The organism is Halorubrum sp. GN12_10-3_MGM, from assembly GCF_005435235.1.
Taxonomy (GTDB): Archaea; Halobacteriota; Halobacteria; order Halobacteriales; family Haloferacaceae; genus Halorubrum; species Halorubrum ezzemoulense.
Window position 1 is genome coordinate 1 of sequence record NZ_SGUB01000027.1, and the last position, 42,627, is coordinate 42,627.

A 42,627-nucleotide genomic window follows, 5' to 3' on the forward strand; every position below is an offset into this window, starting at 1 on the left:
TGCTGGCGACGTGGCGCCAGCAGGGACGCAATCCATACGAAGAGCTTCGTCGAGCCGTCAGTAACAATGAACTGATCTCACGGGCTCACGCTGTGCCGGCTGTCGAGACTCCGGGGTAAACACGTACCATTGCTGTAAGGCAGAAGGATGTACTGTGTGAAGAGGTGTCTTATTATATATAACACAATCAGCGCGATTTCGCGAAACACGCGGAACCACAAGCGCGCTCACACAGGGAAGCTGAACAAGCGCTTCACAGCTGAGTTCACGGTTTCGGTCATTGAGTGCTGGTTGTAGCGATCATCGTCGATTCTGGCGTTGAATGGGTACAACACAAAGAGCCGATGCTTGATCAGCCGTCTGTTCCCAAGCACATACACCGTTTGCGGAGATCGCCCGCGTTCCGACGTGAAGTACCTCGGGATCAAGCCCCGAGGCTTCCCGTTTCCACGACGTGCTTTACAGATTCCGCGAGGGAATCCACAGGGAGCGCAGTCTCCACGGGCGTGGATTCGGAGTTCCCCACTCCTACTTGATGGTCACGGCAGAGCGTCTCGCGGTGTTAAGTTAAGGATGAGGCGGGACGAGGATTCAGTGCTCTATGCCGAAAACCGCCCGCCTCACCGAGTGTACCGAGTGGATCGACTTGGAGTTTGTGGAGTGAGAGCGGACACCCCGCGAGATCATTGAAAAGGGTATTCGTCACCATCTCGCTGGATTATCACTTTCGAATACAGTTATTCTTCTTGAGGAATTGGGTGTCCAACGAAGTCGTGTCGCTGTTCACAATTGGGTACAGAAAGCCGATCTACAGCCAGCTGACGGTGAGAGCCCGGATCGCGTTGCCGTCGATCAGAAAGCGATCCGGATCAACGACGAGCAGTGCTGGCTGTACGCTGCTGTCGATCCTGAAACGAACAAAATCCTTCATTCACGGCTGTTTCCGACGTATACGATCCCGATCGCACGAGAATTTCTCACTCAGCTTTGAACGTTGTCGTGTTGACACTATTGGACCCGAAATCGGAGGAAAAGACGTTCTACGAGGAGTTTACGGTATCGGCCGAACTGGAGAGTGATTCACAGAGGATAATGAAGGCAGCGTTCACGGCGTTTGAACCTCTAGTGGAAAGTGGAGCGTCTGCGGCTGAACCCCCTTTTCCGTGTTCACACCGTCTCAGCCGCCATTTTCGGTCGATTAAGTGTTGGATACTCAACGTTCAAAGCTGAGTTTCTCACTGAATTAGCTGAGAAACACGACGTCGAAGACGCGCTGTTTCTCGTCGATGACGCAGACGATCTGATCGGTGGTCTCCGCCGCAAAAACTACAGCTACCGCGTCGAACAACACGGCTTCAGAAATTCTATCGAACGTGTCTTTAGAGAAGTAGAACGACGGACCTCTTCGTTTTCAAACTGTTTTAGTCACGTTGATCCGCCGACCGCGGAAACGTGGTTACAAGCCCACGCTGTCTGGTGGAATCATGCTTAAGTTAACACGACGGAGCGTCTGACCCGGCTTATTTTCGCCGACTAAGCCAGACGCGAAGTGTGCCGTCACACCACTCTATTTGAGATGTTTCGAGTTAATGGCTTGGTTCACGAGTTGTCGGCTTCATCCACGGGGTCAAGCCTCGTGGCATTCGCCTCGACAGCCTGTAAAATCTGCTTAGTGAGGTCTGTGTCACTTTCTTCCCAGTTCGTTGAGAGAACGCGTATCAAAGATTTAATTTAAGTCGATATCGAGTTCTGCTCGTGGCTACCACAAGTTACGGCTTGTTGGCGTTGGCACCGCCGCTTCTGGCAATCGTGTTGGCGATGACGACACGGCAGGTGCTTGTGTCCCTATTCGCCGGCGTCTGGATCGGCGCGATGATCGTGGCGAACTGGAATCCAATCGCGGCGACAGGACTCACGATGGACTGGCTCGTCGAAGTATTTCGGTCGCCATTCAATACGAAATTCATTATTCTCATAATGTTCATGGGCGCGGGTGCGGCGTTCATTCACCGCTCCGGTGGCATCCTGGCACTGGAGCGGTGGATCGGCGATCGTGTTGACAGCGCCCGCGAGTCTCAGATCCTCACGTGGCTCATCGGAGTCTTCATTTTCTTCAGTTCTTATACCAGCACCATCGTCACAGGCAACGCGACACGGGATCTCGCGCAGGAAAACCACTCCTCCCGGGAAATGCACGCCTACACGCTTGATTCAACGACATCGCCCGTGGCGACCTTCGGGCCTGTGTCATCTTGGATCGGCTACCAAGTCTCAATGATTATCGTCGGGTTCGAGGCGGCTACGGTTACCGCCGCGGAACTCGGGATGACCCCCTTCGGATTGTTCCTCCAGAGTATTCCTTGGAACATTTACTGTTTCATGGCGTTCTTCATGGTCGGGTTCATCGCGATTACTCAGCGATTCTTTGGTCCGATGCTTGACGCCGAGTGGCGGGCGCGTTCCACCGGTCGGACTATTCGGGAAGACGCGACGCCATTGTCCGACGTCTCCCAGGACGTCGGCGAGCCGAGCGACAGGAACCCGACCCTCGTGAATTTCTTCGGCCCCATTTTTGTGTTGCTCGTCGTGAGTTTGGTCTCGATGTGGTGGCTGGGTGGTGGACAAAATCCCGGCGTTAGTATCTCGAAGGCATTCCAAGAGACTGACGTGGCGCTCGGTCTTCTGTATGGGTCTTTCGCGTTCATGCTGTCCGGGTTTGTCGGATCACTCGGCTACCGGACAATGGACCTCGAAACGGCCAGCGATACCATCATCCAGGGATTCAAAACGATGAACATCGCCATCGCGATCATCGTGTTAGCGTGGTCGATCGGTTTAGCTGCCGAGAAGGTCGGCACCGCCCAAGCGATTGTGGATATAATGGTCGGCAGCGGTGTTCCTGGGAGCTTCCTCCCCGTCATAATCTTCCTCGCAGCAATGTTTGTCGCGTTCACGACCGGTACCTCTTGGGGCACCATGGCTATTCTCACCCCACTCGCAATCCCGCTTGGGTATGAACTGGTCGGTCCTTCTATCCTCCCCGTGCTTATCGGGGTGCTGTTCGGCGGCGCTATCTATGGCGACCACAGTTCACCAATCAGCGACACGACAGTTATGTCGTCTATCTTCTCAGGCTCCGATCATATTGATCACGTTAACACCCAAGTCCCATTCGCAGGAACTGCGGCGGGGGTCACGGTGCTCGTCCTCGTGTTGTACGGGCTGGGTCTTCAGACGGCATACTTCGCACTGCCACTGGCGCTCGTTCTGACGGCAATCGCAGTGCTCGTTCTCAACAAGTTCGACGCTAGACGTAAGGGGCTCCCCGAGGTGATGCCTTCCGCTGACGCAATCGAATCCGGCGATGTTGATGTTGACGCCGTTGAACGCGGTGAGGTTGATGGCAACAACGGGAGTCACGACCATCTCACGCTGATCCCGGTACTGGCGGTCATCATCGTCGCTGCGTACCTCGCGCTCGTGGTCGCATTCGCGGCGGTAGGTACCTAAATCGACATGGTGTTCTGATCGTTATCGGTTGCTGATCAAGGACTATATTGGATCGCCATACGGCAGCGAGGTAGGCCGCTAAATCAAATGAGTTGAAGCGGGAGACTTCAGTTGCCTATGACCCAAATCTCCTGCTTCATCGGGGGTACGTGTTTAGCCCCGTCTGATTTCGTCACTATCTCGTAGGTGGTGGCCTATGATAGACACATGGTCTGCCAGCAGGGAGTCAGTCTACATCCTCAGGGATGGTCTCCGAGCAGCGGAGACCATCCCGTCAGCCCTGCTGTCTTCGTTTCGAGGTGGAATCGATGAGCTGGGACGATCTCTCCAAGGACGAACTCCTCTCGCGATTTCTCCAGATGGAGGAGCGAATCGACGAGCTGGAAGAGACGATCGCCCAGAAGGACGAGCGGATCGAGGAACAGAACGAACTGATCGAAGAGCAGCAAGAGCGGATCGAAGAACTCGAAACACGCCTCCGGAAGTACGAGAATCCACACACTCCACCCAGTAAGCGACGGTCGGGGACCGACGGGTCCCCGACCTCGCAGGACGACGAAGACGACGATGTCCGAACTGATGGCGGCACTCCTGGCCGAAAGGATGGTCACGACCCGGAGTGGCGCTCTCCGCCTGATCCCGACGAAGAAGTCGATGTCACCTGTGACTGTTGTCCTGAGTGTGGCGACCACTTCGACGAGTCGGTGGGCGTCACCCCCCGACTCGTCGAGGAAATCCCTGACCCCCAAACCCCAGAAATAACCCGGTACAACCGCCACTACTACCAGTGCGATTCCTGTGGAACAGAGACAGTTGCGGCCCACCCCGACTGCCCCGATGAGGGGCAGTTCGGGGTGAACGTCATCGCTCAATCAGCTCTGTCACGGTACGATCACCGCCTTCCCTACCGGAAGATTGCTGATCGCTTCGAGCAACTACACGGACTCGAACTCTCGGGTGCATCCGCGTGGCACGCGACCGAGCGCGCTGCGCGCGCCGGTCGCTGTGAGTACGAGCAGATCCGTCAAGAGATTCAGGATGCTGACGTGGTTCACATCGACGAGACAGGCATCAAGCGCGACGGTGAACAAGCGTGGATTTGGACGTTTCGGACCATTCAACACACGTTGTACGCGGTCAGGGAGAGTCGCGGAAGTGATGTTCCCGCAGAAGTCCTCGGCGAGGACTTCGCGGGAACAGTCGTCTGTGACGGGTGGACGGCGTACCCAGCTTTCAGCAGCAACCTCCAGCGGTGGTGGGCGCACATTCTTCGAGAGGCTGAGGACGCCGCCGAAAAGCAGCCAGAAGGTGAACCGATCTACCAAGCTCTCAGACAGCTATTCGTCGCTCTCCAGGCTCGGCTGGAGAGCGACCCAAGTTCTCGTGAGAGAGCAGACCTCCAGCGTGTGGCGCGAAGAGAGCTTGAATCGCTGATTGAGCGGTCAGTACCCGACGGACCAGTAGCAACACTGCTGGGGAAGATCGAAGGAGGTCTCGACCACTGGCTCACCTTCGTCGGTGAGCCAGCGGTCTCTCCGACAAACAATGCCGCAGAGAACGCACTTCGTGAGCCAGTGGTTCTCCGGAAAATCATCGGAACGCTCCGTAATGACCGAGGAATGTTCGTTCACGAGACGGTCTTGTCCCTGCTGGCGACGTGGCGCCAGCAGGGACGCAATCCATACGAAGAACTTCGTCGAGTCGTCAGCAATAATGAGGTTATGTCACGGGCTCACGCTGTGCCGGCTGTCGAGACCTCGGGGTAAACACGTACTAGAGATTCAAGGAGAATACCTGACCCTTCAGGGTCAGGATGAATCCGACACTACTCTCCACGAACCACGTTCGGTAGCGTTCCTGAGTTTCTAATCCGTAGTTTCAATTATTGTCACTTCATAGCAACGAGAAGGGTCTGGTCGGAACGGAGCGATTCCGAACGGCCTCCGGAGGCGGTCTATCCGCCACTAACGAGACAGTGTCCGAAACACCAACACGGTGAACACGAACGCAGACACGTTCGCCTCGTGCCTGTTGGTCGAGCAAGCCCAAAGGTAACTCCAAGTCCGTCGAAGCGACGTTGACTCCCTGCTGGCAAAAACAACAGATGAGAGTCAAACGACGCCGAGGATAGGAGTAACGGCGGGTTGGCACCGCCAGTCAGCCGCTGACCACGATGGCTGGGTTAAACGGGTTCCCGAAAAGTGGCAGAGTCATGGTTGCGAACCTGAAACTCCCAACGCTCGGGATTCCTCCGCCTTTAGTGCCTAGTGAAAGTTATGAAGGTAGAGTCTGATGAGGAGGTATGTCTGGGGATCGCCGCAAAGAGATCGTCCGTCACCTCAGTGAGGACGATCTCGATCGACTCCTCGCGGAGTCTACGGATGAAAAACTCACTGAGCGGTTGATCTTCGTTAAACGGCTCTACAAGGGGGCAACCTTGGAGGACGCTGCCGACGATGTCGGCAGGTCCTCCGCGACAGGAACACGCTGGGCTCGCCGATGGAACAGGGGCGGTCTTGGACTTCTAATGCCGAACTTCGGGGGCGGCAGGCCCCCGAAGCTCGGCGAAGAACAACAGCAACGCCTCTTGGAACTGCTCCGGGAGGGCCAACCGTGGAAGAAACAAGAGATACAACACCTCATCAACGAGGAGTTCGACGTTGAATTTCATCCAGCCCATCTCACTACGTTCCTCGAAAAGCTCGGCCTCTCCTACGCAATTCCGCGGACTAAGCGCCCATCACGGCCAGAAAATGCCGAAGAAATCCTCGACGAACGCGTCGGCGACGCGTTCGACGAGGGAACTGATGAGCCGCACAACAAACGCGATGGAGACGATGAGGAAGGCTGGGTCGTCGACGAAGAGATCCGTACGGACGGTGGAACTGTGCTTGGATTTCTCGACACATCGCATCCACAACCGTGGGACAACTCACAGCGACTCTACACCGTCGACGACCCTCACATCACCCGACCGCTGGTGAAGTTAGACGAACCAGCGGTCGGGTTCTATGCACTCTCCGGTGAGAGCGTGGTCCAGTTTCCAAGTAATCAGGAGAAAGAACGAATCTGTGAGTGTCTCGAAGGAATCCGCGAGCAGAATCCGAGTCGACGGATTCTGCTCGTCTTGGATAACTTCTCTTCTCACGTGTGCGAGTACACGCGTAAGCGAGCCCATCAACTCGGAATTGACCTCGTGTTTTTGCCCGTTGGTTCACCGGATCTCAATCCAATCGAGCAGGTCTGGAAGAGTTTGAAATGGGAAGCGTCACCGTTGATTGTGGAGAGCGCGGCAGAATACCGCGCTCTCCTTACCGAACTCTTTGAGAAGCTCACAGCTCAGCTTAGTTTCGCGGCCTCTTGGATCGACAATCATCTCGACGACTATCTTCAAAAGTTATGCTAGGTACTACAGGCGGAGGAGGATGTCAAGGGAGGCCGATCACTCGACAGGGTCCGGGAGAAACGGCGTCGGATCGTCATGGACGAACCGGACTGCGTCGTCGTTCAATCGACGGCAGAATAGGCGCACGGCCCCCGCCTCTCTGATCGATTCGAGTTTCTCCGCCGCCTGACTCGGATCGTAGTACGCGGGGACGAAGACAGCCGTTTCGCTCTCGGGCGCGATTTCGACGACCAGCACGTAGACCAGTTCGTTTCCCTCTGCCCGGAACACCTCGACGTCTCGAAATTGTCGGTCGTCGACAAGCGACTCTAGCTCCTCGAACTCCGAGCCGGGGAGGACGACGTCAAGGCCGGTCCGACGGTCCGAGTCGACCAAGACTGAATCGCCGGGATGGAGTTCGAGCGCTGTCCACCCGCGCTCTCGGTACTTCGTCGCAGTCGCTTCCATGTCCTCGATGACGGCGGACCATCCATTTTCCGCCTGTACGTTCGTGGGCACGTCGCCGCCTGCGGGTTCGTTCATACCAGCAGACGCTGGGGTAGCCGTATAAATGATTTCACTGTCCCCAAGATATATCTCCGTGAGGCTCACTACCGCCGGTAGTGACCGATCTGCTCTCGCTTTCCGCGCTCCAAACTGAGTTCAGAACCGAACGAGGCGCGGTCAAGGCCGTTGACGGTATTGACCTCTCGATTGAGCACGGAGAGACCGTCGGCCTCGTGGGTGAGTCGGGTTCCGGAAAGAGTGTCACCGCTCTCTCTGCGATGGACCTCGTCGACGACCCCGGCGACATCGTCGGTGGCCGGATCACCCTTGAGGATCCGGCGCTCGCAGCCTCCCTCCTCGACGAGTTCGACGATGCGTACGTTCCGTACCCGTCCGGGCTGATCGATGCGATCGCGGCTGTGAGCAGCGGGCTTCGCGCCGGACGGCGCGTTCCCGACACCCCTGCTGAGCTTCGCGGAATGGTCGATGACATCGTCGCCGAAGAGGACCCAAACGACCTTACGAGCCACCTCAGAACTGCCGCAGAGCGTCTCAAAACCGACGCCGACCCGAAGACCGTCGGTGACGACCTTGAGGCCGCACTCGCTGACGCCGTCGACGGCTTCGTGTTCCTCGATGCCGACGCCCGAGAGCGGATCCGCGCCGGCGCGAAGCCGACCGACGTTGATATCGACGAAGGAATCATCGACGTGACGGCAGCCCCCGAGGCGGCCGTCCGCCGGATCCGCGGCGGCGAGATGGGGATGATCTTCCAAGACCCGATGACCTCTCTCAACCCGGCGGTCACCGTCGGCGAGCAGATCGCCGAGTCCCTGCGGCTCCACCGGTACGGCGGTCAAAAACACGACTCGTGGCTCAATGGGGTCCGCGAAATTCTCCCGAAACTCGGAGGTCGAGAGGGTGAAGAAGAGGTGATGGACGAAGTTGTCAGGATGCTTCAGGCGGTCGGCATTCCGGAAGCGAAACAGCGCTTGGAAGACTATCCACACGAGTTCTCCGGAGGGATGCGCCAGCGCGTGCTCGTCGCTATCGCCCTAGCCTGCCGGCCGAACCTCCTCATCGCCGACGAACCGACGACCGCACTCGACGTGACGATTCAGGCGCAGATCCTCGATCTGATCGACGACCTACAGGAAGAGTTCGGGATGTCAGTCTTGATGATCACCCACGACCTCGGCGTCGTGGCCGAAACCTGTGACCGCGTGGCCGTAATGTACGCCGGCGAGATTGTCGAGGAAGGCCCCGTAGAAGAGATCTTCTCCAGTCCCAGCCATCCCTACACCTACACGCTGCTCGAATCGATCCCCACCGAAGAAAAAGAGCGACTGACACCGATTGAGGGAAACGTCCCTGACCTGATCAGCATGCCCGACGGGTGCCATTTCGCGCCGCGCTGTCCCTGGGCCGAGCCCCAGTGCCGCGAGGGGGAGATTCCATATCTCCAGCACGGCCCGGACGATGTCGACCACCGGTCGAAATGCGTCCACGACGAGTTTGATAAAGATATGTACGGGACCGACGAACCCGCCGCTGGTTCCAGATCTGCCATCGGCGACCCGCTTGTCGAGGTCCGCGAGATGCGGAAGTACTACCAACAGGAGGATGGCGCGCTCGACCGGATGTTCGGCGGGGGTGACTCGAGCGTCAGGGCCGTCGACGGGATCGATCTCGACGTCCACGAGCGGGAGACGCTGGGACTCGTCGGCGAGTCCGGTTGCGGGAAGTCCACAGCGGGACAAGCGATCCTCCACCTGGACCCGCCAACCGACGGGAGGGTCGTGTTCGCTGGTGAGGACCTCGGATCGCTCTCGAAATCGGATCTCCGTAAGCGCCGGAAAGACATGCAGATGGTGTTCCAAGATCCGATGTCGAGCCTCGACCCGCGGATGACAGCCGGCCAGACGATCATGGAACCGCTGAAGATTCACGGCCTCGCCGAGGGACGCCACCGCGAGCGCGTCTTCGAGCTGATGGACGCGGTCGGGTTAGAGCGCGGCCAGTTCGGCCGATACCCACACGAGCTTTCCGGCGGTCAGCGTCAGCGGGTCGGCATCGCGCGATCCCTAGCGGTGGATCCCGACTTCATCGTCGCCGACGAGCCGGTGTCGGCACTCGATGTGTCCGTTCAGGCGCAGATCATTAACCTGCTGGAGGACCTCCAAGAGGAGTTCGGGCTCACCTTCCTGTTCATCGCCCACGACCTGAGCGTCGTCCGCCACATCTCCGACCGGGTGGCGGTGATGTACCTTGGTGAGATAGTTGAGGTCGCCGAGACGGACGAACTGTTCGAGACGCCGAAACACCCATACACCAGAGCGCTCCTGTCCGCGATCCCGGAGCCCGACCCCCTCGCCGACACAGACGATCGAACGATCCTCAAAGGGGATGTTCCGTCACCGATCAACCCACCCTCCGGCTGTCGGTTCCGCACCCGCTGTCCATCGGTCATCCCGCCGGAAAACCTAGACATCAACCAGGAGCGCTATCGCGAGGTAATGTTCTACCGACAGCGATTAGAAGCGAGAGACATCGACCTCGATGCCATCGAGTCGGAGGTCCGAATCGAAGACGAGCCGGCGCGGACCGCCGTCGCCGACGGCGGCGAACATCCGACGCTTTTCAAGTACTTCTTCGACGGTCCGCTCTCGGGGGAGGCGCGAGCGGTCGTGGCCGAGTCCTTCGAACAGATCAAACACGACCGGTGGGACCAGGCAGAGGCCACACTCCGCGGGACGTTCGAGAGCGTCTGTGAACGAGACAACCCCGAACTCGGTGAGAGCGGTCATCCCGCTGCGTGCCACCTATACGACGAGTGACCTGTTGACAAGTGACTACAGGACCACTCAGCCGGAGCTTATGACGCGCTTTTGTCCTGTCGCTCCACCAGAATTATTTACCTAGCTCATATATGCCCATGTATGTGTCCTGATACCACAGGTACGTCACGACGCAGCTTCTTACAACGAGCGGGCGGCGCGACGGTAGCGACGGCATCGGTCGCCTCTCTTGCCGGGTGTGGCGGCGACGGTGGCGACGGTGGCGGCGGCGGCGACGGCGGCGACGGTAGCGACGGCGGCGACGGCAACAGCGGCGACGACACGACCTCGCTCCGCTACGGCCGCGGTGCTCACTCCAGTACCCTCGACCCGCAGAACACGACCAGCGGTGAGGTCGCGAAGGTCACCAATCAGGCGTACGAGGGGCTGATCGCCTTCCAACCGGGCGAAGCGTCGCTCGTCGAGTCGCTCGCCACCGACTGGTCGCTTGACGGCGACTCGGTGACGCTCACGCTACGAGAGGGGGTGAGCTTCCACGACGGGTCGGAGTTCACCGCCGACGACTTCATCGCCACGTACCGACGGTTTGTCGACGACGACTACGAGTACCACTTCGCGGACTCCTCCGTTTATGGGCCGTTCACCCTCGGCAACTGGATCGACAGTATCGAGGCCCCGGGCGACTACGAACTCTCGATCACGCTGACCCAGACGTACGCGCCGTTCCTCCGCAACCTCGCGATGTTCGCGGCCGTCGTCATCTCGCAGGACGCGATCGAGGGCGACACGAACCTCGGAGAGGAGATGGTCGGAACCGGTCCGTTCCAGCTCGAGACCCTCGACGACGCCAACAACCGCATCCGGCTCACCACCTTCGACGACTACTGGGGCGAGGCCCCGAACGTCGACCGGGTGCTATTCCTCACCCGCGGGCAGAACTCCACGCGTGCGCAGGCGCTCGTCGAGGAAGAGCTCGACATCATCGACGGGCTCGACCCTGACAGCATGCAGATCGTCGACGGGTCAGACACCGCGGAAACCCGAACGGCGACGGGGATCAACATCGGTTACATGGCGTTCAACCTCTCGCGGGTTGAAGCGTTCCGCGACCGCCGAGTCCGCCGCGCGATCAGCTACGCCATCGACACCCAGGCGATCGTCGAGAACATCTACTCCGGGATCGCCACGCAGGCCGACCAGCCGATCCCGCCCGCGCTGTTCGGGCACAACGACGACATCAGCCCCTACGAGTACGACCCCGAACAGGCGCAGAGCCTCCTCGATGAGGCCGGCTACGGCGACGGTTTCTCGTTCTCGCTGACGACTTTCCAGAACCCCCGCGGGTACAACCCGGCGCCGCTGCCGACCGCGCAAACGATCCGTTCGAACCTCGCCGAGGTCGGTATCGAGGTGTCGATCGATGACCGGCAGTTCTCCGACTACCTCACGTACACCAGCCAGGGGAGCCACGACGCGACGCTTGCCGGTTGGTACACCGACAACGCAGACCCCGACAACTTTTGTTACGTCCTCCTCCACCCGCAGACCGACGTGCCGGAGGGGCAGGACTGGGTCTCCTGGGACACCGAGGGGTTCAACACCTCGAACAACGCCGCGTGGGCTAACAGCGAGTACATGAGCGTCGTCGAAGAAGCCCAGCGGACCACGAATCAAGAAGACCGCGCCGAGCTGTATCAAGAGGCCGCCCAGATCGCGCACGACGAGGCGCCGTGGGTGTTCCTCGACTACGCCGACGAGGTCCGCGGCGTGTCCAACAGCGTGAATAACTACAGCGTCGCCGCGATCGGCGGGCCGTTCCTCGAACAGGTCGAGCTCGAGTAACTAGCGCCGAACGCAGACTTTTTGACCGTCCCACGCGCCCATTTCTCTGAATGGTCTCCAAACGCTTCGTCTTCAAACGGCTGCTCATGCTGTTCCCCGTGCTGTTCGGGGTCGCGACGGTGGTCTTCGCTATTCTCCACCTCTCGCCGGGCGATCCCGCCGTGGTCATCGCCGGCGACCGAGCGAGCCAGGAGTTCGTCAATCAGGTCCGCTCGGACTTGGGGCTCGACGACCCGCTCTGGCAGCAGTACGTTCGCTTCCTCGGCGAGGTGGCGACGTTCGACTTCGGCCAGTCTTATCAGGTGAACCGAGGCGCGGCGGTGAGCCAGATCCTCGCGGATCGCCTCCCGATCACGATCGAACTCGCGTTGCTCGGACAGTTCGCCGGCCTCCTGTTCGGGCTCCCGCTGGGTATTCTCAGCGCGGTCAAACAGGACACGTGGACTGATCATCTCACACGCATTGGCGCGCTGAGCGGGATCAGCGTCCCGATCTACTGGAGCGGTCCGCTGCTCATCCTGCTCTTCGCGCAGTTCCTCGGGCTTCTCCCGACCAGCGGTCGAATCGGCTCCGAGTACTTCGTCGAACCGGTCACGGGGCTTATTCTCGTCGACACGCTATTGGCGGGGAACGTCGCAGCGTTCCAGTCCGCGGTCGTTCACCTCCTCTTGCCGGTGGTGGTGCTCGGGATCTATCAGATGGCGCTGCTCTCGCGGATGATGCGCTCGTCGATGGTCGAGGTGATCCGCCAAGACTACATGCGAACCGCGCGCGCGAAGGGACAGGGCTCGAAGATCACCGTCATGAAACACGGCCTCCGCAACGCTTTTATTCCCGTCATCACCGTAGTTGGCATCCAGTTCGGATCGCTGCTCGGCGGCGCGGTGCTCACGGAGACTGTCTTCGAGATCAACGGCATCGGTACGCTGCTCGTCGACGCGATCAACCGTAGCGACTACCCCGTCGTCCAGGGTACCGTCCTCGTCTTCGCCGTATTGTACACGCTCGTTAACTTGGGCGTTGACCTCACCTACTCGGTCCTTGATCCACGTATCGAACAATGAGTACAGAGACACAGACCGGCGCCGTCGACCGAAGCATCGTCGAGCGGCTGCGCGCAAGCCCGTTCCTCTCGCAGCTCTCCTCGAACCGACTCGCGATCACCGGGATCATCATCATCGTGAGCGTCGTCCTGATCGCGGTCTACGCGCGGATCACCTACGACCTCAGCGAGCTCATGGCGACCCAGTTCGGGACGAATCCCGCTGAATCCCCGCCCAGCTCGGAGTACCTCTTCGGCACGGACGGGCAGGCCCGCGACATCTTCCCACGCGTGATGTACGGGGCCTGGTACGCGGTCCTCTACGGAACGGTCACCGTCGTCGCGTCGACGTTCCTCGGGGTGAGTCTGGGGATCGTCGCCGCGTACTACGGTGATCTGACCGACAACGTCATCATGCGGACGATGGACGTCCTGCTGTCGTTCCCGTCGCTACTCTTAGCGCTCGCGCTCGTCACCATCTTCCCGGAGGAGCTGGGCCTGTGGCGGGCCGTCGGGGCGCTGACGCTCGTCTACACGCCCCGGTTCGCCCGCGTCGTCCGCGGGGCCGCGCTGAAGGTGCTCGAAGACGAGTACACCGACGCCACGCGGGCGCTGGGCGCGACGGACCCGCGGCTGCTCGTTCGTCACGTCCTCCCGAACTGCCTCGCGCCGATAACGGTCCAGTCGACACTCAATTACGGGCTCGCGATCATCGACATCGCCGCGCTGTCGTTCCTTGGCTTCGGTGCCAGTCCAGGGGAACCGACGTGGGGCATGATGCTTTCGAACGGTGTCGAGTTCGGGCTGTTCTCCGGGGCGTGGTGGTGGTCCTTCTTCCCCGGCCTGCTGCTCGCGCTGACGGTGCTCGGATTCAACCTCCTCGGTGACGGGATGCGCGACGCGCTCGACCCCCGGATGCGAGAGACCGTTGACTGACCGCGACGGACGGCCGTCTGGACGGACGGTCGCGTGGTGGGTCGGCATCGGCAGCTTCCTCGGGCTCGTCGTCGCGGGCACGCTCTTCCCGTTCGTCGAGGCGCGGCGAGCGACCGATACCTCGTTCGCACTCGGGGTGTTGCTGTTCGGCTTCGGCGTCGCGACGTGGGGCGGCGCGGTCGGGTTCGGCGACTCGATGTCGGCGGTTCAAAGCCATCTCGGAGGCGAATCCGCGTGGAGCCGCGAGGGCGCGCGACAGGCGTTCGCCGTGTTGACTTGGGTCGGCGCGGGCTGGGCGGGGACTGCAGTCGGGGCGTCGATACTGCTTGTCGGCGTGTAAACGAGGCCCACTCCGATAACCCGTCCACCCTTGGGGGCGGCTATGAATGCTGTGTTGACTCGGTGGAAACGCTGCTACTCTATTAGAGAGTTAAACCGGGGATCTCCTGTGCGCGGAGTCGGCCCATCCGACCGCTGCCGGAGACACGTGGATAAGTTATTTACCTGATGCGCGTTACCACTGTATCAAGTCCAATTGTAGTAGACCAACAATATTTGTACACATGCCACGAGAAACACTAGTCCTCGTCGGGCGGAACGAGGTGCGTTCGGTCGCGGAGCAGCACGCCGATCGGTTACGACAGGCTGGTCTCGTCGACACGGTCACGACTGCGACGTACGAGGTAGAGCCGGAATCGGAGCTCAGAGAGGGTCTATCGGACGTTCGTGGTGATCGAGTCTACGCGGTTCCGCTGTGTTTCGCACACACCCACGAGACGCTGAAAGACGTTCCCAGAGCGTTGAACCGGCTTTCCGGAGAGGTGCGATACTGCGACCCGATTGGGAGGCGTCAAGCGGTGACCGAAGCGATTCGGAGCCAAGCCGAAGCGGCGAGCGACGCCGACGCTCTCTTGCTCGTCGCCCTCGGGAACAGCCGCGACGACCACGCGCAGACCGTCGCCGCATCCCATGCGGCCCGTCTGCGCGCGGAGTTCGACGAGGTCCGAACCGCGTATCTCCTCCAGAGTCCGGCCGTCGAGTGCGCGCGGTACACGCTCGATGCCGACCACGCGGTGGCGTGTCCGCTGTTCGTCGGAAATGGTGAGGCGACCCGAGACCGGATTCCCGAACAGCTCGAGTTACATCGGGGCGGGATCGACTACGCCGACCCATTCGGGGCGGACGACGTCGTCGCCGATGCGATCGCCGTCGCGGTCGAGCGCGCCCGCGCAAACTCCAAGCTCTCGACGCCGAGTCCCGACCTCGTTGCCGACGCTGAACCCGTGGCTACCGACGGGAGCGGACGAAACTAACTCGCTTCCCCTCTTTGCTCTCGTCAACAACCCCACCCTACTTCGCTCACCCTGATGGGTTCGCTCGTTGGGAGAGGGGCTTGTCCGTGAGCTCAGCCTCAAACCTGTCCGGGTAGGCGGTGAATCCGCCACTTGGCGTCACCGTTCCAGACTTGAGGGCGAGTTGACTGTCGCCCGTCCGCCGAGACGACTGTTGGCCCCGGCGGACATACCGCATCCCGATGTTCTTCGCCACGTTGTAGTCTGCGTTCGTTTCCAACTCACACTTCACGCACCGGAAATTGGTGCGAGTCGAGCGATTCTCGTCTGCCGTGAATCCACACTCGGCGCACCGCTTTGACGTGTGTGCCGACCCGACTTGCTTCACTGAGATCCCTTCCGTTTCAGCCTTGTACTCCACTTGCTCGTACAGTGTTCGGAACGCCCACCTGTGACCCCACGAGGCCCCCGTGCGGTCGCGGATGTGGGTTAGGTTCTCGAAGGCTATCACGTCGCACTTATACCGAAGTGCTTCGTCTACGATAGCGTTCGACGCTCGGTGAAGTACGTCGCGGACGTAGCGAAGTTCTCGGCCGCTCGATTGTTCGAGCGTCCGATGGGCACTCCTCGTCCCAGTCTGTTGGAGTCCGGCGCGTACCTTCTCGAACTCGCGGAGATCGTGGGTTAACTCCCGCCCGCTGAAGAAGGAGGCGGTGCTTGTGACGGCGAGGTTTTCGATGCCGAGGTCAACCCCGAGGACCGTCCCGTCCTCGGCGGTGTTCCGTTCTGTGTCCGTCTTGGGTCGGCGGAAGCCGATATGTAAGAGGTAATCGCCGTCACGGACGGTGAGCGTGCTTTCCATGACGCTCCAGTTGTCGGAGTCGAGGTACTGCCGTTGGTAGCCATTGTCGGCGTCGGGGAGGGCGAGGTCGCACCGGACGCGACTCTCTGTGGTGGAGAGCGACACCGTATCATCATCAAATACCGTCATGGTCCGGGTGTCGTATTTCACCGTGGGTGCGGTGAAGGTGGGCTTACTCACCTTCTTGTCTTTCGCCTTCCGTTCGATACAGCCGGTGATGGCTTTGGCGGCTTGGTGGGTGGCGAGAATCGCGTGCTGACTTCCGAGGTCGGTGCATTCGCGCACGTCGTTGTATGCGAGGGGCTGTACGTCGCTTTTCGCGTTGTATTTGCCCCACGCCATGTCCGTGGCGAGTTGGCATCCACGCTTCCACTCGGAGATGGTCTCTTCGAGAAGGTCGCGTTGCTCGTCCGTTACCTCAAGACAAGTGATTGCCGTCCGATGTACGTAGTCGTCTCCCACGTCTTCAATGTAATCAATAGGCTACTCATAAATTGGTGTTTGCGACCAACACAAACGCGCTCTTCCCCTCCCTACTCGATCCCTCCGGTCGATTCTTGAGGAAGGGGACTCCGCGTTACCGCTTCAGTTGAAACTGGCTAGGGCCGACCGCGAGCCGGCCCGGTTCCGTCGGTTCGTTTTGCTACCGCCGAACGACCAGCACGGATAGGTCGGAGAACGGCGAATCGCCCGGTTTGTCACCGCCCGCGTGCCCGGCGAGACCGCGAAGAGTCGTTCGGGTGATGCGTTCGTCGTCGTGGGTGAGTCGCTCGCAGACGAGCGCCTCCGCGTCCGGGTCGCCGCCGTGTTCAAGCAGGTCAGCGGCGACATCGCCGGGCATCCGGTCGAAGGGACGGGGCAACACGAGCAGGTGACGCTTCCCGACGTCGCGGCGCAGCCGGTCCATGCCCTCGGAGAGGTCGCCGCTCTTGTGGAGCGTGACGAAGGTCGCGTTCTCCATCGGCGTGCGCGCCCGACTGGCCGCGACCTGTAGCGAGGAAATCCCCGGGACGACGCGCACGTCGACCGAGCCGCCGGTCGCGTCGTCGACCGCTCTCCCGACCTTCCCGACGAACTGGTAGCCGGAGTGGTTCGGATCGCCCATCAGGACCGCAGTGCCCCGCTCCCCGCCGGCCACGCGATCGGCGAACGTCGCCAGCGCGTCCGCCTCGTCGCGATACCCGCACGTCAGACACTCCGCGTCGGTGCGATCGCGGACGAACTCGACGACCGTCTCGAACCCGACGACGACGTCTGCCTCCCGGATCGCGCGCTCGCTCCTCGGCACGAGGTAGTCTGGGTTTCCGGGCCCGATTCCGACGGCGTGGACGGTCATCACCGACTCGGTCACCCCGTCCTCTGGACGGTCCGCGGCGTACGCCGCCGGGTCCGGGCCGGAATCGAGGTCGTACTCGTCCGTCACGGGCTCTCCTCTCGAAGTGCGTCGAGCGTCGTCTCGCCGTTTCGGACGTCGCTGGCGGCGTGGACGAGCTCGTTCGTAAGCCCGGCGGCCACCCCGGACCCGCCGCGTCGACCGACGTTCGTGACCGCGGCGACGCCGTGTTCCGCTGCCACCTCGCGGACTCGCTCCCGGCTCTCGGCGGCCTTCACGAACCCGACCGGCGTCGCGACGACGACCGCCGGCCGCGTCCCCTGTTCGATGCAGTCGGCGAGCGCGAGCGCAGCGGTCGGCGCGTTGCCGACGACGGCTATCGCGTCGTCGTAGACGCCGCGTTCGTCGAGTTCGAGCACGCTCGCCGCGGTCCGGGTCATCCCGGTCTCCGCCGCGAGTTCCGCGCCGTTCCCGATCGCCTTCCTGACTTCGCAGTCGTGGCCGCGTCCCGTGATTCCCGACTTGACCATCGTGATGTCGGTCACGATCGGTCGCTCGTCGAGCACGGCCTCCGCGCCGACTGCGACCGGGTCGTTCGCGAACCGCATCAGGTGCGCGAATTCGGGGTCGCCGGTGGCGTGGACGGCCTTCGCACGTAGGCGGTCTGTCGGCGTCTCCTGTGGGACTAACTCGTGGACGCGGTCCATGCTCGTCTCGGCGATTTCCATCGCATCCTCGGTCGTCGCGCCGAGGTCGGCGTAGGCGGCGGTCCCGTCGCCGCCCCCCTCCGCTCCGCCATCAGTCGTCATCGGCGGTCACCTCCGTCGGGTCGCGCGAGGCGCGCTCCTCAATGTCGCCGTCGACGCTGAGGTTGCGGTCCCGAAGTTCATCGACCGTCTCGGCGTCGGCGTCCCAGAGCCCGCGCTCGATCACCTCTAAGAGCGTGTCCGTGATCGACTCCAGCGCCCACGGGTTGACGTCCCGCATCCAGTCGGCCCGGTCGTCGTCGAGGGCGTACTTCTCGGCGACGTCCCGCCAGAGGCGGTCGGAGACGACGCCGGTCGTCGCGTCCCACCCGAGCGCCACGTCGACCGTCTTCGAGAGGTCGCCGGCGCCTTTGTAGCCGTGATCCTCCATCGAGTCGAGCCAGTCGGGGTTGAGAACCCGCGCGCGCATGGCCTTCCGGACTTTCTCCTCGTTCGTGTAGACATCGACGTTGTCGGGGTCAGAGGAGTCGCCCACGTACGACGCCGGTTCCTCGCCGGCCACCTCGGTGACGGCGGTGATGAACCCGCCGTGGAACGCGTACCAGTCCGAGGAGTCGAACTCGTCCTGCTCCATCGTGTCCTCGATCTTCACCGTCGCCTCGACGTTGCCGAGCCGACGCTCGAACGCGTCGTGTGCCGCGGAGGCGGTGCCGCGAGAGCCGAGCGCGTAGCCGCCCCACTGGACGTACACCTCGGCTAGGTCCGCGGCGTCGTCCCAGTTCCCCTCGTCGACGGCCTTGTTGGTTCCCGCGCCGTAGCCGCCTGGACGCGTCGTGAACACGCGGTGTTTCGCGGCCGTCTCGGGATCGTCGTGGCCGTCGGCGGCGAGTTCCTCGGCCTCCTCCTCGACGTGCTTTTTCACGTAGTTCATCTCGTGCGGCTCGTCCAGGGCGACCACCGCGTCGACCGCGTCGTGGATCACGCTTGCGGCCTGCGGGAACGCGTCCCTGAACAGGCCGGAGACGCGGGTTGTGGCGTCGACGCGGGGGCGGTCTAACTCGTCGAGCGGGATCGGCTCCACGTCGTCGATCCGCCCCGCGTCGGTCCAGACTGGTTTGACCCCCATCGTCGCCAGCACCTGCGCGATCGTCTCGCCTCGGGTCCGGACGGTCGGCGTCCCCCACGCCACGACGCCGATCTCCTCGGGGTACTCGCCCTCCTCGTCGCGGTGGCGGGTGAGCGTGTCGGCGGCGATCTCGTGACCGACATCCCATGCGGCCTTGGCGGGCACCTTCCGCGGGTCGAGGGTGTAGAAGTTCCGGCCGGTGGGAAGCAGGTCGACGCCCCCGCGAGTGGGCGCCCCGGAGCCGCCCGACGGAACGTACTCGCCGGCCAGCGCGTCGGCCGTGCGCGGGATCTCCGCTTCGGCACCGCGAACGCGAGGCGCGGCTTTCTCGGCGATGAACCGGAGCGCGTCCCGGAGATCGTCGTGGGCACCCCCCTGAACGCGGGCGTCGCCAAGCGGGTCGATACCGACGATCAGCAGATTGATCGTCGTCCCGTCGTCCGCGCCGGCGTCTGATTCCGACTCGGGCACGTCGAAGTCGTGGGCGGCCAGCGTCCGGACGAGCTCCTTGCTGGTCTCGTACACCTCGTCTGCGGCCTCACTGTAGGTCATGCCCAGCGTCTCGTCGTACTCGCCCGGGGCGTCGAGCATCCGCTCGTAATCGACGCCGAGCACGCCGGCGACCGACTCGCGGAGGCTCGGTCCGCCAGGGTTCTCCAGCCGGGTGAGCGCGACGAGGTACTCCACGAGGCGGTCGTCGACCGGCGGCTCGCCCATCGTGTGAAGGCCCAGCCGGATCTGGGTGTTCTTCACGTCGGTCAGGTACGCGTGGACCCGCTCGACGAGCTCCTCGACGGAGACCTTGTCGCCCGCGACCTCGCCGTCCGCGAGCGTCGTGCCGGCCTCGTCCGGCCCGCGGACATCTGCTTGCTCGTCGACTTCGCCGGCGATCCCGAGTTCGACGGCGAGGTCGAGATCGTCGACCGTCTCGCGGATGAGGTCGCCGAGTCGGGCGCCCTCGTCGGTACGGACCTCGGTGCCGCCTGCCTCGCGGTACCGGCGGGCGAGGTCTTCCAACTCGGCCAGCTCGTCGTAGCTCCCGGCGCGACGCATCACCGGGGTTAGGTAGTCCACAACGGCAGCGTACGAGCGGCGCTTCGCCTGCGTCCCCTCGCCGGGGTTGTTCACGATGTACGGGTAGACGTTCGGGAGGTCGTCGATCAGGCCGTCCGGCGCGGAGCCGGAGCCAAGCCCGACCGTCTTGCCCGGCAGCCACTCCAGCGAGCCGTGCGTGCCGAGGTGGACGACGGCGTCGGCGTCGAACTCGTTCCGGAGCCACCCGTAGAAGGCGACGTAGTCGTGCGGGGGCCAGAGGTCGGAGTCGTGGTACACCTTCTCCGGGTCCATCCCGAACCCGCGCGGGGGTTGGACCGTGACGAGGACGTTGCCGAACTCGACGCCGGGGATCGCGAAGGGCCGATCGGGCGACTCGCCCCACTCGTCGAGGACGCCGTCGCGGAACCGGTCGCTCGCCGCGTCGAACCACTCAGCGTACTGTGCGGGCGACACGGTGTCGACGCTGCGGTCGCGCACGTCTCCCGGCGCGACCCATCGGTCGTCGAGCGTGAGCTGGCTCGTGAGCGCGTTGATGAGTTCCTCCTCGTCGGCGATCGGGGTGTCTCCCCTCTCGTCCGTGCCTTTCGACCCGAGGTCGTAGCCGCGACCGTTCAGCTCCTCTAGCAGGTTGACGGTCGATTCGGGTGAATCGAGTCCGAACGCAGTCCCGATCCCGTCGTCGCTCGGCGGGTAGTTGTGTAGCACGACCGCGACCTTCTTGTCCCTATTCGGCGTGTGCCGGAGCTTCGCCCAGTTGACCGCAAGCCGCGCAGCGTGGTCGACGCGATCTTCGATCGGGAAGTGCTGTTTGGGTGCGGAGCCGATGCCTGCGGCATCGTCAGTGCGCTCTTTCCCCGAGATCGGGTGTGTGATGACGTTCCCATCAAATTCGGGGAGCGCGACCGAGAGCGCGAGCTCGAAGCCCATCACGCCGGTATCGCTCGACTCGTACCGGGAGCGCGAGCGCATTGTGGTTACGGTTTGGATCACGGGGACACCGAGGTTGTCAAGGAACACGCTCTCCGCGTCGGCACCCTCGTCAGCGGCGTCGCGCCCGCGTTCGCTCATCGACAGTGAGAACATGAACGATGAGAGCACAGCGTCGATGACCGGGTCGTCTCCATCGTCGGTGAAATAGTGCTCGGCGGTCCACTTCGCGTCCTCTTGATTTGGCTCGTCGCTAACGGGATTACAGAACACGGGCAACACGTTCGCGCCGAGCGCTTCCAATCGGCGGAGCTGCGCGTCGACGTATCGGACGTTCTCGTGCGTCCAGTGCGACTCGTAGAACCAGACGCCGACCGTCGGCGCGTCCGAGTCAAATGTCGCGATCAGTTCATCGTAGTCTACACCGGGGTAATCAGGATGGTATACGCCCTCTGTCGGAAGTTCTATCGGGTCGTCGATCCCTCCCTCGACCGTTTCGTCGCCGTACTCCCGAGCGAGGAACCGCATCCCGTTCGCGATGTTAACTGTCCCACCGTAGTCGAGGTACTCGGAGAGCGTCGCCCGGTCGGGCGAGGCGACCGTGGTGTCCTGCAGCGCGAAGGCGTCGCCCGTCGCTTTCACCACGAGCGGCACCCCGGCGTCTCGGAGCTCATCGACCGCGAACTCGTATGCCGGCATGCTGTCTTGCCCGCCGTGGAGCCAGAGGACGACCGCGGTCGCGTCTCTGAGCTCGTCCACGAACGACGCCACGTCGCGTTGCTCGTCGAGGTCGCTGTCGGACCGAACGACGAGATCGATTCCCGTGAGCTGCTCCGCCGCCGTCTGGACCGCTCCCAGCTCGTTCTCCGTCGCCGTGTAGAGGCCGATTTTTGTCACAAGTTATTAAACCTCCTCTGTAATAACACAAGTATGGTTGATTTGGGGACAAACAAAAAAGTTTCCACCCCCCTGCCGGCGGTCGTCGGCCAAGCGGATCTCAAACGGGTTCTTCTCGCGTTAGCGGTCGAACCAGGTCTCAGCGGTGCCCTCCTCAGGGGGGAAAAGGGGACTGCCAAATCGACGTCCGTCAGGGCGCTCGCAGACCTATTACCCGAACAGACAGTCGTCGCCGATTGCCCGTACGGTTGTCCACCGACAAACGCAACCGGTACCACGGACGACTATTCCGGCAGCGACCAGTGTGCCTCGTGCCGCGATCGCGAGGATCCGCCGGTGGAAACGAGACCGGCTCCGCTCGTGACGCTCCCGCTCGGTGCGACCCGCGACCGAGTGGTCGGGACGCTCTCCGTCTCCGACGCGCTCGACGGCGACGCCGAGTTCGACCCGGGACTACTTGCCCGCGCCAACCGCGGCGTCCTCTACGTCGACGAGGTCAACCTGCTTCCGGACCATCTGATCGACGTGCTGCTGGACGCTGCCGCGATGGGAACGAACCACGTGGAGCGCGACGGTGTCAGCGTCGCCCACCCCGCCGAGTTCACGCTGATCGGGACTATGAATCCGGAGGAGGGTGAGCTTCGACCCCAGCTGCGCGACCGTTTCGACCTCTGCGTCAACGTCACGGGAAGCGACGAGATCGACGAGCGCGTCGAGATTCTGGACCGAGTCGTCGACGACGACGGCGGCCAAGACCTCCGCGCGGAGTTCGAAGCGGAGACGGCGGCCCTCCGAGAGCGCGTTCACAACGCCCGCGACCGCCGACCCGCGATTCCCGAGGAGTTCAAGCGCGACATCGCCGAGCTCTGCCGGGACGCGGACGTCGACGGCCACCGCGCCGATTTCGCCATCGCTCGGGCCGCCCGGGCGTTCGCCGCGCTCGACGGACGACCGAAGGTCATCGAGTCGGACGTGGCTGACGCCGCCGAGTACGGCTTGAGTCATCGATTACAGAGCCGTCCGTTCGAGGAGCCGGTCGACCCGGAAGAGGTGGTGGACGATCACTTCGGCGACGACACTGCCGAGGGCGACCGCGATCCGGAGGCCGACACCGACCCGCTTGGGGACGGTGACGGGACGGATACCGAGGATCCCGATCCGGACGGGAGCGACCCGGATCAAGGGTCCGGTGCCGACGGAGAGTCGGTCGGTGGGGAGAGTCGCTCAGACACGAACGGAGGAGGAAACTCCGACGACCGTGGTACCGACGGACCCGACCGCGATCGGTCCGGCGCTCCCGATGGCTCCAGATCGGAAGACGCCGACGACACCGAACGACCGCCGAGCAACGCGGCGGCTGCGGACCGCGGCGACGGAGCGGACGAGGAGGCGCCTGATTCCGACGGTGACGACGAGGCCGCACCGATCCCTCCAGGACGCGCTCGCGCGGGAGTAGCCGACGCAGCGGCACCGGAGGTCCCGTCACCCACGAGTCGCAGTGACGCGACGGGTGAGGGTGACGGCCGACACGCGGCGGCGCCGTCTCCCGAGGGTCGCGGGCCGACAGTGCGAACGGAACGCGCAGAGGAGACGGAGTCAGTTGACCCGGTATCAACCGTGCGGGCGGCCGCGCAGAACGGCCGATCGCGACCGGCCGATACCGACCTCCGACGGGCGGTTCGAGCGGACGACGCCGACACCCTCACGGTGTTCGTCACTGACGCCAGCGCGTCGATGGCCCCCGCGATGCGCGCGGCCAAGGGCGTGGCCTTAGAACTGTTACGAGACGCGTACACCGAGCGGGACGAGGTGGCGTTAGTCTCGTTCGGCGGCGACGGAGCCGAGGTACTCCTCCCGCCGACGACGAGCGTAACGCTGGCCGCGCGTCAACTGAAAGAGCTCCCGACGGCGGATCGGACGCCGCTTCCGGACGGACTGAATAAAGCCGCGACGCTTATCGAACGGAAAGGGTCGGCCGCGGCGACGGTCGTGCTCGTTTCTGACGGTCGCGCGAACGTCGCGAAGGGCAGTCCAACGGCTGCGACCCGTCAGGCGGCCGAACGGGTCGCGGAAACGGACGCGTCCGTTCTCGTCGTCGACGCGGGCGAGTCGAGGGCCGGCGTCCTCGACATCGTGTGCGAGACGACAGACGCGAGGCGGACCCCGCTCGCCGCGCTCTCAGCGGACGCGGTGCTTGGAGACGAGTAAGGTTTCTGTGGAGCGTAAGTTTTACAATCTGACTTTACTTTTTCCAAGTTGGATTTATGTCGACAAACACCGACACCGTCGCCGACCGGTTCGCAACGGCCGGGGCACAGATCGATCCGGTAACCGCGCTTACCGCTCTGGCGCTCGTCGCAGCGCTGGGCTTTACGCTCGCATTCTTACAGGAACCACTCGTCCACGAGGCGTTACACGACTTCAGACACGGGGCCGGGATCGTCTGCCACTAATGATCGATCGGCTTCGATCGGGCGTTACAGCCGGAGCCCTCGTCGGCCTGGCATACGGGCTGTTCACGTGGCTGGTCGTCTCGCCGGTCGTCCGCCACTTGGAGCACCTCGCGTCTCACGGCGGCGACCACGGACACAAGGTGGCACCCGCCGTTGGTGAAACCACCACAGCGGTTATCAGCGCCGGGGGCGGCGTCCTGTGGGGAATCCTGCTGGGTGCCGCGTTCGGCGTCGCGTACCATCTATTTGAACCGGGACTTCCCGGCGGAACACTGAAGCCGTACGTCCTCGCGGGAGCCGGATTCCTGACGGTCTCCGTCGCCCCCTGGACGGTGCTTCCGCCGGCCACGCCGGGCATGGAACCGCTGTACGGATCGTCGCTTCGCGTTCCGCTCTACCTCGGTCTGATCGTTGTTGGCGGTCTCGTCGCGGCGACAAGCATCCTCGGGTACGTCCGCACGGCCCGCACACGTGGTCGTAGTAGCGGCGTCTTCGTCGCGTTACTTCCGCTGGTAGCGCTCGGCCTTCTCTCGGTCGTCGCTCCGCCGACGCTGACCAGCGGCGGCGCTCCTACCGGGCTATCGGCCGCGTTCCGATGGCTCGTCGGCCTCTCGCAGGCCGGCCTGTGGGCGCTAATCGCCGTCGTCTTCCGCCGTTTCGACCGACGCGTCGATCGCCGTGGCACGAACGCGCCGATGGCGACAGCGAGGGGAGGCGACTGATGGAACGACGAACGGAGCAGATGCGCGAGCGCGGGGTGAGCGCGACCGTCCTCGTCTGTACCAACGACCGGACGGAACACGCCGCCTGCGCCGCCGTCGATGGCAACGGGGTCGCCGACGCTATCCGAAACTGGCTCCGCGAACGCGACCGCTACTGGTCGGAGGTCGCCGTCGCGGAGACCTCCTGTCTCGGGATGTGTAGCGAGGACGGCGTCGCTGTCGTCGTCCAACCGCACGACGAGTGGTTCGCAGAAGTAGCGGTAGACGACGTGCCGAGCCTCATGGCAGGAATGTTCGAGGCTACTGGAGACGATCCCACCGCGACGGAACCTACGACGACCGGTTGAATAGCCTGAGGGGCTAGAACGCGTCCGAATCGAGCACTCGGTGGGGGACGTTCTGATCTCGGAGCTTAGAGGTGTGGCGCGGGATCTCGTCGGTCACCGCCACCAGAAGCACGTCGAGGCCGAGCATCCCCGCCTCGGTGACGCCCTCTGCGGTTCCGAACCGAATGTCCGGAGCGACGTCGCTCTGAGAGACGAGCGCGTACGCCTCCGTTCCGGCGACCGCGACGAGTCCCTCCTCCGGGACGCGCGTCGAGACGACGTCCGAATTCGGCCGGTCAGCGTCGGTGACGGTCGGGACAGGCAGCACCGAGACGGTTCCCGCGTCGTAGTCGACGACGCCCTCGAAGTCGGCGACGCCGACGGCCTCGCCTTTTTTGCCGCTCGTGACGGTGACTGCGGTCGCGGTCCCGCCGGCGGGGTTGGCGTGTAAGATGCCGTCGCGCATCACGATTCCGACCTCGATCCCTTCGTCCACGTCGTCTAATGCGATCGCGGCATCGACTTCGACGCTCCCGAGCACATCGGAATTTACCCGTTCGAGATACGTCTCCAGATCGTCCGTCCGAGAGATGAGCCAGTCGAGCCCTCCTTCGTCACCTCGTACCGACCGCGACCCCTCTTTTCGACGTACCCCGACTCGACGAGGTCGCGGACGTAGTCGCTGACCGCCTGAGAGGTCACACCGATCGTGTCCGCGATCTCGTTCTGGCTCACGGCCGGCTGGCGGGCCGCGATCTCAACGAGTATCTGATACCGGGTCGCGCTCCGTTTGTTTTCGAGGACGTCTGGTGAGTTCTCGCCGTCGGCGTCGGCCATTACCGGACATTTTCCTGCCACAAACAAAGTCTTGTTGTCTGTTTCACAGCGTATTTGCTCTGATCGAGCCGCTCGAGGGTGCCTTTGTAAAGCCAACTTTAGTAAAAACAACCAAAATTGTTTTGTGGTGTTATTCACTTGTGTAGCGTGAATGCAGGCGACAAACCTTCCGAACGACGCGAAAGCGGGACCGACCAAGCCGGAGGTCCGGGCGGTGTTGGCGCGGAAGCTCGCGCTCGGTCGCGACGACCACTTCGTCGAGGTCGGCTCCTGTACCGGCGCTGTAACGATCGAAGCCGCCCGCCGAGCGGGGCGGGTAACGGCGCTCGAACGGAAATCGGAACGGCTTGAAGCGACCCGAGCGAACCTCGACGCCAACGAGTACGGCGCCGACGTGCGGCTCGTGAACGCCGAGGCGCCGGAAAGACTTCCCGACGACGGTGACGTGGTTTTCCTCGGGGGATCACGAAACTACGAGCGAGTTCTCGACGACGCCGTCGCCGCCGGCTACGACCGGATCGTGATGAACGTGTCTCGGCTCGAAGTCGCAGGTGAAGCGGCCCGAGCCTTCCGCGACCGCGACCTCCTCGATGAAGTGTTGTGCCTCCAGATGGCGACCGGCTACGATCTGGCAGGCGCGACGAGTTTCGACGCCGACAACCCTGTGTACATGCTCGTCGGCGAGCCGGGGTCCAGCGAAGAGCCAGGACCTAGTGAAAAGCCGGGTGATAGCGAATGACTCGGAGGGTCCGTGCCGGAGGCGTCGCATGACTCTGTACGGCGTGGGGCTCGGCCCCGGCGATCCCGACCTGATCTCCGTTCGCGGACGGGAGATCCTCGACGGGGTCGACGTGGTGTATTCTCCGGGTCGACTCTCGCGGGCGGTCGCGACCGAGCACGTCCCGGAGAGCCGGATCGGGGACCTCGATTTCCCGATGACGAGCGACGAAGAGCGGCTGCGCGAGGCGTGGAAGGAGGCCGCGGCCGAAATCGCCCCAGAAGCGCGCGCCGGCGACGCCGCGTTCGTCACGCTCGGCGACCCGAACGTGTATTCGACGTTCGGGCACCTCAGACGGACGCTCGACGCATTCCATCCCGACATCGACGTGGAGGTCGTGCCCGGGATCAGCGCGATGACGGCGTTCGCGACGGCACTCAACGTCGAGGTCGAAGCCGGCGCCGGACTCGCGCTCCGCGAGGCCGCCGGCGGACACGCGCCGACCGGGCCCGACAGGATGATCCTTTTCAAAGTGACCAACGCCCCTGAGACGGCTCGCAAGCTCGATCGGGCGGGCTACGACGTGCGGTTCGGACGGCGGCTGTTCATGGACGCGGGCGAAACGGTCATCACCGACGACGCCGAGGCGGTGGCGGACCGCGACTACTACACGCTCGCGTACGCCAAACGCCGTGGGCTGGAAACGTCGCGGGCGACCGACGAGTTCGCGGCCGACGCGGACACGAACGGTCGCGTCTCCGCGACCACCGACGTGGAGGTCGGCGATGACTGACGGTCCGGTCGATTCGCAGGCGGCCATAGACGGCGTCGGCGACCGGACGGCGGGCGAACTCGATCCCCGGGTCCACGAGTACACCCCCGGCGAAGATCAAGAGGGGATTCCGTTCATCGGTGCCGGCCCAGGCGACCCCGGGCTCCTCACCGTGCGCGGCAAGGAGCTCGTCGACGAGGCTGACCTCGTCGTCCACGCCGGGTCGTTAGTCTCCAGCGCGCTCTTGGAGGAACACTGCGCCGACGCGGAGTTGGTGAACTCCGTAGGCAAAGACCTCGAAGAGCTCATTCCGCTGATGCGGGACGCCCACGAGAGCGGTCGTACCGTCGTTAGACTCCACAGCGGCGATCCAGCGGTGTACGGCGCCGCAATCGAGCAGATCGACGCGCTGGAAAGCGAGGGCGTCCCGGCGTATATCGTCCCCGGCGTCACCTCGTCGTTCGCGGCGGCGGCGACGCTGCGCACCCAACTCACGCTGAACGGCGTCGCGAACCACGTTGCGTTCACGCGTCCACGAGGGAAGACGCTTGACGCCGAGGACGACCACGTCGCCGAATTCGTCGAGATGGGCGACGTGACGACTTGTATCTACCTCGGTACCCACGCAGTGAGTGATACGATGGACCGCCTGCTCGATCGCGACGGCGTCGACCCGGACACGCCGGTCGCGGTCGTCTATCACGCCTCGTGGGACGATGAGGACGTGATCACCGGATCGATCGCCGACATCGGCGAGAAGGTGGAGGCGGCGGGCTACCGCGCGTCCGCGATGGTCCTCATCGGCGAGGCTGCGACGGGTGAGGGGTACGAGCGGTCGTTCCTCTACGGCGATTGGGCGAACGGCGGAGCAGCCGACGCGGGGAGCGACGGATCGAATAGCGCCGGAGGCGCCGCGGAGACGACCGAAACAGAGGCAGACGACTAATGAGCACCGACAGCGACGACGGAACGAACGCGAGTAGCACCGACGCGACCGACGACTCCGGCGGCGGGCACTGTTCGACGGCGGATTCGGACGGCGAAGTGGCAGAAGAGATCGCGGTCATCAGCTTTGAGCGGAAGCTCGATACCGCCGAGGAAATCGTCGAGGAGATCGGCGACCGCTACGAGTCGATCGACGTGATCGAGTACCACGGCGACGTGTTCGCCGAGCATTGGGGCGAGTACGACTGCTTCGTCGGACTGATGGCCTCCGGGATCGCCATGCGGAAGACCGCGCCGTTGCTCGACGACAAGTGGGACGACCCCGCGATCGTCGTGATCGACGAGGAGCTTACTTGGGCGATCCCGATCACCGGCGGTCACCACGGCGCCAATCAAGTGGCAGATGACCTCGCGACGCTCGGCGCCGTGCCGGCGATGACCACCGCCTCAGAAGCAGCGGACAAACAGGGCGTCGAGAAGCAAGCGAAGGCGCTGTCCGCACACGTCGTCAACGGTGACTCCACGGTCGCGACGAACCTGGCCGTCCTCGACGACGAACTCGGCCCGGTCGAACGGCTCGACGGGCCGCGGGCAGTGCTGGTCGACGACGACGTGACGGTCCTCAAACGCAACCTCGACGATGGGGTCGTCCTCGGTACGGGCTCGGTTTCCGGTGCGGATAAAGGCCGATTCCACGATGCCTGGGACCGAGCGCTCTCCGAGGTCGATCGCGACTGGGCCGATGTCGAGTTCGTCGCCACTGGGACGCGAAAGGCCGATGAGGAAGGCCTTCTCGCCGCGGCCGCGACGCGTGACGTCGGAGTCGTCGCGTTCGACAAGGAGACCCTGCTCGAATTCGAGGGACCGACGCCGTCGAAGGCGAAAGAGCTCATCGGCTGGCCGGGCGTCGCCGAGGCGAGCGCCATCGCCGGCGGCGCCGACCACGAACTCGTTACGGAGAAGACCAGCTACGAGAACGAAGTGACCGTGGCGGTGGGGCGATGACCGGCAACGGCTCGTCTCCCGGCGGCGCGGACGAGGCGCCGGACGGCATGGGAACGCTGTACGTCGTCGGTATCGGTCCGGGACTCCCGCACGCGATGACCCAGCGGGCCCGCGACGTGATACGCCACGCCGACTGCGTCATCGCCTCGAACCTCTACCAAGAATTCCTCCGGCGGGACGGCACCATTCCGCCCGAGTCGCGGACGGAGGATGCCGCCGCCACGGACGGCGGTGCCGCGGTCGGCTCGGTCGACGACAGTACCGACCACGCCGGCTGGACGGTCGGAAACGTCGGCACCCATCCCGACGGCGAGACCGTCGAGATCGTTCGGTCCTCGATGGGCCAGCAGATCGAACTCGCCCGGGAGGCGTTCGAGCGCGTCCGAGACGGACAAGACGTGGCGCACGTCTCCGGGGGCGATCCCAACGTGTACGGGAAGTCTGATCTCGTTTATTTGATGGCCGACGAGGACGACGCCGACGACGTCCCAATCGAGATCGTGCCCGGCGTGACGGCCGCGCTCGGCGGTGCCGCGATGGTCGGCGCGCCGCTCTCGAACGACTTCTGTACGATCTCGCTGTCGGACAAGTGGCGCGGTTGGGAGGAAATCGCAGAGAAGCTTCGCGCTGCGGCGGTGTCGGACTTTTCGATCGTCCTCTACAACTGCTGGCGTGACTACGAGCGCGCGATCGAGGTGCTCCGGGAACACCGCACCGACGACGCCCTGGTCGCGATCGTCAACGACGCCGGGCGCGGCGAGGCCGGCCGTAACTTGGACGACGAGACGTACACGCTGACGACACTGGGCGAGGCGACCGACCACGACGACGAGGTCGGCGGCATGGGCACATCCCTGATCGTCGGCACCCACGAGACGGAAATCTGGGAGAACGACTACGACCAGTTCCTCGTCACCCCGCGTGGCGGGCGAGATGTCGACGACTTCTGACAATGAGTGACACCACCTGCGGACCGACGGACGAATCGAGCTCGAACTGCGGCGGCAGCGATCCCGAGACGGCGATCGACGGTGGCCGCGCAGCGAACGACGCGGCCACCGACGGGGGAGCGGCGACGGAAAACACTAGCGCGTCGTCGCCGTCGTGCGGCGCGAGCGACTCCAACGGCACCTCCTCGTGTGGTAGTACGAAATCTTCGGCGACGGACGAGAAGATCGGATCGACCGCTGACGACTTCGACGCCAACCCGGGACGGCTGTTCGCCGTCGGACTCGGCCCCGGGCAGCCGGAGGGAATGACGCAGCGTGCTAAGGCGGCACTACTGGAGGCGGAACACATCGTCGGATACACAACGTATATCGACCTGATTCCGGACGACGTCACCGAGGCCGCCGACGAGCTGTACGACACGCCGATGTGCGGCGAAGTCTCTCGGACCGAAGAAGCGGTCGACCGCGCGCTCGCGGGCAACGACGTCGCAATCGTCGGCTCCGGCGATCCGAACGTGTACGCGCTCGGCGGACTCGCCTTAGAAATCATCGAGTCGAAGGGTGCGACGGCATCGGCGCTCGACTTCGAAGTCGTCCCCGGCGTCCCGGCCGCGCAGTCGTGTGCCGCTCGCGTCGGCGCGCCGCTCGTCAACGACTCGGTGTCGATCTCGCTGTCGGACCACCTCACGCCGATGGCGGACATCGAGTCGCGACTCCACGCGGTCGCGGCAGAGGGGTTCACGATCGCGATATACAACCCGTGGAGCCGGAAGCGACGCGAGAACTTCGAGACGGCCTGCGAGATCCTCTCGGAACACCGGCCGGCCGACACGCCGGTGGGTGTCGTCCACGGCGCCGGGCGCGACGACGAGGCCGTCGAAATCGTCGAACTCGGCGAACTGAAGTCGCTCGGCGAGACCGACCTCATCGACATGACGACCACGCTGCTCGTCGGCAACGAGGAGACGTACGTCTGGGACGGCCGGATGATCACCCCGCGCGGCTACGAGAGCAAATATGACTACTGAGCACGTCGACACCGGGACGACGTACCGCGTTTCCGTCGATCTGAACGCCTGCGACGGCGTCTTCGCCTGCCTCGTCCGCGACGATCGGTTCGTCGAGGCCGACGGGGGGCTCGTAGGCTTCGATCCCGCGGACGCCGTGACCTCGGTCGAACGTACCTCCGACAAGGCTGCCGCGACGTTCTGTGACGAGCGTATCGACGAGGCACAGGCAGCCGCGACGGCCTGTCCGCTGGACGCGATCAGCGTCGAGGAACGCGAGGGCGAGATATGAGCGCCGTCGAGACGACGCCGGACGACATGCTCGCCCGTCACCCGGAGACTGCCTATTTCTGGGGCCACGTCGCCGGCGGCGGACGAGTGACCGATCAGGGGATCGAGATCGAAGTCAGCGATGAGGACGCCGCACGCCGCCTGTCCGCGATCTCTGGTGGCGGAACCGTCGATCATCGGATCGCTGAGCGCGACTTCGCACATGACACGGCAGTCACCCGGCAGGCCGACGAATACACGGTACAGATCATCGACCCGACGCTGGCCGCGAATGCCGCTGCGGCGCTCGGATTGCCGGTGGGATCGGATCCCGGCGGGTATCGGTTCGACGCCCTCCGCGACCACCGTCGAGAGCTGCTTCGCGGGTTGTTGGAGGCGTGCGGCGTCGTCTGCTTCCGCGAGTCGAGCGCCTCGGTCGGCATCTCGTTCGTCCACGACGACGCCCGGCTGTTGGAGCGGATCCGGACATCGCTCGACGTGGCGGGGTTCGACTCCGAAGAACCGCAACCGTCGTCGTCGGGCGGATACTGGTTCGGCGTCGCTGACGGCGACACGGCCGCGTTCGCTGAATGGGTCTACGAGGGCGCAGGCGACAGCGGGCTGTTCGCGACAAGCCGTCGTCAAAAGGCGCTCCGAAGCGTCGAGCGGGCCACAGGCCTCGATGTGGGAAGCCTTATCGAACCGATCGACACGGACGGAGGAGACTCATGAGCCGGACGGCAGACGCCGTCGGAATCGGCGACGAAGAGACAGCACTGCTCGTCGGCCACGGCTCTCGTCGGGACAAGTCGAACGAGGCAGTACGCGAACTCGCGGCCGGTCTCGAGGATCGTCTCGGCGTCTCGACCGACGCTGCGTTCCTCGAACTCGCGGAACCGTCGATCCCCGACGCCATCGGCACGCTTGCGCACAGTTCGTCGCGCATAACGATGGTGCCGCTGTCGCTGTTTGCGGCCAGTCACGTCAAAAACGACCTCCCGCTCGCCATGAAGCGAGCGCGAAGCGAACACCCGGGCGTTACCTTCCATGCGGGCGCGCACCTCGGCATTCATCCCGCGATACTCGACCTCCTCGACGATCGGTCGCGGGACGTGGAGGCACAGTTGGGGGTCGACCGCGACGACGACGACGTCGCCGTCGTGGTCTGTGCTCGCGGCTCCTCAGACCCGGACTCAAACGCCGACGTACACAAGCTCGCCAGATTGCTGTACGAGGGTCGCTCGTTTGATCGGGTGGAAGCCGGGTTCATCGGTGTCACCGAACCGCTCCTCGACGAGGTGCTCCACGACGTCGCAAAGACCCGACCAGATGTAATCGTCGTGCTGCCGTACATGCTCGGCGACGGCGTCCTGACCGGTCGGATCCGCGAGGGGGCAGCTGAGTTCGACGCAGAGTACCCGTACGTCGACGCCGCGGCCGGCGACCCGCTTGGAACGGACACCCGTCTGCTAGACGTTCTTTCGGACCGGTGGCAAGAGGCGCGGACCGGCTCGGTCGACATGTCGTGTGACACGTGTAAGTACAAAGTAGAGCTTGATGGGTACGAGGAAGACGAAGGAGGAGCGCGTGCGATGCTCCGCGCACTAACTCACCAGCAGGCACACGAGGATCGCGACGACGTCGCCGACGAACCGCACGCTCACGACGCGCCTGAGACCCACCTCGCCGTCTGTACGAACCAGACGTGCGCGGCGGACGGTTCGCCCGCCGTTCTGGAAAAACTCCGTCAGGCCGCGCGAGACGCCGACGCAGACGTTCACGTCACGCGATCGTCGTGTTTCGATCAGTGCGGCGACGGCCCGATCGTCGCGCAGTATCCCGACGGCGTATGGTACGGGACCTGCGACGATGAGGACGCCGATCGAATCGTCTCCGCCGTCGAGCGGGACCGAATCGTTAGCGACCTCGTTCACCAGACAATATGACCGACAATCAGACTTCGATCCACGATGAGTTGTGACGAAATCGAAGCCCTGCGGCTCGGGCTTATGAACACCCTCGGAAACTCGGACGACGCGGTTCGACGGCACGCAGAGCAGGAAATCGGTGATAAACTCGACGGAGACACACCGATCGCCGCCCTCTCGGCAGCCGAGTCCCTAACGGAACTCCAACGACATCTTGACGCCGCACTCGTCGACTTAGAGGAAACAGTCGCAGCCCTCGACGCGGACGACCCGGAATACGCGTACACTCGAGGACGCCTCGTGGCCGTCCGGGACGCCGAGCGATCGTTGGCTCGACTCGCCGACTCGGGCGAATCGCTCCTCAACGATCTCGGGGATTCCCATCACACGCTTCACGAGGTTTTCCCCACCGAGGGGTGAACTCGCGGGAGAAACGGATGGGCGCTACAGGATTGTGAGCCTCTGAGAGACGGTCACCTCGCTCCGTTCGGCGCTACGTCTCTCGTGGCTCAAATCCTTTGGCCCAGTTTTGATTACTCGTTCCGCTCGGCGTCAGAAACATGGGCGCTACAGGATTCTTACCAAACCGCAAGACAGCACGAGGGTTGGACTGCTATCCATTCAATCAACCCCCGGAAATGTCCGCGGTGTTCAGATAAGGATTGAAAAGTGAGGCGGTGCGTCTTCAGAGTGTCTATGCCCGAAAACGACCGCCTCAACGGCTGTTTAGACGAGATCAAGTTAGATTTTGTGGAGCGAGAGGCAACACCGCGGCTGTTGATGAAGCTCAGTATTCAGCTTCATTCAGCAGGATTATCGTTTTCAAATACTGTTTCGTTTCCTGGGGTATTCGGTGTTGGACGAGTGCGCTCCACCGTTCACAACTGGGTTCACAAAGCCGATCTACAGCCGGAATCTGGTCGGAGCCCGAATCACATTGCGGTTGATGAGACTGTGATTCGGCTTGACTATGAACAATATTGGCTGTACGCTGCTGTCGATCCGGAAACGAACGATCTGCTCCATACACAGCTTGAGCCGACGACAAATAACGCTCTCGCAGATCGGTTTTTCACTGATCTCTGTGACAAACACGACGTGGATGACGCAACCGTTCTCATAGATGGATCAGCTTCACTTCAGCGAGCCTGTCGCAAACACGACCTCGATTTCAGATACGAGCGACATGGAAATCGGAACAGCGCCGAACGTGTCTTTCGTGAGGTAAAACGCAGAACTGCCAGTTCTCAAACTATTTTAGAAACGCCAAAGCAGAAACTGCTGACGAGTGGTTCAGATCATTCGCTTTCGCATGGAACCAGCTTATCTGAACACTACGCCTGAAAGAACGCAAATTTTAAATATTCTGGACCATTTGAAGAGACAATCAGATAATTATCAACCCAATACTTATTATTCTGATCCTCCGTTCACCAGACTCTATCTGCGAATCAATTTGATCTAGCAATCGAAAGTTCGTGTCTTGATGCTCTATGATTTGAGAATCTCCGTTCACTTCCTCAGGATCAATATCTGCCTGAATTGTTCTTTAAGTCCGTCTGTCAACTACTTCCGCCCCCTCAAATACGGGTCTAGAGATAGACTCTATTTTTACTACCTTGTTCACTGCTTGTCATCGCCGGCAGTCGACCCTTTACTCCCGTCAGGGGCCGGTGGTGTGGCCGTCTGCTCGGCAGGTGTGTCGTCGCGGTCAACCGGTGTTGTACCGCCAATAAACGTCTTTGTCCGCTCCTCTTGTGGATCTTCGAAGAACGACTGAACGTCGTTGCTCTCGATAACCTCTCCGAGATAGAGGAACACGACCTCGTCGGCGAGTCGGCGTGCCTGAGCCATACTGTGGGTGACAAGAATAATCGTATACTCGGATTTTAATTTTCTGAGCGTCTTCTCGACGCTTTCGGCCGACACCGGATCGAGCGCGGAGGTCACCTCGTCACAGAGTAACACGTCCGGCTCGACAGCCAATGACCGGGCGACACAGAGCCGCTGGATTTGTCCGGTTGATAGCTCCGCGCCCGGCGCGTCAAGCCGATCGGCGACCTCATCCCAGAGGTTGACTTTCCGGAGATAGGTTTCGACCTTCTCGTCGAGATCGGCCTTCGACTCGTAGTCACCGTGGATGCGCAGCCCGTAGGCAACGTTTTCGTAGATCGACACCGGCAGCGCGGTCGGGGTCTGGGGAACGTAGCCGATTTGTCTGCGTATCTCCGGGGCTGGCACGTTGGTATTGTACACCGAGTCCCCGGAGAGCAAGACATCACCGTCGATCTCAACGTTCTCTTGAATATCGTGAAGCCGGTTGAGCGATTTCAACAGCGTCGATTTCCCACAGCCGGAAGGGCCAATAATTGTTGTGAGCGTGTTGGCCGGGAAGTCGATAGAGACTCCTTTGACGGCTTCGATTTCGCGGTCGCCGGTGTACGTTACTGAAAGCTGGTCTGTCGTGAGTGGGATCTCTGTCATCTGTTTCCTCCGGGTGTATATCGCGCGTAGCGGCCGGCTAACAGCTTCGAGAGGAGGATCAAGCCGAGCACAGCAATAGTCAACACGAACGCCGCCGCGTAGGCGTGGGAACGAACCTCAGGATTAAACGACATCGCCTGATCGAAAATGAGCACCGGCAGCGTCGTCGCCGCCTCGAACAGTCCACCAGGCATCCGGGTGCTTCGGCCGGTGGTAAACAGCACGGTTGCCGCATCGCCAATACCGCGGGCAAACCCCATCACCAAGCCGGCGATAACGCCTGGTGCGGCCGCCCGAACGGTCATCCGCATGCTCTCAAACCGGGTCGCACCAAGCCCGTAGGTCGATTCTCGAACCGTCTCCGGGGCTGCACGCAACGCCTCGTCGGTGTAGCGCGTCATAATCGGGTACTGGAAGATAGCGATAGCGACGATGCCGAAAAATAAACTTGTCTGGGCACCTGTAGCGATGATGATCGTCAACACGAAGACGCCGTAGACGATTGGCGGGGTACCCCACAGCACGTTGAGAAACATGTTCACAGCGTCGGAAAACCGTTTACTGGAGTAGTCGCTCTGGAGATAGACCGCCGTCGACACCGCAGCCACCATTGAGACGATGGTTGCCGGGCCGACAATAAAGAGGCTGCCAAGCACTGCATGTAGAAAGCCTCCCGTTCCTTCGAGCATGTATCGCGAGCCGGGTGGCGTGAGTACAATCGATGGATCGGCAAGCAACACGCCCCCACCTCTGACGACGGTGACCCCGATGACCAACAGTAACACACCGACGACAAGCAGGGCGGCCGCCCGCACCGCGATACCGAACAGTCGCTGTGTGGTATAGCGGTTCATTGGTACTGCCACCGCCGTTTGAGCCGCCGCTGGACGAGCATCGCCCCGAAGTTAAACAGCCAGACGACGACGACGAGCATCAGCCCGACAAATATCAACGCCGACTGTGTGAGCGGGAGCGACATCAGCTCGCCGAAATCATTGACGATCAGCGTTGGCAGCGTCTGGCCGGTCGAGAAGACCGAGGTGGGAATCTGTGTCTGGCCGCCGATCAGCAACGCTGGTACGATCGTCGCGCCGAACACGCGCCCAAAGCCGAGTAAGATCGCCGAAAAAATCCCAGGCCCAGCCGCCCGAAGCAACACCGATCGGATCGTCTCAAACTTGGTTGCGCCGACGCCGAGCGACGTTTCCCGCAGCTCGTCGGGGAGCGATTCGAGCGACTCGACCGACAGCGAGGTCATAAACGGGGTGACGACGATCGCCATCACAAGACTGACAGTAAAGATGCCGACGCCAGCGGTGCTCTCGTTGAACACCGGGGCGACGTAGCTACCGATAAACGGCACGACGACGATCAGTGCGACCAGCCCGAAGATCACACTCGGGATCGCCGCCAACACATCGATCAGTGCGGCGACGAGTGTTTTTGTTCGCCCTTCAGCGTACTCGGCGATATAGATCGCCGCACCGAGCGCAATCGGAACCCCCATTACCATCGAGAGTGCGGTGACGTAGACGGTACCGACGATCGCCGGCAAAAAGCCGAAATTGTTCCGCGCAGGGTCCCAGTTTGTAGAGGTTAACATCGAACTCAGCGGATACTCCGAGAGGATTGGCAGCGATCGGTAGAAGAGTAGTAGTGTGATCCCCCCAAACAGCGCGATCGCCAGATACCCCGCCAGGGTGAGCCAGTAGCTACTGTAGCGTTCGGCAAGCAGCCGTCGGCCGAGGCGGCTCGACCGAGCCCGCTTCCGCAGACTGTCGGTGTCGGTGGTCACGATTCCGTGTTGTTTTCCAAGGTCGCTCGTCCATCTTCAAGACGGTCTTCCGTTAGAGGGACGTAACCGTTTTCGGAGACATACTGTTGGCCGTCAGTGAGCACCCACTGTATAAACGGCGCGACAGAGGCGTCGAACGTGCCGTTTGCGGCGAGCCACATCTCGCGGGCCGGCGGTGCCGGGTAGTCGCCGCGCTCAACGGCCGCGAGCAACTCGCCGCGAGTTTGATAGAACGACTCCGATTCAGAGAGTCCGTCACCGTTTTGATCAAGGGGAATCGGCCGGATATCACCGTCGAGTTCGCCGCTGTCGAGATTGTAGACGTAATTGACGTTGTTCATCGCGATGGCGTTCTCGCTCTCGCCGAGCGACTGGGCAACCGGCTGATCGCCATTGAAGTTGCCGTCCGAGAGTCCCTCAAGATCGTCTTGTGTGTAGGCGTCGCCTTCGCCGCCGAGGAACTCACCCCACTTTTTGTACGCCGCAGAGGCGTCCGAACGGCCGTAGACGACGATCTCGGCGTCAACACCGGCGTCTGGAAACAGTTCTCCCCAGTTAGTGATCTCTTTAGTAAATATTGCTTCTAACTCCGCTCTAGTTACCCCCTGTGATTGAATCTGATCGATAACCGGGTTGTCTTTATTAACCGTTCCCACGACGGTGTCGATCAACATCGGCACCGCGACCAGCCCGCGTTCAAGTTCCTCTTCAAAGGGTTCACGCCCCATCATTGCTACATCAACCTGATTATTAAACAGATCTGACACTCCGACCCCAGTGCCGCCGCCGGAGATATCGAAGGCAAGGTCGCTTTGCTCAGCATAGATGTCAGCCCACACCTGTACCATCGGCAGTGGCCCGACGCCACCAGAAATCCGCACTGTTTGGCCGCCATCGTCGCCGCCGAGACAGCCGGTAAGTGAAACCGCGGTGCCGGCAGCCGCCGCGTTCAGCACAGACCGTCGTGAATGCCGTCGTGCCATCACTCATTGGAAGGCTTTACTACATATAATTGCTCATTAAACGACAAATGTGGGCTGTTCACCGACATACCTGTAATTGTTGCTCCTATCTAAGTTCAATATGTGAGACAAAATACAAATTACTAATCAAGTCGCAGATGCCGGCAAGAAATCTGACCTTGCGGTCGTGTTAATTTTGACGTGAATTGTGATAGACGGCGAAGGCTTCGAGCCAGTTTTGAGCTGTCTCTCACGCGACATTGCTAAAACTGTTCGCAAACGAAGATGTTCGTCGTTTTATTTCTCAAAAGACACGTTCGATGGCATTCCAACTTCCATGCCGAATGACTTAAAATCGATAGCCGTCTTCAGCGAGGATTGAGCCAAGATAGTCTGCGTCATCGACGAGAAATTCCACGTTATCGAGCTGATAGCGCCGGTGTAGCTCGGTGAGAAACTATCGCGTCGTCTGTTTATTTGTGGTTGGAAAGAGGCTCACGGGGAGGATCCCGTTCGTCTGTGGATCAACCGCGCCGTACAGCCAGAACTGCTGGCCGTGGAGGCGGATCATCTTCTCGTCAGCCGCGAGTTGATTCTCGGAGACGGTTGAGATCGGCTGTAGATTGGCTTTATGAACCCAGTTATGAACCGCAACGTAGCTCCGATCGATCCCAAACAGTTCAAGATGTTTACTTCCCTCACGAAGTGACATACCGACCAAATGACAGCGGAGCCCTAGTTCAATCGCCCAGCGAGGCGTTCGACCTCGCTCCACAAACGGCAAGTCGATCCACGTGATACGTTCGCTGAGGCGGCCGAATTCTGGCATAGACACTCAGAAATTGTCCGCCTCATCCTCTAACTTAACGCGACCACGATCAGACCACAGAAACTTTCACTTGAATAGCGACTGACATCAGTAGATGACGCAGCGCGACTCTGGGACGTGAGCGAGAAGCTGACTGGCGTCGAGTATGACTTCGAGACAACCGAGACGGTGAAAGCACCACAGTGAGTCTCCCCAGCGTGGAAACTCGAAATTAAATAGACCGAAGCCAACTATCACCCATGGTACTCGTCGCCGAGATTCTCCTGGCTGACCGCACGCTCCCACTCGTTGGACTTGCAGAAGCGATTCCAAGCGGTGAGCTATCGATCTCGAACCCGTTTATTCTCAACAATAACAAGATACTGATGACGGTAACTGTCGATACAGGTTCGCACGGTGTGTTCGATCGAAAACTGGATTCGGCTACGGAGGTTATCAATGCGATGGAAATTGGACAAACCGCCGACGGCTGGTTCTATCAACTCATCGTGAGAGATGACTCGAATCTTGCCCGGTCTCACGACCCAGAAGAAATTGAGGGAGTTGTCATGGATGCAACAGTGACCAGCGAAGGGATTCGCGAACAGAAGGTGTTCTCGGATTACGAGTCGTTGGCCACACTGCGAGATCGATGTAAGGTCCACGACATTCCATTCGAGCTGTTAAAGATCGCGTCAGACCCCGAGAACGACGGCGAACGCGACCAGTTCGGGTTGACCGACAAGCAGTACCGGGCCATCTCGATCGCCTTCGCCGAGGGGTACTACGATTCTCCGCGTGAATTCACGACGGATGATCTTGCGTCCGAACTCGATGTCTCAGCCGCCGCGGCGTCTGATCTCCTGCGCAGAGCTGAGAGGCAGCTGATAAGCGAGACTGTTGGTCCACAGCAGTATATGAGTGTCTTGCCGCAGTAGCCTCGGACTCTTTCGGGATTCCATTGACTGTTCCATGTGAGTAAATCTTGTCTCTCGGTCGCTTTTCGCCAGACTGTCGTCTGATCCCTCGCACCCTCTGACCCCACAGGTTGTCGCACCCAGCGTTTAATTTAGCGGAGTGTGACTCCATCAGAATCCCGCTCAATACCCTGGAGTGTGAAGTATGGTCATTTGTCTATATAAATGGGTTTACTGGTAAGCACAACTCGCTCCTTCCGGTATCACATATCTTCTGTTGATGTCTGATAACCCATCGACTGACAGCAAGTACCTTTCCGACAGTGTTGCGATTGTAACTGGCGCATCTTCAGGAATCGGCGAGGCGACTGCCGAAGCACTTGCCACAGAGGGCGCAAGCGTCGTGCTTGCAGCACGGCGTGTCGACGAACTCGAAGCGCTCGCGGACCGAATCACCACGGAAGGTGGAGACGCACTCGTCGTCGAAACCGATGTCACGGAGGAAGACGATATTGACACACTGGTCGAGACGACTATTGACGAGTACGGCCAGATCGATGTCCTCGTGAACAACGCCGGCGTGATGCTTCTCGAGCCACTGGAACGAGCAGACCGGTCGAATCTCCGGCAGATGGTCGAAGTGAATCTGATAGGGCTGATGAATCTCACGCACGCTGTGGTCCCCATCATGCAACAGCAAGACGGTGGCCACGTCGTCAACGTCTCGTCAGTTGCGGGGCGGGAAACGATGACCAACGGAAGTGGCTACAACGCCACGAAGTTCGGTGTCACTGCCTTCACCGATGCCATTCGACAGGAACTCTCGCCACAGGACATCCGAACCACGGTCATCGAACCGGGTGCGGTTGATACTGAGCTCCCGACTCACATTACTGACGAGCAACTGCTTGAACAACTTTCCGAAGTGGATATGCCAACGCTAGCTCCCGAAGACATTGCCCGTGGAATCGTGTACGCAACGAACCAACCCGAACACGTCGACGTCAACGAACTCATGATTCGCCCGACTGGACAAACGATGAACTAGCACCAGCCTCTAAGCCTCGCAGCCGATCGCATCTTCAGTACCTCACAAAGCGAGTTAGTTAGAACGTCTGCTTGCTGAAGATGTGTTCAAGACCTGGCGACGCCCCGCCGAGGCGGACGTCGCCTCTGGTGGTGGCCGTACAAGGAGTTCGTCAATATGGTTCGACGGGCTGCGTGAACTGCCCTCGCAGTGCGTCGGGTCGTCCGCGCGAACCGGCCATCTGACGACCGGTTTAATGATTAAGATAACATTCGAAAGTCAAGGAACTGTTCACACCACTTCTTTGCGAAGCTGACGCGTTTCGTTATTTTCTCAAAAGTTTCCTGAACGAGGTCTTTGAATTCCGCTTCGCTCTCAACGACGATTGGTGCCATCGTCCATTTGAGATACTTCCAGACTTGCTCGATTGGGTTGAGGTGCGGTGAGCCTGATGGAATGAAAATCAGGTCAATCCCGAGTT

34 protein-coding genes and 9 pseudogenes are annotated in these 42,627 nt (G+C 61.9%); 29 read left to right on the top strand and 14 right to left on the bottom strand.

Translation table 11 applies throughout. From position 1 onward, the window contains the following. Nucleotides 1–230: 230 nt before the first annotated feature. Nucleotides 231–371 (bottom strand): annotated as a pseudogene (locus EXE47_RS19045) (IS5/IS1182 family transposase); the annotation flags it as partial. Between the two features lie 53 nt (nt 372–424). Beyond that, nucleotides 425–532, bottom strand: a pseudogene (locus tag EXE47_RS19050) (RNA-guided endonuclease TnpB family protein); the annotation flags it as partial. 69 nt (nt 533–601) lie between these two features. On the opposite strand from EXE47_RS19050, the pseudogene EXE47_RS19055 reads away from it, so the two are divergent. The 5 genes and pseudogenes from EXE47_RS19055 to EXE47_RS15495 form a co-directional block, all read left to right on the top strand. Continuing rightward, nucleotides 602–969: pseudogene (locus EXE47_RS19055) on the top strand (IS6 family transposase); the annotation flags it as partial. A gap of 259 nt (nt 970–1,228) precedes the next feature. Further along, nucleotides 1,229–1,492, top strand: a pseudogene (locus EXE47_RS15475) (IS6 family transposase); the annotation flags it as partial. Nucleotides 1,493–1,818: 326 nt separating this feature from the next. Then, on the top strand, nt 1,819–3,510 hold the full coding sequence (locus EXE47_RS15485; protein WP_049933572.1) for a Na+/H+ antiporter NhaC family protein: 1,692 nt from the start codon (nt 1,819–1,821) through the stop codon (nt 3,508–3,510). Between the two features lie 308 nt (nt 3,511–3,818). Further along, complete coding sequence (tnpC, locus tag EXE47_RS15490; RefSeq protein ID WP_137704004.1) at nt 3,819–5,276, top strand: IS66 family transposase; 1,458 nt, start codon at nt 3,819–3,821, stop codon at nt 5,274–5,276. A gap of 536 nt (nt 5,277–5,812) precedes the next feature. Continuing rightward, complete coding sequence (locus EXE47_RS15495) at nt 5,813–6,916, top strand: IS630 family transposase (protein WP_137704005.1); 1,104 nt, start codon at nt 5,813–5,815, stop codon at nt 6,914–6,916. Nucleotides 6,917–6,952: 36 nt separating this feature from the next. Here EXE47_RS15495 and EXE47_RS15500 read toward each other — a convergent pair whose 3' ends face one another. Further along, a complete protein-coding gene (locus tag EXE47_RS15500) occupies nt 6,953–7,438 on the bottom strand; it encodes a hypothetical protein (protein ID WP_137703837.1) in 486 nt (161 codons plus the stop codon). 80 nt (nt 7,439–7,518) lie between these two features. On the opposite strand from EXE47_RS15500, the gene EXE47_RS15505 reads away from it, so the two are divergent. From EXE47_RS15505 to EXE47_RS15530, 6 genes are all read left to right on the top strand, one after another. Continuing rightward, nucleotides 7,519–10,239, top strand: a complete 2,721-nt coding sequence (locus tag EXE47_RS15505) for an ABC transporter ATP-binding protein (protein ID WP_137703838.1) — start codon at nt 7,519–7,521, stop codon at nt 10,237–10,239. 102 nt (nt 10,240–10,341) lie between these two features. Beyond that, complete coding sequence (locus EXE47_RS15510) at nt 10,342–12,042, top strand: ABC transporter substrate-binding protein (RefSeq protein WP_049932976.1); 1,701 nt, start codon at nt 10,342–10,344, stop codon at nt 12,040–12,042. A 50-nt stretch (nt 12,043–12,092) separates the two neighbouring features. After that, complete coding sequence (locus EXE47_RS15515; protein WP_049932977.1) at nt 12,093–13,106, top strand: ABC transporter permease; 1,014 nt, start codon at nt 12,093–12,095, stop codon at nt 13,104–13,106. Then, nucleotides 13,103–14,020: an ABC transporter permease gene (locus tag EXE47_RS15520; RefSeq protein ID WP_049932978.1), complete on the top strand. Its 918-nt coding sequence runs from the start codon at nt 13,103–13,105 to the stop codon at nt 14,018–14,020. Before EXE47_RS15515 ends, EXE47_RS15520 begins: the two co-directional genes overlap by 4 nt. Continuing rightward, entirely contained in the window at nt 14,013–14,360 is a 348-nt protein-coding gene (locus tag EXE47_RS15525; RefSeq protein WP_137703839.1) for a hypothetical protein, read from the top strand. The genes EXE47_RS15520 and EXE47_RS15525 overlap by 8 nt, the downstream gene beginning before the upstream one ends. Nucleotides 14,361–14,622: 262 nt before the next feature. Continuing rightward, nucleotides 14,623–15,333: a CbiX/SirB N-terminal domain-containing protein gene (locus tag EXE47_RS15530; RefSeq protein ID WP_080508638.1), complete on the top strand. Its 711-nt coding sequence runs from the start codon at nt 14,623–14,625 to the stop codon at nt 15,331–15,333. Between the two features lie 46 nt (nt 15,334–15,379). On the opposite strand, the gene EXE47_RS15535 is transcribed toward EXE47_RS15530, so the two are convergent. The 4 genes from EXE47_RS15535 to cobN form a co-directional block, all read right to left on the bottom strand. Beyond that, nucleotides 15,380–16,636, bottom strand: coding sequence for an RNA-guided endonuclease TnpB family protein (locus tag EXE47_RS15535; protein ID WP_094579575.1), 1,257 nt, complete (start codon nt 16,634–16,636; stop codon nt 15,380–15,382). A 181-nt stretch (nt 16,637–16,817) separates the two neighbouring features. Continuing rightward, entirely contained in the window at nt 16,818–17,597 is a 780-nt protein-coding gene (locus EXE47_RS15540) for a cobalt-precorrin-7 (C(5))-methyltransferase (RefSeq protein WP_094579574.1), read from the bottom strand. Beyond that, complete coding sequence (locus tag EXE47_RS15545) at nt 17,594–18,316, bottom strand: precorrin-8X methylmutase (protein ID WP_049932982.1); 723 nt, start codon at nt 18,314–18,316, stop codon at nt 17,594–17,596. Before EXE47_RS15545 ends, EXE47_RS15540 begins: the two co-directional genes overlap by 4 nt. After that, complete coding sequence (cobN, locus tag EXE47_RS15550) at nt 18,306–22,220, bottom strand: cobaltochelatase subunit CobN (RefSeq protein ID WP_137703840.1); 3,915 nt, start codon at nt 22,218–22,220, stop codon at nt 18,306–18,308. The genes EXE47_RS15545 and cobN overlap by 11 nt, the downstream gene beginning before the upstream one ends. 33 nt (nt 22,221–22,253) lie before the next feature. Here cobN and EXE47_RS15555 point away from each other — a divergent pair, with 33 nt between their 5' ends. Genes EXE47_RS15555 through EXE47_RS15570 form a run of 4 tightly spaced genes read left to right on the top strand, consistent with a single transcriptional unit; the run spans nt 22,254 to nt 25,742 of the window. Beyond that, nucleotides 22,254–24,428: a VWA domain-containing protein gene (locus EXE47_RS15555; RefSeq protein WP_089309023.1), complete on the top strand. Its 2,175-nt coding sequence runs from the start codon at nt 22,254–22,256 to the stop codon at nt 24,426–24,428. A 56-nt stretch (nt 24,429–24,484) separates the two neighbouring features. After that, the gene (locus EXE47_RS15560; RefSeq protein ID WP_049932985.1) at nt 24,485–24,673 is read left to right on the top strand and encodes a CbtB domain-containing protein; all 189 of its coding nucleotides are present in this window, start codon (nt 24,485–24,487) and stop codon (nt 24,671–24,673) included. Then, nucleotides 24,673–25,395, top strand: coding sequence for a CbtA family protein (locus EXE47_RS15565; protein WP_049932986.1), 723 nt, complete (start codon nt 24,673–24,675; stop codon nt 25,393–25,395). Before EXE47_RS15560 ends, EXE47_RS15565 begins: the two co-directional genes overlap by 1 nt. Next, a complete protein-coding gene (locus EXE47_RS15570; RefSeq protein WP_049932987.1) occupies nt 25,395–25,742 on the top strand; it encodes a (2Fe-2S) ferredoxin domain-containing protein in 348 nt (115 codons plus the stop codon). The genes EXE47_RS15565 and EXE47_RS15570 overlap by 1 nt, the downstream gene beginning before the upstream one ends. 13 nt (nt 25,743–25,755) lie before the next feature. On the opposite strand, the pseudogene EXE47_RS15575 reads toward EXE47_RS15570, so the two are convergent. Further along, a pseudogene (locus EXE47_RS15575) lies at nt 25,756–26,558 on the bottom strand (MarR family transcriptional regulator). A 151-nt stretch (nt 26,559–26,709) separates the two neighbouring features. On the opposite strand from EXE47_RS15575, the gene cbiT reads away from it, so the two are divergent. From cbiT to EXE47_RS15630, 11 genes and pseudogenes are all read left to right on the top strand, one after another. Continuing rightward, nucleotides 26,710–27,297 (top strand): precorrin-6Y C5,15-methyltransferase (decarboxylating) subunit CbiT, encoded by a 588-nt coding sequence (gene cbiT, locus EXE47_RS15580; protein WP_094579567.1) that lies wholly within the window; start codon nt 26,710–26,712, stop codon nt 27,295–27,297. A gap of 28 nt (nt 27,298–27,325) precedes the next feature. Next, entirely contained in the window at nt 27,326–28,069 is a 744-nt protein-coding gene (locus tag EXE47_RS15585; RefSeq protein ID WP_099288840.1) for a cobalt-factor II C(20)-methyltransferase, read from the top strand. Then, nucleotides 28,062–28,994, top strand: a complete 933-nt coding sequence (locus EXE47_RS15590) for a cobalt-precorrin-4/precorrin-4 C(11)-methyltransferase (protein WP_049932991.1) — start codon at nt 28,062–28,064, stop codon at nt 28,992–28,994. Before EXE47_RS15585 ends, EXE47_RS15590 begins: the two co-directional genes overlap by 8 nt. Then, nucleotides 28,994–29,998, top strand: coding sequence for a cobalt-precorrin 5A hydrolase (gene cbiG, locus EXE47_RS15595; RefSeq protein ID WP_099288838.1), 1,005 nt, complete (start codon nt 28,994–28,996; stop codon nt 29,996–29,998). Before EXE47_RS15590 ends, cbiG begins: the two co-directional genes overlap by 1 nt. Next, nucleotides 29,995–30,948 (top strand): precorrin-3B C(17)-methyltransferase, encoded by a 954-nt coding sequence (locus EXE47_RS15600; protein ID WP_049932993.1) that lies wholly within the window; start codon nt 29,995–29,997, stop codon nt 30,946–30,948. The genes cbiG and EXE47_RS15600 overlap by 4 nt, the downstream gene beginning before the upstream one ends. Nucleotides 30,949–30,950: 2 nt before the next feature. Continuing rightward, nucleotides 30,951–31,976 carry a precorrin-3B C(17)-methyltransferase gene (cobJ, locus tag EXE47_RS15605; RefSeq protein WP_137703841.1) on the top strand — a complete coding sequence of 342 codons (1,026 nt, stop codon included), beginning with the start codon at nt 30,951–30,953 and terminating at the stop codon, nt 31,974–31,976. Beyond that, a complete protein-coding gene (locus tag EXE47_RS15610) occupies nt 31,966–32,247 on the top strand; it encodes a ferredoxin (protein ID WP_049932995.1) in 282 nt (93 codons plus the stop codon). The genes cobJ and EXE47_RS15610 overlap by 11 nt, the downstream gene beginning before the upstream one ends. Continuing rightward, nucleotides 32,244–32,957, top strand: a complete 714-nt coding sequence (locus tag EXE47_RS15615; RefSeq protein WP_049932996.1) for a hypothetical protein — start codon at nt 32,244–32,246, stop codon at nt 32,955–32,957. Before EXE47_RS15610 ends, EXE47_RS15615 begins: the two co-directional genes overlap by 4 nt. Next, nucleotides 32,954–34,171, top strand: coding sequence for a CbiX/SirB N-terminal domain-containing protein (locus tag EXE47_RS15620; RefSeq protein WP_049932997.1), 1,218 nt, complete (start codon nt 32,954–32,956; stop codon nt 34,169–34,171). The genes EXE47_RS15615 and EXE47_RS15620 overlap by 4 nt, the downstream gene beginning before the upstream one ends. A 24-nt stretch (nt 34,172–34,195) precedes the next feature. After that, nucleotides 34,196–34,573 (top strand): DUF3209 family protein, encoded by a 378-nt coding sequence (locus tag EXE47_RS15625; protein ID WP_049932998.1) that lies wholly within the window; start codon nt 34,196–34,198, stop codon nt 34,571–34,573. A 276-nt stretch (nt 34,574–34,849) separates the two neighbouring features. Further along, a pseudogene (locus EXE47_RS15630) lies at nt 34,850–35,484 on the top strand (IS6 family transposase). Between the two features lie 292 nt (nt 35,485–35,776). On the opposite strand, the gene EXE47_RS15635 reads toward EXE47_RS15630, so the two are convergent. The 5 genes and pseudogenes from EXE47_RS15635 to EXE47_RS15655 form a co-directional block, all read right to left on the bottom strand. Continuing rightward, on the bottom strand, nt 35,777–36,637 hold the full coding sequence (locus EXE47_RS15635; RefSeq protein WP_049932999.1) for a phosphate ABC transporter ATP-binding protein: 861 nt from the start codon (nt 36,635–36,637) through the stop codon (nt 35,777–35,779). Beyond that, a complete protein-coding gene (locus tag EXE47_RS15640; RefSeq protein ID WP_049933000.1) occupies nt 36,634–37,491 on the bottom strand; it encodes a PstA family ABC transporter permease in 858 nt (285 codons plus the stop codon). Before EXE47_RS15640 ends, EXE47_RS15635 begins: the two co-directional genes overlap by 4 nt. Next, nucleotides 37,488–38,435, bottom strand: a complete 948-nt coding sequence (gene pstC / locus EXE47_RS15645) for a phosphate ABC transporter permease subunit PstC (protein ID WP_049933001.1) — start codon at nt 38,433–38,435, stop codon at nt 37,488–37,490. Before pstC ends, EXE47_RS15640 begins: the two co-directional genes overlap by 4 nt. Then, a complete protein-coding gene (locus EXE47_RS15650; RefSeq protein ID WP_049933002.1) occupies nt 38,429–39,415 on the bottom strand; it encodes a PstS family phosphate ABC transporter substrate-binding protein in 987 nt (328 codons plus the stop codon). The genes pstC and EXE47_RS15650 overlap by 7 nt, the downstream gene beginning before the upstream one ends. Nucleotides 39,416–39,644: 229 nt before the next feature. After that, nucleotides 39,645–40,223, bottom strand: a pseudogene (locus tag EXE47_RS15655) (IS6 family transposase). A 239-nt stretch (nt 40,224–40,462) separates the two neighbouring features. Here EXE47_RS15655 and EXE47_RS15660 point away from each other — a divergent pair. From EXE47_RS15660 to EXE47_RS15670, 3 genes and pseudogenes are all read left to right on the top strand, one after another. Beyond that, nucleotides 40,463–41,140, top strand: coding sequence for a helix-turn-helix domain-containing protein (locus EXE47_RS15660; protein ID WP_049933003.1), 678 nt, complete (start codon nt 40,463–40,465; stop codon nt 41,138–41,140). A 259-nt stretch (nt 41,141–41,399) separates the two neighbouring features. Continuing rightward, entirely contained in the window at nt 41,400–42,167 is a 768-nt protein-coding gene (locus tag EXE47_RS15665) for an SDR family oxidoreductase (RefSeq protein WP_089309030.1), read from the top strand. A gap of 93 nt (nt 42,168–42,260) precedes the next feature. Continuing rightward, nucleotides 42,261–42,410 (top strand): annotated as a pseudogene (locus EXE47_RS15670) (ISH3 family transposase); the annotation flags it as partial. On the opposite strand, the pseudogene EXE47_RS15675 reads toward EXE47_RS15670, so the two are convergent. Then, nucleotides 42,407–42,627, bottom strand: a pseudogene (locus tag EXE47_RS15675) (IS630 family transposase); the annotation flags it as partial. The pseudogenes EXE47_RS15670 and EXE47_RS15675 sit on opposite strands and share 4 nt — an antisense overlap.

Coding starts and splice junctions, on each gene's coding strand:
- EXE47_RS15485 (WP_049933572.1), top strand. CDS start 1,819: ATGACGACACGGCAGGTGCTTGTGTCCCTATTCGCCGGCGTCTGGATC.
- tnpC (WP_137704004.1), top strand. CDS start 3,819: ATGAGCTGGGACGATCTCTCCAAGGACGAACTCCTCTCGCGATTTCTC.
- EXE47_RS15495 (WP_137704005.1), top strand. CDS start 5,813: ATGTCTGGGGATCGCCGCAAAGAGATCGTCCGTCACCTCAGTGAGGAC.
- EXE47_RS15500 (WP_137703837.1), bottom strand. CDS start 7,438: ATGAACGAACCCGCAGGCGGCGACGTGCCCACGAACGTACAGGCGGAA.
- EXE47_RS15510 (WP_049932976.1), top strand. CDS start 10,342: ATGTGTCCTGATACCACAGGTACGTCACGACGCAGCTTCTTACAACGA.
- EXE47_RS15515 (WP_049932977.1), top strand. CDS start 12,093: ATGGTCTCCAAACGCTTCGTCTTCAAACGGCTGCTCATGCTGTTCCCC.
- EXE47_RS15520 (WP_049932978.1), top strand. CDS start 13,103: ATGAGTACAGAGACACAGACCGGCGCCGTCGACCGAAGCATCGTCGAG.
- EXE47_RS15545 (WP_049932982.1), bottom strand. CDS start 18,316: ATGACGACTGATGGCGGAGCGGAGGGGGGCGGCGACGGGACCGCCGCC.
- EXE47_RS15555 (WP_089309023.1), top strand. CDS start 22,254: ATGGTTGATTTGGGGACAAACAAAAAAGTTTCCACCCCCCTGCCGGCG.
- EXE47_RS15560 (WP_049932985.1), top strand. CDS start 24,485: ATGTCGACAAACACCGACACCGTCGCCGACCGGTTCGCAACGGCCGGG.
- EXE47_RS15565 (WP_049932986.1), top strand. CDS start 24,673: ATGATCGATCGGCTTCGATCGGGCGTTACAGCCGGAGCCCTCGTCGGC.
- EXE47_RS15570 (WP_049932987.1), top strand. CDS start 25,395: ATGGAACGACGAACGGAGCAGATGCGCGAGCGCGGGGTGAGCGCGACC.
- cbiT (WP_094579567.1), top strand. CDS start 26,710: ATGCAGGCGACAAACCTTCCGAACGACGCGAAAGCGGGACCGACCAAG.
- EXE47_RS15585 (WP_099288840.1), top strand. CDS start 27,326: ATGACTCTGTACGGCGTGGGGCTCGGCCCCGGCGATCCCGACCTGATC.
- EXE47_RS15590 (WP_049932991.1), top strand. CDS start 28,062: ATGACTGACGGTCCGGTCGATTCGCAGGCGGCCATAGACGGCGTCGGC.
- cbiG (WP_099288838.1), top strand. CDS start 28,994: ATGAGCACCGACAGCGACGACGGAACGAACGCGAGTAGCACCGACGCG.
- EXE47_RS15600 (WP_049932993.1), top strand. CDS start 29,995: ATGACCGGCAACGGCTCGTCTCCCGGCGGCGCGGACGAGGCGCCGGAC.
- cobJ (WP_137703841.1), top strand. CDS start 30,951: ATGAGTGACACCACCTGCGGACCGACGGACGAATCGAGCTCGAACTGC.
- EXE47_RS15610 (WP_049932995.1), top strand. CDS start 31,966: ATGACTACTGAGCACGTCGACACCGGGACGACGTACCGCGTTTCCGTC.
- EXE47_RS15615 (WP_049932996.1), top strand. CDS start 32,244: ATGAGCGCCGTCGAGACGACGCCGGACGACATGCTCGCCCGTCACCCG.
- EXE47_RS15620 (WP_049932997.1), top strand. CDS start 32,954: ATGAGCCGGACGGCAGACGCCGTCGGAATCGGCGACGAAGAGACAGCA.
- EXE47_RS15625 (WP_049932998.1), top strand. CDS start 34,196: ATGAGTTGTGACGAAATCGAAGCCCTGCGGCTCGGGCTTATGAACACC.
- EXE47_RS15635 (WP_049932999.1), bottom strand. CDS start 36,637: ATGACAGAGATCCCACTCACGACAGACCAGCTTTCAGTAACGTACACC.
- EXE47_RS15640 (WP_049933000.1), bottom strand. CDS start 37,491: ATGAACCGCTATACCACACAGCGACTGTTCGGTATCGCGGTGCGGGCG.
- EXE47_RS15650 (WP_049933002.1), bottom strand. CDS start 39,415: ATGGCACGACGGCATTCACGACGGTCTGTGCTGAACGCGGCGGCTGCC.
- EXE47_RS15660 (WP_049933003.1), top strand. CDS start 40,463: ATGGTACTCGTCGCCGAGATTCTCCTGGCTGACCGCACGCTCCCACTC.
- EXE47_RS15665 (WP_089309030.1), top strand. CDS start 41,400: ATGTCTGATAACCCATCGACTGACAGCAAGTACCTTTCCGACAGTGTT.